This is a genomic window from Anaerospora sp. (genome assembly GCF_032013335.1).
GTDB lineage: Bacteria > Bacillota > Negativicutes > Sporomusales > DSM-15969 > Anaerospora.
Map to the genome: position 1 here is coordinate 80,236 of NZ_DALZUO010000003.1, position 56,655 is coordinate 136,890.

General features: G+C 48.2%; 58 protein-coding genes, 2 riboswitches and 1 other annotated feature (1 of these 61 only partly in view). Of the genes, 50 read left to right on the top strand and 8 right to left on the bottom strand.

Annotation, left to right across the window (positions count from 1 at the left end):
* The 15 genes from guaA to RTR76_RS04040 form a co-directional block, all read left to right on the top strand.
* Positions 1-624 carry the final stretch of a glutamine-hydrolyzing GMP synthase gene (gene guaA / locus RTR76_RS03970; protein WP_312516927.1) on the top strand. Its footprint begins 912 nt before the window's first position, so 624 of the gene's 1,536 nt are visible here — the last part of the coding sequence; the start codon falls outside the window, past its left edge; its stop codon occupies positions 622-624.
* Between the two features lie 92 nt (positions 625-716).
* Positions 717-819, top strand: a riboswitch (purine riboswitch).
* Positions 820-1,024: 205 nt separating this feature from the next.
* Positions 1,025-2,395 carry an NCS2 family permease gene (locus RTR76_RS03975; RefSeq protein WP_312516928.1) on the top strand — a complete coding sequence of 457 codons (1,371 nt, stop codon included), beginning with the start codon at positions 1,025-1,027 and terminating at the stop codon, positions 2,393-2,395.
* Positions 2,396-2,503: 108 nt separating this feature from the next.
* A complete protein-coding gene (gene purE, locus RTR76_RS03980; RefSeq protein WP_312516930.1) occupies positions 2,504-3,001 on the top strand; it encodes a 5-(carboxyamino)imidazole ribonucleotide mutase in 498 nt (165 codons plus the stop codon).
* A 21-nt stretch (positions 3,002-3,022) separates the two neighbouring features.
* Positions 3,023-3,733 (top strand): phosphoribosylaminoimidazolesuccinocarboxamide synthase, encoded by a 711-nt coding sequence (purC, locus tag RTR76_RS03985; protein ID WP_312516932.1) that lies wholly within the window; start codon positions 3,023-3,025, stop codon positions 3,731-3,733.
* Between the two features lie 39 nt (positions 3,734-3,772).
* Complete coding sequence (gene purF / locus RTR76_RS03990) at positions 3,773-5,188, top strand: amidophosphoribosyltransferase (RefSeq protein ID WP_312516934.1); 1,416 nt, start codon at positions 3,773-3,775, stop codon at positions 5,186-5,188.
* Positions 5,175-6,248: a phosphoribosylformylglycinamidine cyclo-ligase gene (gene purM / locus RTR76_RS03995; RefSeq protein WP_312516936.1), complete on the top strand. Its 1,074-nt coding sequence runs from the start codon at positions 5,175-5,177 to the stop codon at positions 6,246-6,248. Before purF ends, purM begins: the two co-directional genes overlap by 14 nt.
* Entirely contained in the window at positions 6,241-6,870 is a 630-nt protein-coding gene (purN, locus tag RTR76_RS04000; RefSeq protein ID WP_312516938.1) for a phosphoribosylglycinamide formyltransferase, read from the top strand. The genes purM and purN overlap by 8 nt, the downstream gene beginning before the upstream one ends.
* Positions 6,867-8,405 (top strand): bifunctional phosphoribosylaminoimidazolecarboxamide formyltransferase/IMP cyclohydrolase, encoded by a 1,539-nt coding sequence (gene purH / locus RTR76_RS04005; protein WP_312516940.1) that lies wholly within the window; start codon positions 6,867-6,869, stop codon positions 8,403-8,405. The genes purN and purH overlap by 4 nt, the downstream gene beginning before the upstream one ends.
* A gap of 10 nt (positions 8,406-8,415) precedes the next feature.
* Positions 8,416-9,684, top strand: a complete 1,269-nt coding sequence (gene purD / locus RTR76_RS04010) for a phosphoribosylamine--glycine ligase (RefSeq protein ID WP_312516942.1) — start codon at positions 8,416-8,418, stop codon at positions 9,682-9,684.
* 15 nt (positions 9,685-9,699) lie between these two features.
* Entirely contained in the window at positions 9,700-10,221 is a 522-nt protein-coding gene (locus RTR76_RS04015) for a DUF456 domain-containing protein (protein ID WP_312516944.1), read from the top strand.
* Between the two features lie 218 nt (positions 10,222-10,439).
* A complete protein-coding gene (locus RTR76_RS04020) occupies positions 10,440-12,458 on the top strand; it encodes a molybdopterin-dependent oxidoreductase (protein ID WP_312516946.1) in 2,019 nt (672 codons plus the stop codon).
* Complete coding sequence (locus RTR76_RS04025) at positions 12,452-12,787, top strand: hypothetical protein (protein ID WP_312516948.1); 336 nt, start codon at positions 12,452-12,454, stop codon at positions 12,785-12,787. The genes RTR76_RS04020 and RTR76_RS04025 overlap by 7 nt, the downstream gene beginning before the upstream one ends.
* A 74-nt stretch (positions 12,788-12,861) precedes the next feature.
* Complete coding sequence (locus RTR76_RS04030) at positions 12,862-13,446, top strand: gamma carbonic anhydrase family protein (RefSeq protein WP_312516950.1); 585 nt, start codon at positions 12,862-12,864, stop codon at positions 13,444-13,446.
* Between the two features lie 399 nt (positions 13,447-13,845).
* Complete coding sequence (locus tag RTR76_RS04035; RefSeq protein ID WP_312516952.1) at positions 13,846-14,607, top strand: glucose 1-dehydrogenase; 762 nt, start codon at positions 13,846-13,848, stop codon at positions 14,605-14,607.
* Positions 14,608-14,657: 50 nt separating this feature from the next.
* On the top strand, positions 14,658-16,346 hold the full coding sequence (locus RTR76_RS04040; protein WP_312516954.1) for a HAMP domain-containing methyl-accepting chemotaxis protein: 1,689 nt from the start codon (positions 14,658-14,660) through the stop codon (positions 16,344-16,346).
* A gap of 75 nt (positions 16,347-16,421) precedes the next feature.
* Here the strand turns inward: RTR76_RS04040 and RTR76_RS04045 are convergent, their stop codons facing one another.
* On the bottom strand, positions 16,422-17,147 hold the full coding sequence (locus RTR76_RS04045; RefSeq protein ID WP_312516956.1) for an MBL fold metallo-hydrolase: 726 nt from the start codon (positions 17,145-17,147) through the stop codon (positions 16,422-16,424).
* Positions 17,148-17,301: 154 nt separating this feature from the next.
* Here RTR76_RS04045 and RTR76_RS04050 point away from each other — a divergent pair, with 154 nt between their 5' ends.
* From RTR76_RS04050 to aroF, 10 genes are all read left to right on the top strand, one after another.
* Positions 17,302-19,671, top strand: coding sequence for an ATP-dependent DNA helicase (locus tag RTR76_RS04050; RefSeq protein ID WP_312516958.1), 2,370 nt, complete (start codon positions 17,302-17,304; stop codon positions 19,669-19,671).
* Positions 19,672-19,773: 102 nt separating this feature from the next.
* Positions 19,774-20,032, top strand: a binding site (T-box leader).
* A gap of 138 nt (positions 20,033-20,170) precedes the next feature.
* The gene (gene trpD / locus RTR76_RS04055; RefSeq protein ID WP_312516960.1) at positions 20,171-21,208 is read left to right on the top strand and encodes an anthranilate phosphoribosyltransferase; all 1,038 of its coding nucleotides are present in this window, start codon (positions 20,171-20,173) and stop codon (positions 21,206-21,208) included.
* A gap of 26 nt (positions 21,209-21,234) precedes the next feature.
* Positions 21,235-21,816: a phosphoribosylanthranilate isomerase gene (locus RTR76_RS04060; RefSeq protein WP_396144191.1), complete on the top strand. Its 582-nt coding sequence runs from the start codon at positions 21,235-21,237 to the stop codon at positions 21,814-21,816.
* The gene (gene trpC, locus RTR76_RS04065; protein ID WP_312516962.1) at positions 21,809-22,588 is read left to right on the top strand and encodes an indole-3-glycerol phosphate synthase TrpC; all 780 of its coding nucleotides are present in this window, start codon (positions 21,809-21,811) and stop codon (positions 22,586-22,588) included. Before RTR76_RS04060 ends, trpC begins: the two co-directional genes overlap by 8 nt.
* Positions 22,578-23,765, top strand: a complete 1,188-nt coding sequence (trpB, locus tag RTR76_RS04070; RefSeq protein WP_312516964.1) for a tryptophan synthase subunit beta — start codon at positions 22,578-22,580, stop codon at positions 23,763-23,765. The genes trpC and trpB overlap by 11 nt, the downstream gene beginning before the upstream one ends.
* Entirely contained in the window at positions 23,762-24,556 is a 795-nt protein-coding gene (gene trpA, locus RTR76_RS04075; RefSeq protein ID WP_312516966.1) for a tryptophan synthase subunit alpha, read from the top strand. Before trpB ends, trpA begins: the two co-directional genes overlap by 4 nt.
* A complete protein-coding gene (gene trpE / locus RTR76_RS04080; protein ID WP_312516968.1) occupies positions 24,553-26,028 on the top strand; it encodes an anthranilate synthase component I in 1,476 nt (491 codons plus the stop codon). Before trpA ends, trpE begins: the two co-directional genes overlap by 4 nt.
* Before the next feature lie 3 nt (positions 26,029-26,031).
* A complete protein-coding gene (locus RTR76_RS04085; RefSeq protein ID WP_312516970.1) occupies positions 26,032-26,598 on the top strand; it encodes an aminodeoxychorismate/anthranilate synthase component II in 567 nt (188 codons plus the stop codon).
* Positions 26,599-26,735: 137 nt separating this feature from the next.
* On the top strand, positions 26,736-26,912 hold the full coding sequence (locus RTR76_RS04090) for a hypothetical protein (RefSeq protein ID WP_312516972.1): 177 nt from the start codon (positions 26,736-26,738) through the stop codon (positions 26,910-26,912).
* Positions 26,913-27,027: 115 nt separating this feature from the next.
* Positions 27,028-28,029: a 3-deoxy-7-phosphoheptulonate synthase gene (gene aroF, locus RTR76_RS04095; protein WP_312516974.1), complete on the top strand. Its 1,002-nt coding sequence runs from the start codon at positions 27,028-27,030 to the stop codon at positions 28,027-28,029.
* A gap of 50 nt (positions 28,030-28,079) precedes the next feature.
* Here the strand turns inward: aroF and RTR76_RS04100 are convergent, their stop codons facing one another.
* Positions 28,080-28,778, bottom strand: a complete 699-nt coding sequence (locus RTR76_RS04100; protein WP_312516976.1) for a C40 family peptidase — start codon at positions 28,776-28,778, stop codon at positions 28,080-28,082.
* 199 nt (positions 28,779-28,977) lie between these two features.
* Between RTR76_RS04100 and RTR76_RS04105 the strand changes: the two genes are divergently transcribed.
* The 7 genes from RTR76_RS04105 to RTR76_RS04135 all read left to right on the top strand — a co-directional run bounded on the left by RTR76_RS04105 (position 28,978) and on the right by RTR76_RS04135 (position 35,895).
* A complete protein-coding gene (locus tag RTR76_RS04105) occupies positions 28,978-29,124 on the top strand; it encodes a hypothetical protein (protein ID WP_312516978.1) in 147 nt (48 codons plus the stop codon).
* 146 nt (positions 29,125-29,270) lie between these two features.
* A complete protein-coding gene (locus RTR76_RS04110; protein WP_312516980.1) occupies positions 29,271-29,891 on the top strand; it encodes a TetR/AcrR family transcriptional regulator in 621 nt (206 codons plus the stop codon).
* Between the two features lie 75 nt (positions 29,892-29,966).
* Positions 29,967-30,995 (top strand): HlyD family secretion protein, encoded by a 1,029-nt coding sequence (locus RTR76_RS04115; protein ID WP_312516982.1) that lies wholly within the window; start codon positions 29,967-29,969, stop codon positions 30,993-30,995.
* 16 nt (positions 30,996-31,011) lie between these two features.
* Positions 31,012-32,580, top strand: coding sequence for a DHA2 family efflux MFS transporter permease subunit (locus tag RTR76_RS04120; RefSeq protein ID WP_312516984.1), 1,569 nt, complete (start codon positions 31,012-31,014; stop codon positions 32,578-32,580).
* A gap of 34 nt (positions 32,581-32,614) precedes the next feature.
* Positions 32,615-34,033 carry a GntP family permease gene (locus RTR76_RS04125; RefSeq protein WP_312516986.1) on the top strand — a complete coding sequence of 473 codons (1,419 nt, stop codon included), beginning with the start codon at positions 32,615-32,617 and terminating at the stop codon, positions 34,031-34,033.
* A gap of 121 nt (positions 34,034-34,154) precedes the next feature.
* Complete coding sequence (gene dcuC, locus RTR76_RS04130; RefSeq protein WP_312516988.1) at positions 34,155-35,528, top strand: C4-dicarboxylate transporter DcuC; 1,374 nt, start codon at positions 34,155-34,157, stop codon at positions 35,526-35,528.
* Between the two features lie 46 nt (positions 35,529-35,574).
* Positions 35,575-35,895: a YbjQ family protein gene (locus tag RTR76_RS04135; protein WP_312516990.1), complete on the top strand. Its 321-nt coding sequence runs from the start codon at positions 35,575-35,577 to the stop codon at positions 35,893-35,895.
* A 242-nt stretch (positions 35,896-36,137) separates the two neighbouring features.
* Here the strand turns inward: RTR76_RS04135 and RTR76_RS04140 are convergent, their stop codons facing one another.
* The 4 genes from RTR76_RS04140 to RTR76_RS04155 are packed head-to-tail and all read right to left on the bottom strand — an operon-like array spanning position 36,138 to position 39,536.
* A complete protein-coding gene (locus tag RTR76_RS04140; protein WP_312516992.1) occupies positions 36,138-36,956 on the bottom strand; it encodes a MetQ/NlpA family ABC transporter substrate-binding protein in 819 nt (272 codons plus the stop codon).
* Between the two features lie 24 nt (positions 36,957-36,980).
* Complete coding sequence (locus RTR76_RS04145) at positions 36,981-37,808, bottom strand: MetQ/NlpA family ABC transporter substrate-binding protein (protein WP_312516994.1); 828 nt, start codon at positions 37,806-37,808, stop codon at positions 36,981-36,983.
* Between the two features lie 47 nt (positions 37,809-37,855).
* Positions 37,856-38,509 (bottom strand): methionine ABC transporter permease, encoded by a 654-nt coding sequence (locus RTR76_RS04150; protein ID WP_312516996.1) that lies wholly within the window; start codon positions 38,507-38,509, stop codon positions 37,856-37,858.
* Positions 38,478-39,536 carry a methionine ABC transporter ATP-binding protein gene (locus RTR76_RS04155; RefSeq protein WP_312516998.1) on the bottom strand — a complete coding sequence of 353 codons (1,059 nt, stop codon included), beginning with the start codon at positions 39,534-39,536 and terminating at the stop codon, positions 38,478-38,480. The genes RTR76_RS04150 and RTR76_RS04155 overlap by 32 nt, the downstream gene beginning before the upstream one ends.
* A 72-nt stretch (positions 39,537-39,608) precedes the next feature.
* A riboswitch (SAM riboswitch) is annotated at positions 39,609-39,717 on the bottom strand.
* A gap of 177 nt (positions 39,718-39,894) precedes the next feature.
* On the opposite strand from RTR76_RS04155, the gene RTR76_RS04160 reads away from it, so the two are divergent.
* Genes RTR76_RS04160 through RTR76_RS04170 form a run of 3 tightly spaced genes read left to right on the top strand, consistent with a single transcriptional unit; the run spans position 39,895 to position 41,927 of the window.
* Positions 39,895-40,209 carry a YerC/YecD family TrpR-related protein gene (locus tag RTR76_RS04160; RefSeq protein ID WP_312517000.1) on the top strand — a complete coding sequence of 105 codons (315 nt, stop codon included), beginning with the start codon at positions 39,895-39,897 and terminating at the stop codon, positions 40,207-40,209.
* Positions 40,210-41,394, top strand: a complete 1,185-nt coding sequence (gene hisZ, locus RTR76_RS04165) for an ATP phosphoribosyltransferase regulatory subunit (protein WP_312517003.1) — start codon at positions 40,210-40,212, stop codon at positions 41,392-41,394.
* 5 nt (positions 41,395-41,399) lie between these two features.
* On the top strand, positions 41,400-41,927 hold the full coding sequence (locus RTR76_RS04170; RefSeq protein ID WP_312517005.1) for an HDIG domain-containing metalloprotein: 528 nt from the start codon (positions 41,400-41,402) through the stop codon (positions 41,925-41,927).
* Here the strand turns inward: RTR76_RS04170 and RTR76_RS04175 are convergent.
* Entirely contained in the window at positions 41,924-42,877 is a 954-nt protein-coding gene (locus tag RTR76_RS04175) for a D-2-hydroxyacid dehydrogenase (RefSeq protein ID WP_312517007.1), read from the bottom strand. The genes RTR76_RS04170 and RTR76_RS04175 overlap by 4 nt on opposite strands.
* Before the next feature lie 160 nt (positions 42,878-43,037).
* On the opposite strand from RTR76_RS04175, the gene hisG reads away from it, so the two are divergent.
* The 14 genes from hisG to RTR76_RS04245 all read left to right on the top strand — a co-directional run bounded on the left by hisG (position 43,038) and on the right by RTR76_RS04245 (position 55,593).
* Complete coding sequence (hisG, locus tag RTR76_RS04180) at positions 43,038-43,703, top strand: ATP phosphoribosyltransferase (RefSeq protein ID WP_312517009.1); 666 nt, start codon at positions 43,038-43,040, stop codon at positions 43,701-43,703.
* Complete coding sequence (gene hisD, locus RTR76_RS04185; RefSeq protein ID WP_312517011.1) at positions 43,700-45,049, top strand: histidinol dehydrogenase; 1,350 nt, start codon at positions 43,700-43,702, stop codon at positions 45,047-45,049. Before hisG ends, hisD begins: the two co-directional genes overlap by 4 nt.
* Entirely contained in the window at positions 45,043-46,101 is a 1,059-nt protein-coding gene (hisC, locus tag RTR76_RS04190) for a histidinol-phosphate transaminase (RefSeq protein WP_312517013.1), read from the top strand. The genes hisD and hisC overlap by 7 nt, the downstream gene beginning before the upstream one ends.
* Positions 46,098-46,685: an imidazoleglycerol-phosphate dehydratase HisB gene (hisB, locus tag RTR76_RS04195; protein ID WP_312517015.1), complete on the top strand. Its 588-nt coding sequence runs from the start codon at positions 46,098-46,100 to the stop codon at positions 46,683-46,685. The genes hisC and hisB overlap by 4 nt, the downstream gene beginning before the upstream one ends.
* A 20-nt stretch (positions 46,686-46,705) precedes the next feature.
* Positions 46,706-47,308, top strand: coding sequence for an imidazole glycerol phosphate synthase subunit HisH (gene hisH, locus RTR76_RS04200; protein WP_312517017.1), 603 nt, complete (start codon positions 46,706-46,708; stop codon positions 47,306-47,308).
* A gap of 10 nt (positions 47,309-47,318) precedes the next feature.
* Positions 47,319-48,050, top strand: a complete 732-nt coding sequence (gene hisA, locus RTR76_RS04205) for a 1-(5-phosphoribosyl)-5-[(5-phosphoribosylamino)methylideneamino]imidazole-4-carboxamide isomerase (RefSeq protein ID WP_312517019.1) — start codon at positions 47,319-47,321, stop codon at positions 48,048-48,050.
* A gap of 1 nt (position 48,051) precedes the next feature.
* Entirely contained in the window at positions 48,052-48,810 is a 759-nt protein-coding gene (gene hisF, locus RTR76_RS04210; protein WP_312517021.1) for an imidazole glycerol phosphate synthase subunit HisF, read from the top strand.
* A complete protein-coding gene (gene hisIE, locus RTR76_RS04215; RefSeq protein WP_312517024.1) occupies positions 48,807-49,457 on the top strand; it encodes a bifunctional phosphoribosyl-AMP cyclohydrolase/phosphoribosyl-ATP diphosphatase HisIE in 651 nt (216 codons plus the stop codon). Before hisF ends, hisIE begins: the two co-directional genes overlap by 4 nt.
* Before the next feature lie 873 nt (positions 49,458-50,330).
* Positions 50,331-51,182, top strand: coding sequence for a response regulator (locus RTR76_RS04220; protein ID WP_312517026.1), 852 nt, complete (start codon positions 50,331-50,333; stop codon positions 51,180-51,182).
* Between the two features lies 1 nt (position 51,183).
* Positions 51,184-51,648: a chemotaxis protein CheX gene (locus RTR76_RS04225; protein ID WP_312517028.1), complete on the top strand. Its 465-nt coding sequence runs from the start codon at positions 51,184-51,186 to the stop codon at positions 51,646-51,648.
* 3 nt (positions 51,649-51,651) lie between these two features.
* Positions 51,652-52,881, top strand: coding sequence for a divergent polysaccharide deacetylase family protein (locus RTR76_RS04230; protein ID WP_312517030.1), 1,230 nt, complete (start codon positions 51,652-51,654; stop codon positions 52,879-52,881).
* Between the two features lie 179 nt (positions 52,882-53,060).
* Complete coding sequence (gene sdaAB / locus RTR76_RS04235) at positions 53,061-53,723, top strand: L-serine ammonia-lyase, iron-sulfur-dependent subunit beta (protein WP_312517032.1); 663 nt, start codon at positions 53,061-53,063, stop codon at positions 53,721-53,723.
* An 18-nt stretch (positions 53,724-53,741) separates the two neighbouring features.
* Complete coding sequence (gene sdaAA / locus RTR76_RS04240) at positions 53,742-54,623, top strand: L-serine ammonia-lyase, iron-sulfur-dependent, subunit alpha (protein ID WP_312517034.1); 882 nt, start codon at positions 53,742-53,744, stop codon at positions 54,621-54,623.
* Between the two features lie 205 nt (positions 54,624-54,828).
* Positions 54,829-55,593, top strand: a complete 765-nt coding sequence (locus tag RTR76_RS04245; protein WP_312517036.1) for a TSUP family transporter — start codon at positions 54,829-54,831, stop codon at positions 55,591-55,593.
* Between the two features lie 65 nt (positions 55,594-55,658).
* On the opposite strand, the gene RTR76_RS04250 is transcribed toward RTR76_RS04245, so the two are convergent.
* Positions 55,659-56,303 carry a S24 family peptidase gene (locus RTR76_RS04250; RefSeq protein WP_312517038.1) on the bottom strand — a complete coding sequence of 215 codons (645 nt, stop codon included), beginning with the start codon at positions 56,301-56,303 and terminating at the stop codon, positions 55,659-55,661.
* A gap of 146 nt (positions 56,304-56,449) precedes the next feature.
* On the opposite strand from RTR76_RS04250, the gene RTR76_RS04255 reads away from it, so the two are divergent.
* Positions 56,450-56,653 (top strand): helix-turn-helix transcriptional regulator, encoded by a 204-nt coding sequence (locus tag RTR76_RS04255; protein ID WP_312517040.1) that lies wholly within the window; start codon positions 56,450-56,452, stop codon positions 56,651-56,653.
* The last annotated feature ends 2 nt before the right edge of the window (positions 56,654-56,655 follow it).

Genomic DNA, 56,655 nt, shown 5'->3' on the forward strand with positions numbered 1-56,655 from the left:
ATTCGTGTCTTTGAGGCCGAATCAGCCAAGCTGGGAGATATTGAATTCCTGGTGCAGGGCACACTGTATCCTGACGTTATTGAAAGCGGTACGGCCACTGCGGCAGTCATTAAAAGCCATCACAATGTAGGCGGCTTGCCGGAAGACATGAAATTCAAACTGATTGAGCCTTTGCGCGACCTGTTCAAAGATGAGGTGCGTGCATTGGGCCGTGAGCTCAATCTGCCCGAAGATATTGTCGGCCGTCAGCCGTTCCCAGGACCTGGACTGGCTATCCGCATCATTGGTGAAGTAACGGAAGAGCGCCTGGAAATTCTGCGCGAAGCGGATGCTATCGTGCACCAGGAAATTAAGCTTGCCGGCTTGTATAACAAAGTATGGCAGTCGTTTGCCGTATTGCCGGCAATGAAGAGCGTTGGCGTCATGGGCGATGAGCGGACTTATGCCTATACGGTCGGTCTCAGAGTTGTGTCTTCTGAAGATGGCATGACAGCCGATTGGGTTCGTCTGCCTTACGAAGTCATTGACTCCATCTCGCGCCGCATTGTAAATGAGGTAAAAGGGGTTAACCGCATTGTGTATGATGTGACCTCCAAACCACCGTCCACCATTGAATGGGAATAAGCATTGTCGCTTATTTCCGAACGATAAACAACAATCGCATAAAATAGTTCACTTTTTTGTTGACACTCTTTGTCGGAAACTGGTACAATAAGTTACGTAAATTCCATATAGCTCGTATAATTTTGAGGATATGGCTCAAAGAGTCTCTACCGGACAACCCTAAATTGTCCGACTACGGGTGAACGTGTATCAGGGGGTTCCGCAGCTTATTTACTATTGGCTGGACTGCGACCTTATGGTACAAGCGCTCTATAGCAGCGTTACACCGAAGGGTAAAAGCCCAGGCGGAAAAGTTTTGCTCAAAATTCAGAAGCAACTTTTCCTGTCTGGGCTTTTTTAATTAAACCGGACGGTGCTGGCAATACTGTTAGAGCTACACTTATAAAAGGGAGAGAAAAGAATGCTAGAAAAGTTGTTTTCCCTTAACGCCCGTAAAACTGACGTTAAGACAGAGGTCATGGCAGGTATCACGACGTTCATGACAATGGCCTACATCCTGTTTGTTAATCCCAGTATTTTAAGTTCAGCCGGTATGGATAAAGACGCTGTGCTGCTTGCGACTGCGCTGGGCGCCGGTATCGTAACCATAATGATGGGTGTTTTTGTAAATTATCCGATAGCGTTAGCTCCCGGCATGGGCTTGAATGCCTTTTATGCATTTACCGTTGTTATCGGCATGGGTGTTTCCTGGCAAATTGCTTTGGGCGCCGTATTTATTTCTGGTCTTATTTTTGTTCTTCTCACTGTTACCAATGTGCGCCAATTGCTGGTAGAAGGTATGCCTTCTTCCCTGAAACACGCGATTACTGTCGGTATTGGCCTGTTCATTACCATTATCGGGTTGAAGCTTTCTGGTATTATGAGTATCCGTTTGTCCCTCATTCCGCCTACTTTGGAAAAAATTGTTGCCGCTAAAGGCAACGGAACGCCTCTTAGCTTTGAAACTATTATTGAAATGGGCAAGCTTGCCCATCCAGAAGTACTTGTAGCTATTTTCGGGCTGCTGTTCATTGGTGTTTTAATGGCCCGCAATGTGAAAGGCTCTATGCTGATCGGCATTGTTGTGACTACTATTTTGGCCATCGCCATAGGTATTGTGAAGGTACCTGCCGGTTTCAGTCCTGTTGCTATTCCTGATTTCAGCAAGAATGCTTTTTTTGCGCTGGACATCTGGGGCGCTTTGAATATGGGCTTATTAACGATTATTTTCACGTTCACTTTTGTTGAACTGTTCGATACCATGGGAACGCTGGTGGGTACTGCCACTAAAGCGGGCCTTATGGACAAAAAAGGCAAGTTTCCCGGCATTGGCAAAGCGATGCTTGTTGATGCTACCGGTGTCAGTCTGGGTGCCCTTTTGGGTACAAGCACGATTACTGCCTTTGTTGAAAGTGCTGCCGGTGTCGGTGCTGGCGGCCGTACTGGTCTTACTGCCGTTGTTTGCGGTATTCTGTTCTTGTTATCCCTGTTCTTTATTCCAATTGCCGGTCTGATTCCGGATGCTGCGACTGCTCCTGCCCTGATTATCGTGGGTGCGCTCATGATGGAATCAGTGCGCCATATTGACTTTGGCGATTTTACGGAAAGTCTGCCTGCATTCTTGACGATCATCATGATGCCTTTTACCTACAGTATCGCCAATGGTGTTTCGGCCGGGCTGGTTGTCTATCCGCTGCTCAAGCTGATTAGCGGACGGGGCCGGGAAGTACACTGGATCGTTTATGTTCTGGCTGTACTTGTGGTATTGCGCTTTGCCTTCTTATCTGAATAGCGATTGACTCAATAAGCGAAAAATAACCCAGATACGAAGACAAAAAATCTTCCGTATCTGGGTTTTAAACTCTCCGGTTTAACCGGAAAAGAAAGGATGGATTTATCAATGAAAGTTGCCATTATTATGGGTAGTGACTCAGATCTGCCCGTATTGCAGCCCGCCCTGGATACTCTGAAGGAATTTGGCATTGCGATGGAAGTTCTGGTAGCCTCTGCTCACCGGACACCTGACAAAGTGCATACCTTTACTGCCGGTGCTGCAGAACGGGGTGTACAGGTGATCATTGCCGCTGCCGGTGCCGCTGCTCATTTACCTGGAGTCGTGGCTAGCTTTACTACCCTGCCGGTTATCGGCATACCGGTAAATAGCACATCGGTGGGAGGCTTGGATGCCTTACTCAGCATTGTTCAAATGCCTGCAGGTATTCCTGTCGCTACCATGGCGATTAACGGAGCAAAGAATGCCGCGCTCTTTGCAGTGCAGATTCTAGCTACCGCTAACCGGGAAGTGGCGCTCCGGCTGGTTGATTACCGGTCAACAATGGCAGCTGAAGTAGAAAGAAAAAACGCTGCGCTGCAAGAAAAGCTTGCTGCGCAAGCATAATAATGAATTAGGGGGATGGAAATGATGAAACAGCCAATTTATGAAGGAAAAGCCAAGATGATGTACACAACTGACAATGCTGATGAGCTATTGGTGTACTACAAGGACGATGCTACTGCGCTGAATGGATTGAAAAAAGGGACTATCGGCGACAAAGGAATCATGAACAATAAAATATCCGCTTTCTTCTTCAACCTGCTGAGCCAGCATGGGATTGCCCATCATTTTATCCGCCTGGTCAGTGACCGGGAAATGCTGGTCAAAAGCCTGACAATTTTGCCTGTGGAAGTAGTCGTACGCAATATTAGTGCAGGTTCACTGGCAAAGCGCATTGGCTGGGAAGAAGGCAGAAAAATGCCGCAAACAATTGTTGAACTTTATTACAAAGATGATGAACTGGGGGATCCACTGATCAACCATTATCATATTCGCGCTTTAGGGCTTGCAACCGACGAACAGGTACATGCTATGGAAGAGATGGCTCTTAAGATCAACGAAATATTATCAGCTTACTTGCTTACGAAAAAAATTGAACTGATCGATTTCAAACTGGAATTTGGCGTGCATAAAGGACAAGTCCTGCTTGGGGATGAAATATCTCCCGATACTTGCCGGTTCTGGGATAGTGAAACAAAACAAAAACTGGATAAAGATCGCTTCCGCCGGGATCTCGGTAATGTGGAAGATGCTTACAAAGAAATATTGCGCCGTTTAACAGGCGAGGAATTATAAAACGCAAGCAAACAACTTGCAGATAAGGAGAGTGGTTCAATGGTTTATGATAATGAAAGCGATAAGCTGCGGGAAGAATGTGGAGTCTTTGGTGTCTACGGTGAGCTTGACAACATGCCGTTGAGCATTTACTGGGGGTTGTTCGCTCTCCAGCACCGGGGTCAGGAAAGCGCGGGAATGGCGCTGACTGATGGTGACTATATGGATGTACATCGGGGTATGGGCCTGGTAGGAGAAGTCTTTCATGAACTGCCGGACAAGCCCAGCCGTATTGGGATCGGCCATGTCCGGTACTCAACAACCGGATCGAGCCTGCTTGCCAATACGCAGCCTTTATTAGTTCGCTTTGCCGGTGGCCCAATCAGTTTGGCTCATAATGGAAATCTCACCAACGCCCTGGAAATACGGGAGCGCTTGGAGCAAAGCGGCAGCGTTTTTCAAACCTCGATTGACAGTGAGGTGGTGGTTAACCTAATCGCCCGCTCCGGTCGGGCTACGATTGAAGAAAAAATTACGGAAAGTGTTTTGCAAATTCAGGGAGCCTATTGCCTGGTTATTATGACCCGGGACAAGCTGATCGGTGTTCGTGATCCTCATGGATTCCGGCCGCTTTGTATTGGCAAGCTGAATGGCAGCTGGATTATTTCTTCCGAATCCTGTGCCTTGGATACCGTTGGAGCTGAGTTCGTCCGTGATGTCGAACCTGGCGAAATGGTGGTGATTGACGAAACCGGTCTCAAATCCTACCGGTTCGCTCCACAGGATAAAAAAGCACTTTGCATTTTTGAATATATTTATTTTGCCCGTCCAGACAGCGTCATCGATGGACAAAGCGTCTATCAGGCTCGTCTTGCTATGGGACGTCAGCTGGCCCGTGAAAGCGGCTTTAAAGCGGATATGGTCATATCCGTACCCGACTCGGGAACGGCGGCCGCAATTGGCTTTAGTTATGAAGCGGGAATTCCTTATGCTGAAGGCTTGATCAAAAACCGGTATATTGGGCGTACGTTTATTCAGCCTGAACAGAAGAAGCGCGATCTTGGCGTAAGGATTAAATTAAATGCCGTTAAATCAATCGTTAACAATAAATCGATTGTGCTGGTTGATGACTCGATTGTACGGGGAACCACCAGCGGCAAAATTGTCCGTATGCTTAAAGAGGCAGGCGCTAAAGAAATTCACATGTGTGTCAGTTCTCCGCCGATATCTTTTCCCTGTTATTATGGGATTGACACCTCTATCCGCAAAGAATTGATTGCCTCTTCGAAGGCAGTGGAAGAGATCCGGCAGTTTATCGGCGCCGATTCGCTGCATTATATATCATTAGAGGGACTCTATCAGTCCTTGAGTGATGTCAAATACGACGATATGTGTTATGCCTGCTTTAACAGCCGTTATCCGGCAGATATTCCCTGTGAACACCGGGAGGGAGGAGAAAAGTATGTCTTCGAATAACAATAACAGCAATAAAGGGTTAACTTACCGGGATGCCGGGGTAGATATTGATGCAGGCAACCGGACAGTAGAGCTAATGAAAGCTGATGTCCGTGCCACATACCGGCCTGAAGTAATGGGGGACATTGGCGGCTTTGGCGGGCTTTTTGCGCTTAACGCTGCCAAATACCGTGAACCGGTGCTGGTGTCGGGTACGGATGGCGTAGGAACAAAATTGCGCATAGCCCTGATGGCCGGCAAGCATGATACGATTGGTCAGGATGTCGTGGCCATGAGTGTCAATGATATTTTAGTTCAGGGAGCAGAACCGCTCTTTTTTCTGGATTACATTGCCGTAGGCAAGCTGGAGCCCGCGCAAGTAGCCACCATCGTGTCAGGTGTAGCCCGGGCCTGCAAGGAATCAGGCTGTGCTCTCCTTGGCGGTGAGACTGCAGAAATGGCCGGGTTTTATGCAGCAGGAGACTATGATATTGCTGGTTTCGCTGTCGGAGTTGCCGAAAAGAGCAAGCTGATTACGGGAGAAACGATTCGTCCTGGCGATAAATTAATCGGCTTGCCGTCAACAGGCCTCCATTCGAATGGGTTTTCGCTTGTCCGTAAAATATGTTTTGATATTAAGCAAATGTCGGTAGAAGACTATATTCCTTCACTCGGACGCCCGCTAGGCGAGGAACTGCTAGTTCCAACCCGCCTGTACCCCAAGGTTTGCCTGCCATTAATTGAAGAATTTACGATTAAAGGTATGGTCCATATTACAGGCGGCGGTTTTTATGATAATATTCCCCGGATAATGCCTGAGGGCTGCAATGTGGAAGTAGACACTGCAAGCTGGCCGCAGCTGCCGGTCTTCAACTTACTGCAGCAGTGGGGCAATGTTGACTGGCCGGAAATGTACCGTACCTTTAATATGGGGATCGGTATGATTCTTGTGGTTGGTGCTGATGAGGCTGAGCGGGTACTGGCTCACTTGGCTGAGCGCCACGAACCGGCGTACCTGATCGGACAGGTAACGGAAGGTGACGGACAAGTGATTCTCAGGGGAGGCTCTTTTGGTGACTAAGGTGAAAATCGGCATCCTTGCTTCCGGGCGGGGCAGCAATGCCCAGGCTATTCTTGACTCCATTGCAGCAGGGGTAATCAACGGCCAGGTTGCGGTCATCATTAGTGATAACCCAACGGCTCAGGTGCTGGAACGAGCTGAGAAACAGCAAATTCCCGCCTGCTGCATCGAACGGTCTGCTTTTAGCGATAAGCGACGGTTTGAGGAAGCCTTAGCTGCAGAACTAGAGCGGCATGGTGTACAATTGGTCGTGCTTGCGGGGTTCATGAGACTCTTAAGCCCTCATTTTATCAGCCGTTTCCCCCGGAAAATTATGAACATTCATCCCTCGCTGCTGCCGGCTTTCCCCGGGCTAGATGCACAGGGCCAGGCCATCCGGTATGGTGCTAAGGTATCAGGCTGCACTGTTCACTTTGTTGACGAAGGAATGGATACGGGACCAGTCATTCTGCAGCAGGCGGTAGCTGTTGCTAGTGATGATACTCCCCAAAATCTGTCGGAACGCATTCTGCAGGTTGAGCATGAACTTTATCCCCGGGCGGTTCAGTTATTTTGTCAGGGACGCCTGCATTGCGAGAGCCGCATTGTGCGAATTGATGCTGCCAAGGAGGAAGAAAAATGAAAATCAAACGGGCACTGCTTAGTGTTTCCGATAAAACAGGACTGATTGAATTCGCCCGTGAACTCCATGAAATGGGTGTTGAAATTATCTCAACCGGCGGTACGATGAAAGCACTGCGTGACGCTGGTATTCCTGTTATCTATGTGAGTGATGTTACTGGTTTTCCGGAAATTATGGACGGCAGGGTCAAAACGCTTAACCCTTTCATCCATGGCGGCATTCTGGCAATTCGCGATAACGGCGACCATGTAGCAGCAATGGAGAAGCATGGCATTACCGGGATTGATATGGTAGTTGTAAATCTTTATCCGTTTCGCCAGACCATTGCCAACCCTGAGGCAACGCTCAGCGATGCAATCGAGAACATTGATATTGGCGGACCAGCAATGATCCGGGCCGCTGCTAAGAACTTCAACTATGTAACGGTTGTTGTTAATCCTGCCCGTTATGAGACAGTACTTGCTGCGCTCAGACAAGAGGGTACTGTAGCAGCTGAGCTGCGCATGGCTCTGGCGCAGGAAGCTTATGGACATACAGCCGAATATGACGCCTGCATCAGCCGCTATTTGGCAGCACAGGCCGGGGAGAACTTATTTCCTGACAAGCTCCACCTGGTGTATGAGAAGGTGGAAAATCTGCGGTACGGTGAAAACCCTCATCAGCAGGCAGCCTTCTATAAAGAATGCGGTACTAAGGGCCAGGGAATTGCTCATGCCCGCCAATTGCACGGTAAGGAATTATCTTTTAATAATATTGTTGACCTGGAAGCTGCCTGGACAATTGTAAATGATTTCGATGAGCCGGCAGCAGCGATCATTAAACACACTAACCCTTGCGGCACCGGCATTGGGAGCACCATTGCCGAAGCTTACAATAAAGCATATACAGCAGATCCGGTTTCCGCTTTTGGCGGAATAGTCGCAGTGAACCGTTCCGTAGACAAAGCAGCTGCCGATGAGATGAGTACGCTGTTTCTGGAAGCAGTCATTGCACCGGCTTTCGCTCCGGAGGCGCTTGCTATTCTGACCACTAAAAAGAATTTGCGTCTTCTCGAAGCTCCGTCGCTTGCCAAAGGCGAAGAAGCAGATCTAAAAAAGGTATCAGGCGGCCTGCTGATGCAGCAAATGGACCGGTCTGTTGAACAGACCGGAGAGTACCGGGTAGTGACTAAACGTCAGCCAACCGAAACTGAGTGGCACCAATTGGTATTTGCCTGGAAAGTGGTAAAACACGTCAAATCCAATGCTATTGTAGTAGCAAACCAGAATAAGACGCTCGGTGTCGGGGCGGGTCAGATGAACCGGGTTGGCGCAGCAGCAATTGCGCTGGAGCAGGCAGGTGCTGCCGCGAATGGTGCGGTGTTATCTTCTGATGCTTTTTTCCCGTTCGGAGACACGGTAGAAGCAGCGGCTAAAGCTGGTATAACGGCGATTATTCAGCCTGGCGGCTCGGTGCGGGACGAAGAATCCATTACTGCAGCGGACAAATATGGAATTGCGATGGTGTTTACCGGCATACGTCATTTTAAACATTAGGAGGATTGCCATGCGTGTACTGGTTATTGGCGGCGGCGGCCGCGAGCATGCTTTAGTATTCAAGCTGTCACAAAGTCCGCAAGTGGATGAGATCTATTGCATTCCTGGTAATCCCGGTATTGCAGCATTAGCCTGCTGTGTAGAAATGGATATCGCTGACAATGCTGCGCTGGCGCAGTTTGCCAGACAGCATGATATCGGCTTGACGGTAGTAGGACCTGAGATACCGCTGGTAAACGGCATATGTGACTACTTTGCCAATCAGGGGTTGGCTGTGTTTGGACCCTCTCGGGCGGCAGCCCAAATTGAAGGCTCCAAGACCTTTGCCAAGGATTTAATGCGTAAATACAATATACCCAGTGCCCGTTATGCAACCTTCACCTTAGCTGAAGAGGCCAAAGCATATATCCGGGAGCAGGGAGCACCCATTGTCGTTAAAGCCGATGGTTTGGCGGCAGGCAAAGGTGTGGTAGTGGCCCTGGACGTGGATGAGGCCTTGACTGCAGTCGATACGATGATGACAGAACGGATCTTCGGCGATGCCGGAACGGTCATTGTAGTCGAGGAGTTCATGGAGGGAGAAGAGGCATCTCTCTTGGCCTTTACTGACGGCTATACGGTAGTTCCCATGGTAGCTGCGCAGGATCACAAGCGCATCTTCGATAATGATGCCGGTCCTAACACAGGCGGTATGGGTACATATGCTCCTGCGCCGGTAGTAACGGAAGCTTTAAAAGAGCAAATTGTTCGCGAAGTTTTGCAGCCTGCCGTTGAGGCCATGCGCAAAGAAGGCTGTCTCTATAAGGGCTGCCTCTATGCAGGCTTAATGATTACAGCTGAAGGTCCCAAGGTAGTAGAATTCAATGCCCGCTTCGGCGATCCCGAAACCCAGGTTGTTTTGCCGCTGCTCAAAACCGATTTGATGGCCGTTTTAATGGCTTGCGTAAATGGTACGCTTGCGGATACTGCGATTGAATGGTCTGAAGAAGCGGCAGTATGCGTCGTTTTGGCTGCAGGCGGATATCCAGGCTGGTATCAGAAAGGGCATGTCATCAGCGGCATTGAAAACGCAGAACAGCAGGGAGCACTGGTATTCCAAGCCGGTACTGCCAGTGAGAAAGGCAGCGTTGTTACCGCCGGAGGCCGTGTGTTGGGCGTGACCGCTGTGAGCGGGAGTATTGCAGATGCTGTGGATAAAGTCTATGGTGCCATCCCGCAAATTCACTTTACGGATATGCAATATCGCCGCGATATTGCCCATCGTGCATTAAGACGGTAACAGGCAGGTGTCATAATGGATATCGGCGGCTGGATGTTAAATATTGTCATGCTTGTCATTTTGCTAGGCGGCTTTTTACTGACCGTAATTGGCCTGCCCGGTAACTGGCTGATTTTCTTTACTGCCTTAGGCTATGGCTTTTACTATGATTTTACCGGTTTTACGGTAAATTTGGTGCTGCTGTTACTGGGCTTGCTGCTTGTCGGCGAGATTGTGGAATTCATTGCCGGTGCTTTGGGAGCACGCAAACAAAAGGCTTCTACGCTGGCTACGGTGGCTGCTTTTATCGGTGGTATTACCGGAGCTGTGGCAGGTACGGCTGTGCTCCCGATCATCGGCTCTTTGCTTGGCGCCTTTGCCGGTGCTTTTGGAGCGAGCTATCTGGCGGAATACCTGATTACCGGCAATCGCGACCAGTCTCACCGGGTGGCAAAAAGCGTTTTAGCCGGGCAAGTGGCTGGTATGGTTGTCAAAATGGCGATAGCCATTGCAATGGCTATAACGATAGCGGTTAATCTCATATGGAATAAAATGTAACCTTATTCACCACCTTACCTTCATCCTGCTGCATAATAAATAGTAAGAGTGCGGTATCAGGGTAAGAATAAGAAAGAAGCCTTTTCTAACCGAAAAGGCTTCTTTCTTATTTATCCACTAGGTGGAAAAGGGAACAGTCCCCTTTTTTGAGCAGGAAACAAATCGAAAAAGCACGAAGATAAACTACACTACACTCTCAATGTAAAGGAGAAAAAGTTATGCAAGTTTTCCGTTCCGCTTGTCCTTATGACTGTCCGGATACCTGTGGACTGCTCATTCATGTTGATGAAGGAAAGGCCGTAAAAGTAGAAGGCGATCCGGAGCATCCCTTTACACGAGGCACGCTTTGTCCTAAGATGAATCACTATGAAAGAACGGTTCATTCTTCCCGGCGTATTGAAACACCCTTACTACGCACCGGTCCAAAGGGGAGCGATGAATTTACTGCTATTTCCTGGGATGAGGCTATTGCACATATTCAGCAGCAATGGCAGGAAATCATTGCCCAATACGGTGCTGAGGCTATTCTGCCATACTCCTATGCCGGTTCGATGGGCCAAATACAGCGCAATGCCGGGCATCCCTTTTTCTATAGTCTTGGTGCATCGCAGCTAGAGCGTACCATTTGCTCGCCTGCTAAGGGCGTTGGCTACAGTGCGGTCATGGGAAGTACGATGGCCCCTCATCCGTCAGAAATACAGGACAGTGATTTTATCATTCTCTGGGGAATACATGCACTGGCAACCAGTATTCACAGTCTTCATGATATTAAAATCGCCAGAGAACGGGGAGCAAAGGTCTGGCTGATTGACACCTATCAAACAGGGACAGCCCAAGTTGCTGATGAAACCATAGTTATCCGGCCGGGAACCGATGGGGCTTTGGCATTAGGCATGATGCATATAATCGATAGAGACAACCTGGTAGATCAGGATTTTATCGCCACCTCAGTCTTAGGCTATGAAGAACTGGCAGCGCAGATACTGCCTGACTATTCGCCGGAGGAGGTCAGCAAAATAACCGGCATAGCCGCATCCGTGATCGAAGAGTTGGCGAGACGATATGCGTCAGCGCGGGCGCCTTTTATTACACTGGGCAGCGGCATGTCACGGTATGGCAATGGAGCAATGACCATTCGGACCATCACCTGTCTCCCGGCACTGGTTGGTGCATGGGACAAAAAAGGCGGTGGTCTGTTAGCCAGTATTTCTACAGGAAGTGCCTTTGACAGCAGCCGTGTAATCCGTGAGGATTTTCAGGAAAGACCTACGCGGTCTATTAATATGAATCAAATCGGCGAGGCCTTAAATGAGCTTACCGATCCACCCATTAAGAGCCTCTATGTATATGTGTCCAATCCGGCGATTGTAGCACCTGATCAAAACCGGGTGCTCCAGGGGCTGGCACGGGAAGATCTGTTCACCGTTGTTCATGAACGGTTTATGACTGATACCGCCCTGTATGCCGATATTGTTCTGCCTGCCACTACCTCATTGGAACACAGCGATATCTACCGGGCATATGGCCACTATTGCATGCAGCGGGTTCGAGCCGTGATTGAGCCGGTAGGACAGGCAAAATCCAACTGGGAAGTCTTTTGCCTCCTTGCAGCAGCAATGGGAATTGATAAACCGTTCTTTAAGCAGTCGGCAGATGAACTCATAGACAGTATTTTAGCTAACCCGTCTTCCTGGCTGGCTGGTGCTCCTATCGATAAACTGCTCGCCGGGCTGCCGATGGAATTGCCGTTGCCTGAAGGCTATAAAACGAAATTCAATACGCCTTCCGGTAAGATTGAAATTCTCAATACCCGGAAAAAAGAGGCGCTGCCTCGCTATACCCAGCCTTATGGTGATCCAGCTGACTTTTGGCTGATTAACTCGCCGGATATTCGTTTATTGAATTCCTCTTTTAATGAACGAGCAGATTTAACGCAAAACAACAAAATGCTTCTCCAAATGAATACTGCTGATGCCGCAAGACTTAGTCTACAAGATGGCCAGCTGGTAATTGCCTATAATGAGCGGGGTGAGGTAGCTTACCAATTGAAAGTTACTGATAAAGTTCCTGCCGGAGTGGTTGTTGCCGAAGGTGTGTGGTGGCTTGAGCACACGGTCAGCCGCCGTTCCTCCAATACTCTTACTGCGCAGCGTCTAACCGACAGTGGCAAAGGCAGCACATTTTATGATGTGAAAGTCAATATCCGGGCAAGTGAGGAGTTGGTGGACCAATGCTAGCCGGGGGCTTTGCAGAATCGGCCTGCCTGGTGGGAAAGATGAAGCTTGGCGGCAATGTATATGTTGCCCAAGGCTCGATCCTCCGCTCCCTTGAGGAAGGCATTACAGTTGAAAACAGCAGCTATGTTCTGGAAAACAGTGTGATTATCGGCAATGCTGCTTTCCCCACTCATATTAAAGCGAAAACGGTCTTTGGACATAAATCCATTGTTATCGGCGCAACAATCGGGAATCTCTGTGAGATCGGCAATAACGCGCTGATTATGCCGGGCGCTGTCCTCGGTGATATGTGTATCCTGGGAGAAGGGACCTTATCCGCGAAGGAATGATTGTTCCAGACGGTAGCGTGGTGGTTGGCAGACCGGGGCGTATCATCCGTCAGCTTACTCAGCAGGACCGCGACATGGTCAAAAGGATGCGAGGTAATGACATAACCTTGCCTGTCTTCCAGGCAACTACAATAGAAAAACTGCCTGAAAAGGGGGATATGATGGGAAAGCTATATGCTTACGGCGACAAATTTCCGCAAGTTGATGAAAAGGCGGTACTATTTCCTTCAGCCGAAATCACCGGTGATGTTACAGTGGGGGCAAAAACAATTATTGGTGCCGGTGTCAAAATAATCGGTGATTCTCATGGTCCAATTCGCATTGGCAGTAATGTACAGATACTAGAAAACACAGTGCTCCATTTGCTGCCCGATAATGAGCTAATCATTGAAGATCATGTAATTATCGGACCGGGCTGCGTTGTCCATGGCTGTCACATCGGCAAAGGAAGCGTTATTGAACCAGGGGCTATCATTTGTGATAACAGTAAGCTGGGCAGCAATACATTAGTAAAAGCAGGCAGCGTGGTGAAACAAAAAAGCCACTTCCCTGAGAAAGTGGTAGTAGAAGGATTTCCGGCAGTGATTATTGAGTCGCTGACCAAAGCGCTTCAGCAGCCTTTGTGGAAGCTGGATTATGAGAAGCTGGCGGAAGGATGAATATAGTTTAAATATACATAGGTTAATATAGCAAAACGCCCTGCTGTAACAGGAGCGCTTTCGCCTTAGGAGTAGAGAGGTTACCTCCAGAATTCTCGGATGATAGATCATCTAGAGAAAGCCGCTTGAGACGGTGATAGTGTATTCAGTTTGGGACGAGTGGACACTCGTCCCATTTACATTATCTCAACTTTGATAATATGTGGATAAGAAGTAAGATGAAAAGACTCAGCAATTTAGAGTATAAAGAAAAAAGGGGACTGTCCCCTTTTTCTTAACTGCTACATAATGTATCTCAGACCTCTACCACCCCAAGGTAGAGGCCTGTCGTTCATTCTGGTAATTATGGGCAATCTGGCTTATAATGATGCTAGCTTGTACAATTGGGAGGTATCCGATATGTTGCCTGCTTTTGATCTTACGGGGAAAGTTGCCATTGTGACAGGAGCTACGCGAGGCATTGGCCGTGGGTTGGCTGAGGGGCTGGCCCAAGCGGGTGCTAATATTGTGGTTGTCAGCCGCAATAAGACTGAATGTGAACAGGCGGCGGCTGAAATTGCTGCGCTTGGAGTGAAAACACTGGCCGTACCGGCAGATATAACAAAACTAGCCGATATTCAACAGTTAGTGGCGAAAACGCTGGAAGTTTTTCCGGTCATTGATATTCTGGTCAATAATGCCGGTAATGCGATAACAAGGCGGGCAGAAGAGGTAACCGAAGAAGACTGGGATCATGTAGTAAACCTGGATCTAAAAGGGGTCTTTTTCTGCTGCCAGGCAGTCGGCCGGGAGATGATCAAGCAAAACCATGGTAAAATCATTAATGTATCTTCTATCTTGGGCTTAGTGGGCGAGAAAATGGTTGCTCCTTATTGTGCTGCCAAAGGCGGGGTTATTCAAATGACGAAAGCGCTGGCTCTGGAGTGGGCTCGCTATCATATTCAGGTTAACGCCCTCTGTCCCGGCTATGTAGAGACGGCAATTAATGCAGAAGAGTTGAAAAATGAGAAAGTCCGACAATATTTAGTCGGCAAGACTGCCGCGAAACGGCTGGGGAATGTGGAGGATATGCAGGGCGCTGTTGTTTATATGGCCTCTGCAGCCGCAAACTACATGACCGGTCAGGTGATGACGGTAGACGGCGGCTGGAGCGCACAGTAACATTTGCATACTATTTAGCAGGATTAACACTACTTCAGGAGGCTTATTCGTTGAAGATTAAAACAAAACTTATACTTGGCTACATGCTTGTTGGCTTATTGAGCGCAGTGGTAGCTGCGGCGGCAATATACGGATTTGACCAGATCAAAGACCGGTATCAAACGATTATTAAAGAAGAAGAAATTACCATTGTTAAGCTGAGGGAGATTCAATACTACTTTACCGGGCAGGCAAATGATGAGCGCGGATTTTTACTTACCGGCAGCCTTGAATTTCAAAAAGAAATCGGTGAAAAGTCGGAGAATGTTAAGAAGCGCCTTGAACTGTTGAAAAAACTGAGCGATACCGACAAAGAAAGGGAATTGCTCGACAAGATTGATAAAGCCCATTCAGATTTTACGACAATCAACTTTACGGTTATTGATTTCTACATGAAAGGTAAGGCAGAAGAGGCAAAAAGGCTGTCTTTTAATGAAGGCAGACAAACACGCAAGTCCTTAGAATCAAGCTTTAATGAGCTGGTACAAATTCAAGAGGCGACAATGGCGGAAAGAATTGCAGCGGCTGAACAGCGGTCTGGTTTTCTGGTCATAGTCATTATCGGTGTTGCAATCGGGGCTGTGCTTGCCGGTACGTTTGCCGGGATCATGATTGCCCGGCTGATTGTCAGACCAATTGATATCCTGCACCATGAGCTCATTAAGCTTGCTGAAAACGGCGGTGACTTGACTCAGACTATTCAGGTGACGAGTCGGGATGAAATTGGTGAGCTGGCAAAGGCAGTGAACCGGTTTTTGGCTGATTTACGCCAGATTATGGTGCAGGTACTGAATTCTGCGGGCACGATGGCGGCTTCAACGCAGCAGCTGTCGGCAAGTGCTTCCGAATCGGCGCAAGCTTCCAATCAGGTAGCTGCGACGATTACTCAGGTTGCTGCCGGAGCATACCGTCAGCTGGCAGCCGTCGCGTCAGCCTCGACAATTGCAGAGAATATTGCAGCAGAAATCAAACAAGCGGCAGCCAATACGGACACAGTTGCAGGTACTGCAGGCAAGGCGGCCGAATCAACACAAAATGGCCGTCAGGCAATTGAGCAGGCAGTTGATCAAATGGCTGGTATAGATGAAGCAGTAGCAAAATCAGCTAAAGTTGTGGCCAAGCTGGGCGAGCGATCTCAGGAAATCGGTCAGATTATCGATACTATTTCCGGTATTGCCGGACAGACCAATTTACTAGCCTTAAATGCGGCAATAGAAGCCGCACGGGCAGGGGAGCAAGGCAGAGGCTTTGCCGTAGTGGCGGAAGAAGTACGCAAGCTTGCCGAACAATCCCAGCAGGCCGCCAAACAGATTGCCGCACTGATCGGTGAAATCCAGCATGATACGGACGATGCTGTTATTGCCATGAATGAGGGCACACGGGTTGTTGCTGCCGGATCTGTAGTGGTCAATCAGGCCGGACAGGCATTTCAGGAAATTGCTGCTTATGTCGGGCAGGTTTCCACGCAAGTGCGGGATATATCCGGCGTTGTTAAGCAGACAGCGGCCGATAGCAGGCAGATTGTTTCTTCCGTACAGGAAATCAGTCAGGTTAGTGAAGAAACCGGAGCACATACGCAGACCGTTTCTTCCGTAACAGAAGAGCAATCGGCATCTGCCCAGGAAATTGCGGCTGCCAGCCAGGCATTGGCTAATCTTGCAGAAGATTTGACGCAGATTATCGGCAAATTCAAGGTGTAATTGACGATAAGTATTAGACTTTAAAAAGTAAGGGACTGCTTTGCTGTTAAGCAAAGCAGTCCCTTTTGGATTAACTTAACGTACAAGGCGCTGTAAGGCCTCTCTACAGTTGCCAGTATAACTGCCGCCGTGGTAGCAGATGATTTGCTCGATATCATAAGTGAGCAGCTTTTTAATAGACTCTTTAGCGGTAGCCATATCCAATGTATATTGCGGATTGGCCATCGCGAGGTCGCTATTCTCCATTGTCAGTGCATCGCCAGTAATAAGCGTTTTATAGTCATGCAGATAAAGGGAAATATGTCCGGGCATATGGCCGGGAGTGGCGACGACTTCGATGCCGCCGCAGCAATCAAGGCGTGCTTTGTCGCTTACGCAGCAATCAACAGCAACGTGCTTCATTTCCTGCAGCTTCTGCTGAAAGTTTCTGGCGAAATCCTTCTGCTCTTCCGGCAATGTGGGGTAGATGTCTTCGGCTTGCTGCAGGCGCAGGGATTTTCGTCTGCCGCTGATATATGGCTCTTCTATACAGGAGGCAATTATTTGTACCTGGGGATAGGCTTGCTTGAATTCTGCCAGAGCACCCATATGGTCATAGTCATGATGGGTAATAAAGATTTTGGTTAGCTTACTGCAGTCAAAACCTGCTGCTGCCGCTGCGCTAGTCAACAAGGGGAAAAAGCCGGGATAACCACAGTCAAATAGCACCATCTCAGTCTCATCACATACGATGGCAGGATAAATGGTATTGGTTATGCCGCCGGTGGTAAACTCTACAGGTAGAACGGTTAGCCTGTTCATGAGTGAGGCCTCCTAACGTTTATAACGCTATCATAACCTTAATTTAGAAAAAATTTCAAGTGCTTTATGAGTGCAGACTATTCCGTTTCTTGCCCTGAACGTTTGTTCGTGATAGTATGCTAATAGATAGAATTACAGAGCGAAGGGTAAAAAGATGTCTGCTAACAGGATCATTAAAATTTCCGTACGGAATTTAGTTGAATTTGTGCTGCGCTCCGGCGATCTGGTAGCGGCCTTTACCGGCAGCTCGCGCATGGTGGATGGAGGTAAAATTCACCGGAAGATTCAACAAGCACAAGGCGCAGAATACGAAGCGGAAGTCAGCTTGTCCGTAGAAGTGGAGAGGGACGGGCTAACGCTGCATATTGGCGGGCGGGCTGATGGTGTGATAACGGGCACCGATGAGAATGGGACGCTTCGGGTGACGATAGATGAGATCAAGTCAACGACTGCAGAACTGGAAGGGATTGAAGCAAGTCACAATCCGCTCCACTGGGCGCAGGCTAAGTGTTATGCCTATATCTATGCCCTGCAGCATGAGCTTACGGATATGAATGTGCGGATTTCCTATTGCCAGGCGGTTACGCTGGAATTAAAAATCTTCGAGCAGGTTTTTTCCTTTGCTGAGCTGACGCAGTTTTTTACTCAGCTTGTGGATCAATATGCAGCATGGGCGAAGCAGGTTGCAGAATGGATTGCCGTTCGTGACCGGACTGCGCAGGAGTTGGAATTTCCTTTTCCTCAGTTTCGCCAGGGGCAGCGGCAGCTGGCGGTAGCTGTGTATAAGGCTCTTGTTGAAGGACGCAGGCTGTGCGCCCAGGCACCTACCGGCACGGGGAAAACCATCGCCACTATTTTTCCTGCCATGAAAGCAATGGGGCTGGGCCATATTGAAAAGCTGTTCTTCCTGACCGCCAAGACAGTAACACGTCAGCTGGCGGAAGAGGTTTTTGCCAGGCTGCGTGAGAGCGGCCTACAGTGCAAAACCGTAACGATAACGGCAAAAGAGAAGATCTGTTTTATGCCCGGCGCTGCGTGCACGCCTGATGAGTGCTCCTATGCCAAGGGTTATTATGACCGCATTGGTCCTGCATTGAGTGCCTGCTGGCGCTTAGAAAATCTTACCCGTGAAAATATTGAGCAGCAGGCCAGGGAGCACCAATTGTGTCCTTTTGAATTTACCCTGGATTTGGCAGTATGGGCAGATGCCGTCATTTGCGATTATAATTATGTATTTGATCCTGCTGTTTATTTAAAACGTTTTTTTCAGGATAACGACAGTACCTACTGTCTGCTGGTCGATGAGGCCCATAACTTGATTGACCGGGCGCGGGACATGTTTTCTGCGCAAATCAGCAAGCAGGATTTTCTTACTATCCGAAAAGTAGTCATGAAGAAACTGCCCCGACTGGCAAAAGCAGCCGGGAAGATTAATGCCTTCTTGCTGGAGGCAGGAAAAGAATGTGTGGAAACGCCGCGAGCCGGGCAGTCAGCCGCATGGGTACAGGAGGCCGCACCGGATGCCCTTTTGCCGTTGCTGCGAAATTTTGCTTCTCAAGCGGAAAAATGGCTGTCCCAAAATGAACAGACTGATTTTCGTGAGACACTCTTAGAACTGTATTTTCAGGTGTTTGCCTTTTTGCGGACAGCGGAAATGTATGATGAGCGGTATGTAACTTATGCTGAAAAGATCGAGAAGGACATCAAGCTCAAGTTGTTTTGTGTAAATCCGGCCGAACTGCTGCGGCAGGTTTCGGCGCGGGGCAGGTCAGCAGTCTTTTTTTCGGCTACGCTGACACCGCTTGATTATTTCTTTGCAATGGTGGGAGGAGAGGACGGCGACGGCAAACTAGCGGTGGACTCCCCGTTTTCTCCGGATAATTTAGGGCTGTATATAGCCGATACAGTCAGTACCACTTATAAAATGCGGGCTCAGACTTATGATGAGATTGTAGACAGGATAGCGGCAATGACTGGAGCAAGAACGGGAAACTATCTAGTCTTTCTGCCGTCCTACCGGTATCTGGAGGAAGTGGCTACACGCTTTTGTGCAAAAGAGTTGCCAGTTAAGGTGATTTGCCAGGTCAGCGGGATGACGGAAGAGGAAAGGTCTGAGTTTCTGCAGCAGTTCGCTGATGAAAACCAGGAGACGCTAGTTGGTTTTGTGGTATTAGGCGGGATATTTGGGGAAGGCATTGATTTGACCGGCGAGCGCCTGGTCGGAGCGGTTATTGTCGGAGTTGGCCTGCCGCAGGTTTGTCTGGAGCGGGAAATCATCCGCGAATGGTTTACGAAGAATCAGCAGCAAGGTTTTGACTATGCGTATGTATATCCTGGCATGAATAAGGTCCTGCAGGCGGCAGGGCGGGTTATCCGCACCGAAAAAGACCGGGGACTGGTCTTGCTGATTGATGAACGCTTTGCCGAGCGAAGGTATAAAAAGCTGTTTCCTCCAGAGTGGCGAAAAGCCATGAGTGTTAAGAATGCTGCCGGCATTGCCGAAAAAGCACAACGGTTCTGGTAGCAGGATCTGAGTTTGTTATCAAATTTGTGTAACTGTTTTTTCTTTTTGGCGTAAAATACACTTGACAGTGTAATATCATGGCTATACAATTAGAGCAAATAGCTACAAGCGATGAACGGGAAGAGTACATATAGCCGCTTTTGCTCAGCGAGCTGGTGACCGGGCAACCGGAGGTGTGATGACCAGTCAAAAGCGTATATCGAATGGTCCTGTGAGCTGCCTCCCGAACGTTTTCTAGTAGGAGAGGCCGGGTGCCACCGTTATTATGGCTAGGGTATCGGAGTAGTTTCCCGTACCTGAAAAAGAGAAAACGCTGTGTTTTCTGAATTAGGGTGGTATCGCGAACCATTTCGCCCCTTTGGGTGGAATGGTTTTTTATTTTGCCTTAGTTTATTCAGAAAATAAAGCAGTTTCTAAAGTAGGGTGGTACCGCGAACCATTTCGCCCCTTTGTTGGGGTGAAGTGGTTTTTTTATTTTCCAATATAAGGGGGAAAGGAAATGTTAAAAGACTATTTGACTCATTTGCTGGGAGGCCAGGATTTCTCCGCTGCTCAGGCAGAGCAGGCGATGGGGATTATTATGGCAGGGCAAGCCAGCCAGGCTCAGATCGGGTCCTTTCTTACAGCTCTTAGGTTAAAGGGAATATCCGGCAGTGAAATAGCAGGTTTTGCTGCAGCAATGAGGCAGCATTCACTGCGCATTGCATGCGGCAGGCAGGACCTGCTTGACACTTGCGGCACAGGGGGGGACGGCAAAGGTACTTTTAATATTTCCACGGCTACGGCCTTTGTGGCGGCAGGCGCCGGAATTGCCGTTGCAAAGCACGGCAACCGCGGCATTTCCAGCTCTTGCGGCAGTGCGGACGTATTGACTGCGTTAGGTGTCAAAGTTGATCTCTCCCCTGAAGCTGTGGCCCAGGCGATAGAAAGTATCGGCATTGGTTTTTTGTACGCGCCGGTATTTCACCAGGCCATGAAGCATGCCGCCAGGCCGCGGCAGGAGCTAGGTTTCCGTACTGTCTTTAATCTCCTGGGGCCGCTTACCAATCCAGCGGGGGCAGAGCGGCAGCTGATTGGAGTCTATGAAGCAGCTGTCACCGGTAAAGTGGCAGAGGCCCTAATGAATCTTGGCATACAGCGGGCGATGGTGGTGCACAGCTTTGACGGTCTCGATGAGATTTCCACTGCCGCACCTACCCAGGTGGTAGAAGTACAAAATGGCGAGATGAAAGAATATGTCATCAATCCGGAAGAACTGGGATTTACCCTCTGTGATCAGAAGGCATATCGCGGCGGTTCCCCAATGGATAATGCAGCATTACTGCGTGGTGTGCTGCAGGGTGATCCGGGGCCGAAACGGGATGTGGTGCTGGTAAATGCAGCAGCTGCATTAGTCGTTGGCGGTAAGGCAGAAACGCTGGCGGAAGGCGTGGCTATTGCTGCTAAGAGCCTGGATAGCGGGGCTGCCTATGAAAAATTAACCGAATTGCAGCAGCTAACCCATAGCTATCGAGAGGAGGAATTAGCATTATCATAAAGATTTGCGGTATTACGTCAATTGCCATGGCTGAAGCCGCTCATGCGGCCGGAGCCGATTGGATCGGTTTTGTCTTTGCAAACAGCCGGCGGCGGATTGACAGCGCTGCTGCCCGGGAGATCAGCCGCAAGGTGCCGGGCATTGGCAAGGTAGGTGTATTTGTGAATGCGCCACTGGCCGAGGTACAGGAGATCGCCATGCAATGCAAGCTGGACTATATCCAGCTCCATGGGGAGGAAAATGCAGATTATTGCAGTGCGCTGCATTTGCCTGTAATCAAAGCTATAAAGCCTGGCGCTTTTTCAGCCGAAGAGGTCAACGCTTTTCCTGCTCAGTGGCTGTTGGTTGACGGCTTTTCAGCGCAGCAATTTGGCGGAACCGGTATACCCTTTGCGTGGACTGAGTTTCAGCGAATCAGGCAGCAGATTACTAAGCCGCTGCTGATTGCCGGTGGACTTCATTCGGATAATGTAAGGGAAGCTATGCGTCTACTGGCACCGGACGGAGTGGATGTATCCAGCGGGGTAGAAGTGAACGGCACAAAGAATGCCGCCAGCATACATGAATTTATTGGGACTGTACGAAGGGTGGAGGAGCGATATGCTTAACCGAATCGCAGCGCAAAAAAAAGAGGAAATAAGCCGTGATAAACTGCAGCTGCCACTGAGAGAAATGATCAAACAGATTGTGCCCGGAACAATGTCTTTTTCGCAAGCCTTAACAAGCAATACCTGGAGCCTGATTGCCGAATGCAAGCTGGCTTCACCTGTGAAAGGCAGGCTCTCGGAACGTACCGTTGGAGAATTGGCCCGTATCTATGATACACAGGGAGCAACGGCCTTATCGGTGCTTACAGACAGCCATTTCTGCGGTACCGGCCAGCATATCGGCGAAGCGAAGCAAGTAAGCAGCCTGCCGGTATTACGTAAGGATTTTATCGTTGATGAGTATCAGCTTTATCAGGCCAGAGTGCTTGGTGCAGATGCCGTATTGCTGATTGCCGCTATTTTAACCGACGATCAATTGCACCGGTATTTGGCAACTGCCCGGCAAATAGGACTAGACTGCCTGGTGGAAGTGCATAGCAGGGAAGAGCTGGAGAGAGTGCAGCAGACTCCGGCAGTCATAATTGGGATTAATAATCGCAACTTAACTACGTTTACAACAAATGTGGAGAATACCTTTGACCTGCTGCCGTATTGTGCAGCCGACCGGCTGTTTATCAGTGAAAGCGGCATTCATTCCCGCAAAACTGCGGTTGATTTACAGAATGCCGGTATCCGGGGAGTATTGGTTGGGGAAGGGCTGGTTACGGCACAGGACATTGCCGAAAAGGTTCGGGAACTTAGTTTACAGGGAGGAAGTAAAAATGCCAAATAGTAAAGGACGTTTTGGTCAATTCGGCGGGCGCTTTGTCCCGGAGACAGTTATGCCTGCGTTGCTGGAATTAGAAGCCTGCTATACCAGGCTAAAAGAGGATGAGGGGTTCCAACAGGAATTTAAAAAATATTTATGTGAGTATGCCGGACGGCCAACCCGACTGTATTATGCCGAAAACCTGACAAAACATTATGGAAGAGCAGACATTTATTTGAAACGGGAAGATTTGCTTCACACCGGAGCACACAAGATTAATAATGCCTTAGGGCAGGCAATCCTGGCTAAAGCTATGGGTAAGAAAAGAATTGTTGCCGAAACGGGAGCAGGGCAGCACGGCGTGGCAACAGCAACCGTTTGCGCTCTTTTTGGACTCAAGTGCACGGTATATATGGGAGAAGAAGATATGCAGCGGCAGGCCCTGAATGTATTTCGCATGCGCCTGCTGGGTGCCGAGGTGAAACCGGTAACAAGCGGAACGGGAACGCTGAAGGATGCTACCAGTGAGGCAATCCGCGACTGGGTGACGCATGTGGAAAACACCCACTATATCATCGGCTCGGTAGTCGGTCCACATCCTTACCCGATGATTGTCCGTGACTTTCAGGCAATTATCGGCGAAGAGCTAAAAGCCCAGTCACAGGTTATGACGGGGGAAATTCCTGATTATCTGGTGGCCTGCGTAGGCGGCGGCAGTAATGCAATGGGCTTGTTCTATCCTTTCCGCAATGAGGCGAAAGCAAAGAAAATTGGCGTTGAGGCTGCCGGAAAAGGCTTAACAACAGGGGAGCATTCGGCATCGCTCACCCAAGGGAGGCCGGGCGTGCTTCATGGAGCGCTAAGCTATCTGCTGCAGGACGAGGATGGTCAGGTCATTCCTGCCTATTCGGTCTCGGCCGGACTGGATTATCCTGGAGTAGGACCGGAGCATGCTTACTTTAAGGATGCCGGTTTGGTTACCTATACAGCGGTCACAGATGAGGAGGCCCTGGCAGCCTTTCAGCGGCTTTCCCTGCTGGAAGGAATCATTCCCGCCCTGGAAAGCTCTCATGCTCTGGCTTATCTCGAGCAGCTTATGCCGCAAACGCTGCAAGGTGAAACGGTAGTAGTTTGTCTGTCCGGACGAGGCGATAAAGATGTGCAAATGGCGGCACAGTTAATGGAGGGGAAAATCAGATGAAGCTGGCGAAAACGTTAGAAGACTTGCAAAGTGCAAATCGTAAAGGCTTAATTGTGTATATTACCGCAGGCTGCCCGGATTATGAGACAACTGGTAAAGCGGTTTTGGCGGCAGCTGCGGCTGGGGCCGATGTGATTGAAATTGGCCTGCCATTTTCCGATCCCATGGCTGACGGACCGGTTATTCAAAAAGCGGCTGCCCTGGCGCTGCAAGCTGGTGCAACGACTGCCAGGACGGTTGAACTGGTTCGCAGCATCCGGCAGTATTGCCAGGTGCCGTTAGTTATTATGACCTATGTAAATACGGTATTGCAGTACGGAGTTGACCGCTTTGCCCGGGATTTTAGTGAAGCAGGCCTGAATGGGGTTATTGTTCCAGATTTGCCGGTGGAAGAAAGTAGTCTTATCGAAACGGCGTGCAAAGCGAACAGTCTCGAGACCATTCAACTGGCAGCGCCCACCTCAACAGGCGAGCGTATTGCCGCCATATGCAGCAAGACCAGCGGTTTTATATACTGCGTATCAAGTACGGGTGTGACCGGAATCCGGGACATTGATTACCGTCCTGTTGCTGAGGTAATCAGACAGGTGCGGCAGTACTCGTCCATTCCTGCTGCTATAGGCTTTGGCATAGGCAGTCCGGAGGCTGCCCGCAATGCAGCCCGTTATGCCGATGCAGTTATTGTTGGCAGTGCGGTTATGGAGCGGTTAATGAATGAAGGGGTTCCGGCAGTGACCGAATTTGTCGCAGCATTACGCAGCGCTTTGGATGAGGGGAGGCAATCGCCTTGAAGGTATATCCTTCCTTACCGGAATTTAGCAATGCAGCTCGGCAATATAACACAGTTGCGGTTATGGCCGAGCTGTCTGCCGATCTGGAAACCCCTATCTCGCTTTATCTCAAACTCGTTGGCGAGGACCGGGGATTTATGCTGGAAAGTGCAGAAAGCGGTAAGAACTTTGGCAGGTATTCCTTTATTGGACTGCAGCCTTTTGCCGAGTTCACCGGTCGCAGTGAGGTAAGTGAACTGATTTTGGAAAATGGGACAAAAACAACAGGTAAGGGAAAGCCGCTGGATCTTCTGCGTCATTTTATGGCAGGGTTTTCCGTCAGCCCCTTGCCGAAGCCAGCTCCGTTTATGGGGGGAGGAGTAGGGTATTTTGCCTACGATCTGATTGCAACGATGGAGCGGGTGCGCGGGTACAGGCTGCGGGACGATTTGGAATTGGTGCAGCTGCTGTTTTGCAGAGTCGTCATTATTCTTGATCATTTGAATCATACCTTGAAAATCGTCTATTTAGCAGCTATTACAGAGCCAGAGAGTGCGGCTGAGAGCTATGCAAAGGCTGTGACGGAGATAGAGAGGATTGTTGATACAATCCAGAGCACCCAGCCGGTTGTCTTAGCTGATGCTCCTTATCAGTCCCATCAAGATCCATTCCAGCTTCCGGCAGCCGATTCGGAAGCTGCTAGACAGTATATGGAAATTGTAGCTAAGGCTAAAGAGTATATTGCTGCCGGCGAAGCTTTTCAAATTGTATTGTCCCAAGAATTTTCCGTACCTCTGGTTAACCATCCCTTTAACCTCTATCGCCGGCTGCGGCAAGTCAATCCATCACCGTATATGTTTTATCTCAACTTTGGTACTAATAAGCTGGTAGGAGCTTCACCGGAAATGCTGGTAAAAGTGGAGGCAGGTAAGGTATATACCTGCCCCATTGCCGGAACACGTCCGCGGGGCCGTACGAAGGAAGAAGACAGCCATCTTGCTGCAGAGCTGCTGGCTGATGAAAAAGAACGGGCTGAACATGCTATGCTGGTAGACCTGGGCAGAAATGACATTGGCAGGATCAGCGCTCCAGGTACGGTTACGGTTGATCGGTATATGGAAGTGGAGCTGTTCTCGCATGTTATGCATATCGTATCGGCAGTATCCGGACAGCTGGCTAAAGGCTATACCGCTCTGGATGTTTTGCAAGCCTGCTTCCCGGCAGGTACGGTAAGCGGGGCGCCTAAGGTTAGGGCGATGGAGATTATCCACCAACTGGAAGGTGATTGCCGGGGACCTTATGCCGGCGCAGTGGGATACCTTGATTTTAGTGGAAATATGGACACATGCATCACGATTCGCACTTTAGCCGTCAAAGGAAAACAGGCCAGCATACGAACGGGAGCCGGGATTGTGTATGATTCGGTGCCGCAAACGGAATATCAGGAAATACTGCACAAAGGGCGGGCTTTATTTAAGCTAATGGAGGAGTAGCTCATGATATTGATACTCGATAATTATGATTCCTTCACCTATAATATTTATCAGTGCGTCACCCAGCTCGGTTTTAAGACGGAGGTAATCCGCAATGATGCTGTTGCTGCTGCCACAGTAGCGGCGGCTGAGTATGAGGCAGTCATTTTATCGCCTGGGCCGGGAACTCCGGCTGATGCGGGTATTACAAAAGAGGTTATCAGTCTCCTCGCAGGAAAAGTGCCTATTTTGGGGGTATGCCTGGGGCATCAGGCAATTGCTGAGGTATTTGGTGCCACAATCATCCGCGCTCCTCTGCCTGTGCATGGCAAAGTATCGCCTGTATATCATAATGGCCAAGGCATTTATGCAGGGCTGGATCAGCCCTTTATTGCTGGCAGGTATCATTCATTGCTGGTTGATCGGGCCAGTTTTCCAGAGTGTCTGACAATAACTGCTCAAACAGAAGAGGGGCTTATTATGTCGCTTAAGCACAACGAGTATCATATACAGGGCGTCCAGTTTCATCCAGAATCGGTGCTGACTGCCAATGGGATTAAGGTGTTTGAAAACTTTCTACTTGCAGTTTAAGTATTGAAAGTTTACACAAAACATTTAAAATCATTAATATGTATTGACATAGTTACAGTTTTGGTACTATAATCAAACCTATAAGTATTTAAAGTTAACGTTTATTCTGTTGATTTTATAGAAATGCAGGTGCCGTCATGAGTGAGAAAATAGAAAAAGTCTGCAAACTTAACAGCGGTTTTTGGTTTAGCTTTAGCAGCCGGGGCTATTTTTTTAGCGTTGGTTATTTTGCGTTTACCAAAACAACTGAATACGCAGCAGCTTTTTTGAAGAATCTTGGTGATGGTCAGCTTGCTATAAACTGCCGGACATAGGCGTGGTAGCGAATGTACAATCAGCGAAGAAGAGGTTCTGCAAAAGAACCTCTTCTTTTTTTATTGGTTAGCTGTAAGCAAAATAACTTCAAATTAGGATAAGGGGGAACAAACAATGTTAGTTGTGATGAAACCAGGAGCTCCACAAGGGGAAGTAGAAAAAATTTATAGGAAGTTGATGACCATGAATGTGGAAGTTACCTTTATTGAAGGTGCTGAAAGAAGTGTATTCGCCTTAGTCGGGGATACAACGAAGCTGGATTTAAGTACTGTCGCTGTTAACGGAAATGTGGAAAAGGTCATGCGGGTCCAGCAGCCATATAAGCTGGCAAGCCGGACGTACCATCCGGAAGATACGGTGGTTGCCATCGGTGATTGTAAATTTGGCGGGGGCCACAAGGCTGTCATTGCCGGACCATGCTCAGTAGAAAGTATCGAGCAGATGGTGCATACAGCTATTCTGGTTAAAAAAGCGGGAGCTGCCATGTTAAGAGGGGGCGCCTACAAGCCGCGCACCTCGCCCTATACCTTCCAGGGGCTGGGTGAAGAAGGACTGAAAATGCTGGCAGAAGCCCGGGAGGCAACGGGGCTGCCGTTTGTAACTGAAGTCATGGATGTGGAAACTTTTGATACGGTTGAGTATTATGCAGATCTCATTCAGATCGGCGCGAGAAACATGCAGAACTTTCAACTGCTGAAAAGAGCCGGTAAAAGCGGTAAACCTATTTTGTTGAAACGGGGCTTAAGCGCTACCTTGGAAGAATTCTTAATGGCCGCCGAATACATCATGGCCGGGGGCAATTCACAAATCATTTTGTGCGAGCGGGGCATCCGGACTTTTGATACGTATACCCGTAATACGCTGGATATCAGCGTGATTCCGGCAGTTAAAGAACTGAGTCATCTGCCGATTATTGTTGATCCCAGCCACGCCAGCGGCAAATGGGCTATGGTGGAACCGCTGTCCAAGGCCGCGATGGCGATTGGTGCCGACGGACTGATTATTGAGGTCCACCACCAGCCTGAACTGGCATTGTGCGATGGAGCTCAGTCCTTGAAGCCGCACAAATTTGAACGCCTGATGGAATCGGTGCAAAAGATATTAGCAGTGGTATAAATATAAAACGAGGCACAAACGAATATCGTTTGTGCCTCGTCCAAACCTGGTTAGTTTTGAATATACCGGCGCGCGCCGATATAATGTTCGACATAATAGGTGTCACCCAGGTTGGAAATAGTGACTTGCTCATTTGCTGAACTTGCGTGAATGAATTTGCCGTCTCCCATATAGAAGCCTACGTGGGAGGCTCCTTCTTTATACGTAGTGAAGAACACCAGGTCCCCCACTCGTAATTGAGACTTGTCCACCGACGTACCTGTCGCATATTGTTCGGCGGCAGTACGGGGAATCGTAATTCCGTTTTGCTTCATAACATATTGAGTAAAGCCGGAACAGTCAAAGCCTTCGGTAGTCGTACCACCCCATACATAGGGAACGCCCATGTATTTTTTCGCAGTAGTGATTAATGCATTGCCTGTTGCTGTTGCCTGAGCACTGGCAGTGCCAGTGGAAGTATCAGGCAGGCCGGCAATTTTGTTAATCGAAACTGGCGGAGCAGCAGCATTTGATGATCCGGTGCTAGACATGTTGCTGAATAGTTTGCCCAGTAATAGGCCCATTAGTATATTCATGAAGCTGTTACCGGAAGATGAATTTGAAGAACTGGTGCCGGAAGAACTGCCAGTAGCAGCGGTTTGCGACAACAGGTCGTTAACGGAGAACGCATATGCCGGTACAGCCGGTGTGGCAATAGTAGTGGTAATAGCCAGCAATAGAGCAACTGCTGTTGTTTTACGTTTGCTCATCAGTTACCTCCTAGTGACATGTAGTACCGGCAGTATAACCTAATTACCAAAGATGGTATATCTGCCGGGCATCTATAATGATAGCATAAAAATATAGTTATGTAAACTTGGTAAGGAAAACCAGAAATAACTTAAGTTTTTTCCAGTTTCATACGATAGTAATAATAAGAGCATACCATAAGCCAAGGAGGGCGTTACTATGGTACCTAGAGTAGCCATCGTGCAAAATATTGATTTGCGAAACCGCAATCAGCAAGCAAATCCGGAAATACTGAAACGCAAAGCAAAGAACAACTTCAAAGAAGTGTTCGCAGCAGCCGTTCGGCAGGTTGCTCGCAAGCAGTAGAGCCTCGCGGCTCTACTTTTTTTGTAGGAAAAACTCTTCTTTAATGCGGTGGAAATCAATTCCGGGGAGTTGCTTATATTCTGCTTGTTGACAGTATATTTTGGACTTCCTATAATGGGAGTAGTGAAAAGAATGGGGAGGCCTATATGAAGTATCATCGTGAATCCGGGGAGGACGAAAATCGATCCAAACGGGAACAAATCCTGGATGCCGCTTACCAAATATTTTCTCAAAAAGGATATCACCGGACCACTATTGATGAAATTATTGCACTGGCAGATACAGGAAAAGGAACAGTTTACAATTATTTCGTCAATAAGGAGCAATTATTTTATACACTTATTCGTGAAAAAAGCGCTCCCTTTGAAGTAGCACTGGCCGAAATTGTTCAATCACCACAACCGCCTCTGATCAAGGTCGAAGCAGTGATTAAGTTGTTTTTGCGGTTTTATGTTCTAAATGCGGATCTTTGGCGGGTTATGATGCATGAAATGCGCGGCTTTGGTTCGAAGGGTGAATCGAATTTAAAACCGGAGCAGCGGGAGAAATACCGCGATTGGTTCCGGCAAAGTATCGGTATGCTGGAAAAAGTATTGCATGAGGGCATTGAGCAAGGTGTGATCCGTGAATGTGATGTAACAAAGTCTGCTTATGGTCTGTTCAGCGTAATTGTTATGATGGTCTTTCAAAAGTTGGTTGGTGACGATATTGACGGCACCGCGAAATCTATTGCCGATATTTTTCTTTATGGCGTAGCCCGGCAATAATTTTTTTGTCCTTTAAGTGACCATTGGGTCAATTTAACGGCACCTAGTCAACGTAAGCAGGGAGAGGGATAGAAAGTGGAGCAAAAACAAACTCCGAATGGTAAAAAGCCTAAAGTTGTTATGCTGCTGTTAGCTATATTCTTAGCGGCTGGAGTAATTGCCGGTGGTGGTTGGTGGTATTATTCTACTAAATATGTCAGTACCGATGATGCTCGCATTGGGGGAACAATTGTCACGGCAAGTGCTAAAATACCAGGCCGCATTGTGGAAGTGCTTGTTAAAGAGGGCGATAGTGTTACATACGGACAACTGGTAGCGCGCATTGAAACACGGGAGATTGTGGCGCAAAAGGTGCAGGCTGAAGCAGCATTAGCCACAGCCAAAGCCCGTTACGAGGAAATTATTGCCGGAGCCCGGCCGCAGGAAATCGACCAGGCCCGATCGGCACTTGATCAAGCCAAAGCCAGCCTGGATCATGCAGCGAAAAATTACGAGCGCATGGAAAAATTGTACCATGACGGTGCAATCAGCTCCTCCCAGCGGGACAGTGCTGATACCACCTTTGTTATTGCCCGGGAAACCTATAAGAGCGCCGGTGAAAAATTAGATCTGGTCCTTGCCGGCTCCCGTGATGAAACGGTAAGAGCCGCTGCAGCGCAGGTCAGACAGGCAGAGGCCACCTTAGAAGCTGCTCAGGCTACATATGATAATGCGACGATTACAGCTCCTGTAAGCGGATTAGTTGCCTTAAAATCAGTCAATCCCGGTGAGGTAGTAGCTGCCGGGCAAGCTCTGTTTACTATTGCCGATCTGCAGGATGTCTGGGTGAGTGCCCGGATCGAAGAAACAAAAATCGGCAAATTAAAACCAGGCCAGCAAGTGGAATATACGGTTGATGGTTATCCGGGACGGACCTTTACGGGTACCGTTTATGAAATCGGCGCAGCTGCCAACTCTGTTTTTGCACTCATACCTACTGAAAATTCATCAGGTAATTTTACTAAAGTAACACAGCGTATCCCTATTAAAATATCACTGCCTAAAGACAGTGATGTTGTATTTAGACCAGGCATGTCAGTTATTATTAAAGTTCATATTGGATAGTAGAGAAGGGATTGCCATGTTTACCATTCCCCGTTTGGAAATAGCAGAACAACGGTACAAGTGGTGGGCCTTAGGTGTTACGATTATTGGTGGATTTATGAGTATTCTTGATACGAGTATTGTCAATATCGCCATTCCGAAAATGATGGCGGTATTTTCTGTTGATACCGATCAAGCCCAATGGATATTAACTGCCTATATGCTGACTATGGGAGTCATTCAGCCTGCCACCGGTTATTTCTGCGATGTATACGGCACAAGGCGCATGTATTTGTTCAGTCTGGCCGTATTTACAATTGGTTCCGTATTGTGCGGCATTGCCTGGAGCAATGACAGTATGATTGTCTTTCGGGTGATCCAGGCAATTGGCGGTGGCCTGATTATCCCGGTTACTATGTCTATTGTTTATTATGTATTTACGCCGCAGGAACGAAATATGGCGATGGGCATCTGGGGTATATCCGCCATGGTTGCTCCTGCCGTGGGGCCTACGCTTAGCGGTTATTTGGTTGAGTACTGGGACTGGCGCCTGATCTTTACGATCAATTTGCCGATTGGTGTAATTGGCTATGTAATGGCAGCGCTAATCCTCAAGGAAACTCCCGTTTCCCGCTCACAGAAGCTTGATGCAGGTGGCTTAATTACCTCAGCTCTTGGCTTATTCTGCCTGCTGCTGGCCTTAAGCGAAGGTACGGATGAAGGCTGGACATCAGCCTATATAATGGGATTATTTTATGTGGCAATTACCAGCCTGATCCTGTTTGTTGTCATTGAGCTGAATCATGATAATCCAATACTAGATTTGTCGCTATTTAAAAACTGGAACTTTTCCCTTAGTATCATGATCACCTTTATCGGTACTATAGGCTTGTTTGGCGGGATATTCTTAGTTCCTTTGTTTATGGAAAACATGAGAGGCTATACGGCGATGCAGACCGGAATTCTGATGTTTCCTTCTGCTTTAACTGCCGGGCTGATGATGCCGATAGCAGCGAAGCTTGCTGATAAGTTCGGAGCCAAGCCGGTCATTCTTAGCGGAATAACGTTATTAGGGGTAGGCTCGCTGCCTTTTCGCTTCATTGATATGGATACGAGCTATACCACAATATTGTTCGTTATGGTTGTTCGTGGGCTTGGTTTGGGACTATTTATGATGCCGGTAACCGTTTTAGGAATGAATACGGTGCCAATGGAAAAAATAAGCCGAGCCTCATCGTTAAATAATGCGATTCGTCAAATCAGCGGTTCCCTGGGGATTGCCATTTTGACAACAGTAATCAACAACAGGCAGGTTTTTCACTTGGCACAGCTGTCAGAGGCTTTTCATGTTGCCTCCCGGACAGCAAATCAGTTTATCAGCGAAGGACAGAAGCTGTTCAGCCATGCCGGCAGTATACCATCACTTGCTCATCTAAAGGCGCTGGTACTGACAAGTAATGTGGTCAGCCAGCAATCCTTCGTATTTGCTTTTGATGATGCTTTTCTGGTTTTGGCGCTGATCTGTTTTGTAGGCGTGATTCCCTCCGTCTTATTAAAACCTGCTAAAAAGGAGCCCGGCCGTGCGCAGCATGTGATGCTCGAATAAGAAAAATTTAATATTAAGGAATTGAGGAGACCAAATGGAATTAGCAGCAATTGTACTTAGTCTTTTCTTACTTATGTACTTCGCTTTCCGTGGGTATTCAATCATTTTGTTTGGTCCCATCTTTGCACTGGTAGCTGCAGCTGCCAGCCCCTTTCATCTCATGCCGGTCTATAGCGAATTGTTTATGACCAAGGCAGCCGAATTTTTTAAAATGTATTTTTCCATTATCCTGCTCGGTGCAGTGTTCGCCAAAGTCATGGAAGATGCCGGAATGGCTAAATCCATTGCCGGTGCCATTGTTGGCAAACTGGGTAAGGATCAGGCTATTTTAGCAACTATCCTTGGTTGTGCGGCTTTAACCTATGGAGGCTTAAGCGTTTTCGTTGTTGTCTTTGTTATTTATCCGTTCTCTGCTGCACTGTTCCGGCAAGCGGACATTCCGAAGCGGCTCATTCCGGCGACAATCTGGTTGGGAGTATTTACCTTCAGTATGATTGCTTTTCCGGGATCACCGCAAATTCAAAACATTATTCCTACGACCTTCTTTGGGACAACTACCTGGGCGGCGCCTGTCACCGGCATTCTCAGCGGTTTGGTGATTTTTGGGCTGGGTTACGGCTGGCTGGGGTACCGGCACCGGACTGCAGCTGCCCGGGGTGAAGGATATGGCAATCATGTTCTTCATGAACCCCAGCTAAAAGAAGAACACGGACTGCCGCACTGGTCGGTTTCGCTTATTCCACTGGTAGCAGTAGTCACGTTTAATCTGTACTTCAGTAATCCCTTTCAGTGGTCCTGGGCCTATAGCTGGGATGCGAACAGCTTGATTCCTTTTCAGGCACTGAAGCTGTCGCTGCTGAGCCCTGGTATTGAAAAAGTCAGAGCGCTCTGGGCTTTAAATATTGCTTTGGTTATTGGTATTATTTTAGCACTGTGGATTGGTCATAGAGGTCTTAGAAAGCATAGCAGCATTAAGACCGTGCTAAATGCTGGGACAGCCAGTTCGCTAATGGCTGTTTTAAATACGGCTTCCGGTTATGGCTATGGCAGCGTGGTTGCCAATCTGCCGGGTTTTGAGGTTGTTAAAGGAGCATTAATGCAGATTAAGATAGGGACAGGTCCCCTGATTTCCGAAGCGATTACCGCTAATATCCTGGTAGGCGTTACCGGATCGGCTTCAGGCGGGATGACAATTGCTCTTGGTATGCTGGGGCAGGAGTACATGGCTTGGGCGCAGGCTGTTAATATGCCGCCGGATATTCTGCACCGCATTATCTGCCTGGCGGCTGGCGGCTTGGATAGCCTGCCGCATAACGGCGGGTTGATTACAGTAATGGTGGTGTGCGGTCTTACGCACCGCCAGTCATACGGTGATATTTTTGCTATAACCGTGATGAAAACAATTGTGGCGTTTCTCTTTATTGCTTTTTATGATCTCACGGGATGGCTATAAAAATGTCCAGTCTGAGAGGATATCCTCTCAGATTTTTTTATTAACCATATGCACAAATCAAAACTCATGATAAAATGAAAAAGACTATATTTTGAATTTTTTAATAATAGGAGGGTTATGGATGGTGTCAATAATAGTAGCGCTTCTCGTTACTATCTGGGTTGGGTATCTCATCGTCAAAAAGTATAAACCCCAGCCGGTGTTGTTTATGGCAGGTATCATTTTAATGCTTATTGCAGTTGCTTTGGGGCTGGGAACTATATTGTCCCCAAAGGACAGTACCGGTCTGGTTTTCTTTGATATGTTTGAGGTAATTAAGAAGACACTGAGCTCCCGGGCTGCCGGGCTGGGCCTTAATATTATGGCTGTTGGCGGCTTTGCCCGTTATATGGATCATATTGGTGCCAGCAAGGTACTGGTCCGTATTGCTATCAAGCCGCTGGAAAAGCTGCATGCTCCCTATCTTGTATTAGCAGCAGCATATTTGACCGGCCAGGTTCTGGGCTTGTTCATTAACAGTGCTTCCGGGTTAGGGCTCTTATTGATGGTTACCATGTTTCCTATATTGGTCAGTCTGGGAGTAAGCCGTCTGTCGGCAACTGCTGTAATCGGCACAACCCTGTGTCTGGACTGGAGCCCCGGTGATACAGGCAGCATATTGTCTGCAACAACAGCCGGGTTGGATATTACTACGTATTGGACACAGTATCAGGTTCCGGTGGCCTTAACCGTTATGGCAGTAGTCGCTGTTCTGCACTATGTTGTTCAGCAGTGGTTTGATAAACGGGAAGACCATGTGGTACAGAAAACTGCGGTGGCTAAGGATGAAACGAAGAAAGATGAAGTGCTGCCGCCAGCCTTTTATGCTATCTTGCCAACTATTCCACTTATCCTGATCCTAGCTTTTAGCAATTTGTTGTTTGCTTCCATAAAAATGGATATTGTCAATGCTATGCTGATCAGTGTATTTATTACCATGGTTGTTGAATATATCCGCTATCGAGACGGTAAGAAAATATTTAATGATATTCAAATCTTTTTTGACGGTATGGGCATTCAGCTTGCGACGGTTGTTACGCTGATAGTGGCAGGGGAAACCTTTGCTCATGGCTTAAAAACAATTGGTGCGATTGATGCGATCATCAATTCCGCTCAGAATGCAGGCCTCGGAGCTGCTGGTATGATTATCGTTATGGTAAGCATTATTGCTGTTTCCTCAGTTGTAATGGGTTCTGGTAATGCCCCTTTCTTTGCATTTGCAGCTCTGACGCCAACCGTTGCGGCAAAAATGGCTGTTGCTCCGGTGTTAATGCTGCTGCCAATGCATTTTGCCGCCAGTTTGGCGCGCAGCATATCGCCTATCACCGCTGTAATTGTAGTTGTTTCCGGTATGGCTGGTGTTTCACCGGTTGATGTGGTCAAGCGAACCGCTATTCCCATGGTAGGTGGCTTAATTGTGAATGTTGCCGCTACATTTTTATACTTCTACCGGTAAGTGATTTAGGCTATACTAGTGATAGATACCGTAGAGGAGGATTGCCATGATTGTTACAACCACATCCCAGCTGGAAGGGCATCAGATTACACGCTATATTGGCATTGTCAGCGGTGAAGTTGTTATGGGTACAAATGCGATACGTGACTTTCTGGCCGGATTAAGCGATATATTCGGCGGCAGAAGTACCTCATATGAGAATTCACTTGCCAAGAGCGTAAATACCGTTTTGGCTGAATTGCAGGAACGGGCAGCTGCAATGGGAGCAGATGCCGTAATTGGAGCTCAGCATTCTATTTCCACCGTAGGTGAAGGCTTAATGATGATAGTCATATTAGGTACGGCTGTAAAAATATCACCTAAATAACCGAGTTCCTACTTTTGCCATCGCCACAAAAGTAGGCAAAAAGGCTAGGCCTGTCTTCCAATAGCCTTGGGAAATCATCAGCCTACTAAAATTCGTAAACTCGCTACGCTCAAACAGTACGGATTTCTTAACGTAAGCTGATGATTTCCCATCCTTCGGACCGGCTATTTCCAGAAGGGCCGACAGGAAATGAAGAGCATAGTAAAAAAAGACCTGCCGACTATAGGCAGGTCTTTTCGTATTTACCAGGCCGCAACAACAGAGCCTTTAAAATGTTCCTGAACGAATTTTTTTACATCTTCTGAATGATAAGCTTTAACGAATTTCTGGAAGGCAGGATTCTCTTTATCCTTAGTGCGGACGGCAATGATATTGGCATAAGGAGAATTGGGATCTTCCAAAGCAATGGCATCTTTAGTCGGTACCAGACCGGCCGTCATGGCATAGTTGGTGTTAATCGCTGCTAAGTCGATATCATCAAGGGAACGGGGAATTTGAGCGGCATCCAGTTCCTTTATTTTGAGGTTTTTGGTATTTTCAGCAATATCGGTAACCGCTGCTTTCAGACCGGTATTGGGTTTCAGTTTGATCAAGCCAACTTTTTCGAGCAGCAGCAGGGCGCGTCCGCCATTGGTAGGATCATTAGGGATTGCAATGGTGGCACCAGGCTGGAGCTCATTGATATTCTTTACTTTCTTAGAGTAAATACCCATTGGGAAGATAACTGTTTTTGCCAGGAAGGAGATTTCATATTTGCGGTCAGCAACGATATTGTCCAGATAAGGCTGGTGCTGGAAGCTGTTTAAGTCAATATCGCCTTGGTTAAGAGCAACATTCGGCTGAATATAGTCGTTGAACTCGATTACTTCAATTTTTAAGCCGTCTTTCTCAGCAACCTTTTTAACAAAATCCATAATTTCCGCATGGGGACCGGCAGTAACGCCGATTTTTATTGGTTTATCATTAGCCGGTTTAGCTGTCTGGCTGCCGCCGCAACCGGTCAGGCCCAGTGAGAATACAACTGCCAGCGTAAGGGCAGTCGATTTTACCCATTTATTCATTGGAAGAGCCTCCCTAGTTTTTAGTTAGAACGCAGGTACAACTGCGCCTTGGTATTTTTCATTGATGAATTTCTTTACGTCTTCAGAAGTCAGCGCTTTGGTCAGCTTCTGAATTTCAGGGCGGTTTTCGTCGCCTTTGCGAACAGTAAGGATATTAACATAAGGGGAATCATTTTGTTCAATGAACAGCGCATCTTTAGTAGGGACTAATTTGGCTTCCAAAGCGTAGTTAGTATTAATAACGGCAATTGCCACATCATCTAAAGCACGGGGCAGTTGAGGTGCTTCCAGTTCAGAAATTTTGAGGTTTTTAGGGTTGTCGGTAACATCTTTAACAGTAGCATTTATGCCAACGCCGTCTTTCAGTTTAATGAGGCCCGCTTTGGCAAGAAGAGCAAGTGCGCGTCCGCCGTTAGTAGGATCATTGGGAATAGCTACCTGAGCGCCATTGGCTATTTCGTTCAGGTTTTTAATTTTCTTAGAGTAAACGCCCATTGGTTCAATATGAACAGCAGCGGTATAAGTGAGCTGCAGATTGCGTTCGGCAGCGAATTTAGTCAGATAAGGAATGTGCTGGAAGAAGTTAGCATCCAGCTCTTTTTCTGCAACAGCAACATTAGGACGGACATAGTCGGAGAACTCAACGATTTGCAGATCAATACCATCTTTCTCAAGCAAGGGCTTTACGACCTTTAGAATTTCCGCATGAGGAACTGCAGTTGCACCTACTTTTAGCACTGTTTTAGCTGTTTGCGCAGGAGCTTTGGCAGAGTTATTGGATGAGCTGCCGCATCCTGCGGCGACAAGAGCCAGAGTAAGCACGGAAATAAGTAAGAGAGCTAATTTTTTCATCGTGAATTCCTCCTGAATTTTTAATTTTAGTTTATTATTTTTGGAATTTATTTTTTGTTAAGCCGGCGGGCGAGATAATCTCCCCCCGACTGGACAAGCTGAACCTGGGCAATAAGGATCACTACCGTTGCCAGCATAATATCGGCCCGGAACCGTTGGTACCCGTAGCGAATAGCCAGGTCACCCAGCCCGCCGCCGCCAATAGCTCCGGCCATTGCCGAGTAACCGATGAGGCTGATAATGGTAATGGTGAGACCAAGGATAATGGCAGGGAGCGCTTCCGGCAGCAAGACTTTTTTAATAATTTCCCAGGGGGAGGCTCCCATGGCCTGGGCGGCTTCGATTACGCCGTGATCTACTTCCTTTAAGGCTGCTTCCACAATGCGTCCGACAAAAGGGATCGCGGCAATACTTAAGGGGACAACCGCCGCATTGGTTCCGATAGAGGTACCGACAATCATGCGGGTGATCGGGATAATAGCGACCATCAGAATGATGAAGGGAGTGGAGCGGGCAGCATTGACAATTGCGCCTAACACACTATTTAAAGGGATATTCTCAAGGATGTGTCCTTTATCTGTTGTAACCAGTATGACGCCTAACGGAATACCGACCAGTGCAGCAACAAAAGCCGAGATCGCTACCATATAGGTAGTTTCCAATAATGCCTCAACCAGCAGCGCGAGCATTTCTTGCGACATAGCCGATCACCTCAATTCCCAAATCTTTTGCCCGTAAATAGTTCAAGGCATTTTCAATATTTTGCTGTTCTCCCGATAGTTCAACGATCAGTGTTCCAAAAGGAGTGCTTTGAATATGGTCGATATTGCCGTAGAGGATGCTGGTATCTACATTAAAGCGGCGGATCATACCGGCGATAATCGGTTCTCCCGCAGCATGCCCGATGAAGGATAAGCGCAGAACCAGGTTTCCATCCTGCAGGGGAGTCGCTGAGAAATTTGTATCAAGGAAGATATCTGGCAAATCGTAGTTAATGATGGCCCGGATAAACTCCCGCGTAGTTGCAGATTTTGGTTTTGTAAAGATATCAAGCACCGGTCCTTGCTCAATAATCAAACCACCTTCGATGACTGCGACGCGATTGCAAATTTCTTTGATAACCTGCATTTCGTGTGTGATTAAGACAATAGTTAAATTGAGTTTCTCATTAATACTTTTTAATAAATCAAGGATGGATTTAGTTGTCTGCGGGTCGAGGGCAGATGTAGCTTCGTCACAGAGCAGCACCAGCGGTTTGCTGGCAAGTGCCCGGGCAATACCTACCCGCTGCTTCTGACCGCCGCTAAGCTGTGCCGGATATTGATCTTTCTTATCCGTTAATCCTACCAACTCTAAGAGTGGCAGCACATCGGCAGCGATTTCTGCCTTGCTTTTTCCGGCCAGCTCTAATGGGAAGGCGACATTCTCATACACAGTACGGGAGGAGAGAAGGTTGAAATGCTGGAAGATCATGCCGATCCTCTTGCGCATATTTCGTAAATCCTGCTCGCTCATGGTCGTTAATTCCTGATTATCTACCGTTACGGTACCTGTAGTTGGCTGTTCAAGCATATTGATGCAGCGGATAAGTGTACTTTTACCGGCGCCGCTTTTGCCAATAACGCCGAAAATCTCGCCCTGGTCAACTTTTAGATCTATACCTTTAAGGGCGTCCACTTGTCCGGCGGTACCCTGATAGGTTTTAGTAATACCTGACAAATTAATCATGGTTATAGTTGCTCCTTTCTAAAAAACAAAAAAACCTCTTCGACAAAGACGAAGAGGTAGTTAACCTTTTAATCTTCATCTGCCGGGATAAACTCCCGTGGAATTGGCACCGTTTTCACATTGCTGTGATTGGTTGCCGCGGCGTCATAGGGCCATTCCCTCAGCCAACTCTTGATGAAATGAGTTTTCTATGTAGTTGATGTAACAAATAGTATCATGGTAGTGTAAACATGTCAAGTAAAAAAATATCACTTTATTTATCACGAAGTAAAGAAAAAAAGGATTAAAGACAGGAAAAAGATGTTTATACTAGAATAGTAATTACAATGAAAAGAAATCCAGTGAAGGAGCGATGACCATGACGGTCAATCCGAAATTAAAGGATGCCCTGACAGATCAGTTGTTTAAGGCAGTTTTAGCACTCCAGTCAGAGGAAGAATGCTATCAGTTTTTTGAGGATATTTGTACAATCAGCGAATTAAAGTCACTGGCCCAGCGCCTGGAAGTAGCCCGCATGCTGCAGGAAGGCCATATTTATGACGATATTGTCCTCCGGACGGGAGCAAGCACAGCAACGATCAGCCGGGTCAAACGATGCTTGCACTATGGAGCGGATGGTTATAAGGTGATCCTGGACCGTTTAAAAGATACAGCTGATGGGGGAGACGCATAAATGAAACAAGACTATGTACCGCAAATTCCGTATGGCACACGCGATTTTCTGCCCCGTGAGGCAGGTCGCAAACGGGTGGTTGAAGCAGGTTTGGCCCAGCTTTTTGGCAATTGGGGCTATGATGAGGTTGTAACTCCTACCTTCGAATATCTGGAAACACTGATGGTTGGCGCAACGAATGACGTAGAACAGCATATGTTTAAGTTTTTGGATAAGAATAATCGTATATTGGCACTGAGGCCGGATATGACGACGCCTATTGCCCGGACAGCTGCAACTCGCATGCGCGAAGCAGGAGTGCCGCTGCGCTTGTTTTATTTGACGAATGTTTTCCGGTATGAACTGGCCCAGGCTGGCCGGCAATGCGAGTTTTACCAGGCCGGAGTGGAACTTCTGGGAGCACCGGGACCCGCTGCCGATGCAGAGATTATTGCACTGGCTGTTGCGTCTATGCAGGAAGCCGGTTTAACCAACTTTCAAGTCAGTCTCGGTCAGGTGGATTTTATTAATGGCATTATGGCGGAAAGTGAATTGAATCCCGCCCAGCGCCAGCAGGTCAAAGCCGCAATTGTCCGGCGTGATCTTGTTGGATTGGGAGAAATCCTCAGTGCCAGCGGCTTGAGCGCCGATATGCAGAAGTTCCTCAAAAGTATTCCTGTGCTGCATGGCCGCCAGGAAGTATTTGAGCAGGCCTACAAGATGGCTCCTAATGAGGTCAGCCGGGCAGCGCTCGATAATCTGGCGGATATTTTCCGGCTGTTGACTAGCTATGGTGTACAGGAGCATGTTAATTTTGATTTGGGGCTCATTCGTGATTTTGACTATTATACCGGTATGGTATTTGAAGGCTATACACCGGGCTTGGGTTTCCCGATCTGCGGCGGCGGCAGGTACGACAAAATGCTTGCGGCCTTCGGCAGCGACAGTCCGGCAACCGGCTTTGCTCTCGGCATTGAAAGGGTGCTGCTGGCACTGGAGCGCCAGGGCTTAAGCACACCGCCAGCAGACAAAGACTGTTATGTAGCCTGGCAAGGCAATAGCTTGCCAGAGGCAATTGCAACAGCGAATAAGCTTAGGGCAGAAGGCTGGCGGGTCGAATTGGCACTGGAGGCCGAGAGCCGGGAGGCTGCAGAAATAAACACGAGGCAGCGGTGTTGTACCAAGCTCCATTATATAGGTGGTTAACAAAAATGCTAAAGCGAATCAATCAGGTTGTTAGTGCATTGACGGCAACGATAACCGATGCTGACCGTGATTTTGTCGGTCGCGAGCTTCGTCCGGCAGAGCAGCGGCTTTTCTGGAATATGAATAAGCCAGACCAGCGCCATGCCCTGAATGTGGCATATACGGCGCTGCGTCTGGCAAAAGACCGGACAGATATTGATAAGCCGCTGCTTACCCAATGTGCTTTATTGCACGATGTGGGGAAGGTAAAGGGCGATGTCAGTACGTTTGATAAAATTGCGGCGGTTATTGCTCACAAAATAGCGCCGCACTGGGCGCGAAAATGGGCAAAAGAAGGGCGGGGCAGCAAAGTTGCTAATTTGCGCCACGCCTTTCATACCTACTTTCATCACGCCGGGCGAAGTGCTGCTTTTCTGAAGCAAATCGGCAGCGGGGCAGCGGTAATTGCTATTGTAAGCCGCCATCATGACGCACCGGCGTTTCATGATATACCGGAGCTTACTTTACTCAGAGAAGCGGATGAATTGAATTAATACCCTTTGGCCTTATCAACTACATTTTCCATTTCAGCATGCTGGATAAACCGTCCCAGATTGTCGGCAAAGAGCTTCATTGCCCGATCAAGATAAGCTGGTGACAAAGCTGCTAAATGCGGTGTCAGGATAACGTTCGGCATTGCCCATAAAGAGCTGTCCTTTGACAGGGGTTCGTGATCAAAGACATCAAGTCCGGCTCCCTGAATTAATTCCTGTTCAAGAGCTTGAATCAAGTCAGCTTCTTTTACAACAGCGCCACGGGCGATGTTAATAAAATAGGCAGATCGCTTCATTGCTTGAAAATGCTCAAGGCGGAAAAATCCATTTGTTTCTTCAGTCAGGGGTAAGGCTGCCACTACAAAATCAGCTTCTGCAAGCATCTCATAGATACGGTCGGGAGTATATAATTCATCAACAAAGATTTCCGTTGTCATTTCCCGCTTAACAGCGATTACGTTCATGCCCAGGCCTTTGGCTTTTTTAGCAATTGTCCGGCCAATACTGCCAAGCCCAACAATGGCAATGGTTTTGTCCTGAATTTCCTCGGTGGGAACACGCTTCCAGATCTTTTGCTGCTGCTGGCGGATTAAAAGGTTCAGCCCTCTTGTGAAAGCCAGCATGAGACTTAAAACATGTTCTGCAACAGGGATGCCATGAATCCCTTTGGAATTGGTTAAAATAGTATCACTTGCCTGCATGTCGGGAAAATTTAATTTTTCTACACCGGCGCTTAGTGCATGTACCCATTTTAGTTTGGGAGCATTTTGAAAAAGGGTGCGAATATCCATCCAGCCCCAGGTGATCAGAATATCGGCGTCACCAATGTGCTGTCTGGCGTCCTCCAGATTAGTAGTGTGAATAACGGTATCGGGTGCAACATTATTAATTTTTTCAATATGCCGGTCAGCTAATGGATTAAGTACTAAAATGTTGAGTGCGGGTGCCATAGTGAACCCCCTTTATGTTATTGGTAGTATTCTCCAAATACTTCTACATATTCACCAAAAATCCTACAAGAGTAATTGACCTTTCTTTTTAAAGATGATAATATATTAACATGTTAATCCTTTAATGTGTTAAAGGAAATAAAATCACAGGAGCGAAGCTATGACTTCCAGTGATATGAATTACTTAACAATTGCTTTACCGAAAGGTAAATTGTTTGATCTCTCCGCTAACATGCTGGCCCGGGTAGGGTTTTCAGCCGAAGGACTCAGTGAAAACTCGCGCAAGCTGGTTATTACTAATGAAGCAGCCAAAATTCGCTTTATTATCACAAAAACACAGGACCTGCCTACGTATGTTGAGTATGGCGCTGCTGACATCGGTATTATTGGTAAAGATGTTTTGCTAGAAGAAAATAAAGATATTTATGAACTGCTGGATTTGAAGTATGGCTTCTGCCGCTTGATGGCGGCTGTTCCCCAAAGTCTGCTGCAGGACAAAATGAGTGACTATGCTCACATGCGGGTGGCAACAAAATATCCCCGGGTTGCTGAAAAGTACTTTCACAGCCTGGGTATCCAAATGGAGATTATCAAGCTTAACGGTTCTATTGAACTGGCCCCGATGGTAGGTTTGGCTGAGCTGATTGTCGATATTGTTGAGACCGGCAGAACTCTTAAAGAAAACAATCTGATAGAAGTGGCTAGCATTCATCCGGCTACTGCCCGGCTAATTGCCAACCGGGTCAGCTTTAAAATGAAATTTGACCGCATTCATCAATTGAGTGAGGACTTAAGGAGCCTGTTGGAAAGCGAGGCTAAACAATGAAACGATTGATCATGAAAGAGCTGACTGCTCTTGAACGCAAGCAAATTCTGGTTAAACCCAGCTTTGATCATGTTAATCTGGGAGAAGGAGCCAAGGCCCGCATTCGTCAGGTCTTTGGCAAGGAATTAACTGCTGCCCAGGTAGTAGATACGATTGTGGGCGCTGTGCGTGAGCGGGGGGATGAGGCGGTTCTCCAATATACGCAAATGATCGACGGTGCTAATGTGACAGCAGAAACTATGGAGGTTCAAGCCGGGGAAATAGATGCTGCCTATACATTGGTCGACAGCGAAACCCTGGCAGCCATCCGGCAGGCGGCTGCAAATGTACGGCGTTTTCACGCAGAGCAATTGCCGAAATCGTGGTTTACGGAACGGGAGCACGGCTCGCTGTTAGGACAAAAGTGTATTCCTCTGGAAAGAGTGGGCATTTATGTTCCCGGCGGGACGGCAACTTATCCGTCATCGGTTATTATGAATGCAATTCCCGCTTCGGTAGCAGGGGTGCAGGAAATTATCATGGTAGTCCCTCCGGCTAAAGATGGTTCTGTGAATCCTTATGTATTGGTTGCCGCGCGGGAGTCCGGTGTATCGCGGATCTTTAAAATTGGCGGTGCTCAGGCGATTGCCGCTCTGGCCTTTGGCACGGAGCTTGTACCCAAGGTGGATAAAATTACCGGTCCCGGCAATATTTTTGTCACCCTGGCTAAAAAAGCTGTTTATGGGTATTGTGATATTGATATGCTGGCCGGCCCCAGCGAGATTCTTATCGTTGCCGATCAAACAGCAGACAAACGCTACATTGCCGCCGATATGCTCAGTCAGGCAGAGCATGATGTGCTGGCATCGAGTATTTTAATTACCGACAGTGCCGAGCTGGCAGCAGCTGTGGAGGAAGAACTCATCAGTCAGCTGGCGCAGCTTCCCCGCAGAGAAATTGCTGAACAGGCGCTGCAGCAAAACGGACTGATTCTGGTGACGGAAACAATCTTAGAGGCAATGGAACTGGCTAATTTGTCAGCACCTGAGCATTTGGAAATTCTTACGGCTGATCCCTTTGGACTGCTGCCTTATGTGAAGCATGCAGGAGCTGTTTTCTTAGGACCCTGGTCACCGGAGCCGTTAGGGGATTATTTGGCTGGTCCCAATCATGTATTGCCTACAGGCGGTACTGCCCGTTTTTATTCGGTTTTAAATGTGGAAACCTTTATGAAAAAAACAAGCATTATTGCATATAGCCAGCAGGCTTTACTGGCCGCCAGCAATCAGGTTATCCGTCTTGCTGAGGCCGAAGGACTGGAGGCTCATGCAAATGCTATTCGCGTCAGGAGGGAAAGCAAATGCTGATTAGACCCGGTTTAGATCAACTCAAGCCTTATTCGGTTGATGAAACAGAGTTTCCCATTCGTCTCGATGCCAATGAAAGGGCCACCAATTTACCGGCTGCCGTTCTCAAGGACGTTATCGCCCGGATAAGTGAGTTGCCCTTTAACCGCTACCCGGATATCGGGATTGTCGGGCTTCGTGATAAAATCGCCAAAGCAATGAATCTATCCCGTGAAAGCGTGGTTATCGGTAATGGTTCAAGCGAACTGCTGGCTGCACTGTGCTATGCCTTTGGCGGAGCGGGGCGGAGCATTGTTTTTCCGACTCCTTCCTTTTCCATGTACGGCATTTACACCAAACTGGCTGACAGCCAGGCGGTACCGGTCCAGCTTAAGGCAGATTACTCATTGTCTGCCGAAGAAGTTCTGGCTGCTGCAGCCGCGAGTTCGGCAAGCCTGATTCTACTGTGTAATCCGAATAATCCAACCGGCAATGCAATCCCCATGGAAACAATTGAAGCAATTGTCGCGGGGGCGGACTGCCCTGTTGTGGTAGATGAAGCCTATTATGAATTTCACGGGCATTCAGCAATCGGACTGCTTAGTAAATACTCAAATCTCATCATAACCCGGACGTTTTCCAAGGCCTATGGCTTAGCCTCTGCCCGCGTAGGCTACTTGCTTGCTGATCCGCAGCTTACAACCATTCTTGGCAAGGCGTTAATGCCTTACCATGTGAATGCCTTGTCGCTGGCAGCCGCAGAAGTGGTCTATGACCGGCGCAAAGCGTTTGAGCCCGATATTGATTTGGCTATACGTGAACGGCAGAGGTTGATTGATAGTCTCAGTTTAATTGAAGGATTGGAAGTTTATCCTTCACAGGCCAATTTTGTGCTGATAAAAGCTGACAGCAATGGACTGGCCCCGTGGCTGGCGGCAAATGGAATAGGGATTCGCGATTTCGGCAGTGCTCCCGGGCTGGAAGGGTGCATGCGCATCACAATCGGAACAGTGGAAGAGAACAACACGCTGCTGCAGGCGGTAGCAGCCTATATACAGCAGGTAAAAGCATGAGCCGGACGAGCACGGTTGAGCGCCGTACGGCAGAAACCAATATTCAGGCAACTCTCACCTTGGATGGCTCCGGTCAGGCTGTCGTGCAAACCGGCATTGGGTTCTTTGATCATATGCTGAACTTATGGGCAAAGCATGGCTTGTTTGACCTTACGCTTACAGCTGAGGGCGATTTGCATATTGACGGACATCACACAGTAGAAGATACCGGTATTGTTCTGGGGAAAGCCCTGGCTCAGGCAGTTGGTGATAAAGCAGGCATCCGCCGTTACGGTACAGCTTTTGTACCCATGGATGAAGCCCTGGTTCAGGTATCGCTTGATCTCAGCGGACGTCCCTTTTTGCATTATGAGGTAGATACCCGGGTTGAGCGGATCGGCAGTTTTGATACGGAACTGACGGAAGAATTCCTGCGGGCCTTCGCCGATAATGCCGGAATAACCTTGCACGTCATGCTGCTCCATGGAAAAAACGGACATCACATTATTGAAGCGCTGTTCAAAGCGCTTGGCCGTGCGCTTGACGAAGCCACTCGTAAGGATGAGCGCATTGTTGGCGTTCTATCTACCAAAGGAAGCCTATAACGTAAAGGAGGGCAGCCTAAGTGATTGCAATTATTGATTATGGCAGAGGAAATTTATATAGTGTACAAAAAGCGTTTGCCAAATTGGGCGCCCAATCAGTCATAACAAGCGATGCCGGTCAAATCGCGGCTGCCGATAAAGTCGTTTTGCCAGGAGTCGGTGCTTTTGGCGACTGCATGAACAATCTGCGCAGCTATGGCCTGGAAGCGGTTATACATCAGGTAGTGGACAGGGGAACGCCTTTTCTGGGTATTTGCCTTGGATTGCAGCTTTTATTTGACGGCAGTGAGGAAGACCTTGGTGTCGCCGGTCTTGGCATTATCCCCGGAATGGTCCGGAAGATCGAGACAAATGGACTCAAAATCCCTCACATGGGATGGAATAGCCTCGCCTATAAGGCAGCAAGTCCTTTGTTTGCAGACTTACCAGACAATCCGTATGTGTATTTTGTCCATAGCTTTCATGCCGTACCGGCGAACGAACAGGTGATTACGGCCGTAACTGCCTATGGACAGGAGGTAACAGCGGCAGTTGGCTGCGCTAATGTGCAGGCTGTTCAGTTTCACCCGGAAAAATCAAGCGCAGTAGGAATGCAGATGCTGAAAAACTGGCTGGGCCAATAGGAGAGGTAGTATGATCATTTTTCCCGCAATTGATATACGGGGCGGCAAATGTGTCCGCCTGACCGAAGGCCGCTTTGACCAGGAAACGGTTTTTGCCGATAATCCCGTTGACATGGCAGTGCGCTGGCAGGCTGAAGGAGGAGAATTCCTCCATGTGGTGGATCTTGATGGTGCGCTGGCAGGCAAGCCGGTTAACCTGGGCGTTATTGCAGAGATTGTAAAGACAGTGACTATGCCGGTGCAGCTGGGCGGCGGTATTCGCACACTGGCTACAATAGATGAAATATTAGCGGCAGGCGTCAGCCGGGTAATCTTAGGCTCAGTGGCGGTAAAAGATCCCGGTCTGGTTAAAGAGGCCTGCCGGATATATGGCGACAAAATCGTTGTCGGGATTGACGCCCGCGATGGTCAGGCAGCCGTTGAAGGCTGGGGAATTACCGGCGGAATTAGTGCCGAAGAGTTAGCGAAGCGCATGGCTGCTGCCGGTGTGCAGCGCATTATTTATACGGATATTTCCCGGGACGGCACCTTAAGCGGTGTGAATGCATCAGCTACAGCCGCTTTGGCTAGGGCTGCGCAGATTCCGGTCATTGCCTCCGGCGGCGTTGGCGGCATACAAGATATTGAAGAGCTCATGAAAGCCGGTCCGGATATTGAAGGGGTCATTGTCGGCAAAGCCCTGTATACAGGGGCGCTTACCTTAGCGCAGGCACTAAGCTCTGCCCGGGGAGAGGTGAAATAATATGCATACCAAACGCATTATACCCTGCCTGGATGTGAAAGACGGACGGGTAGTAAAAGGCACGAACTTTGTCAGCCTGCGCGATGCCGGTGACCCGGTGGAGCTGGCCATGCTGTATGATGGCGAAATAGCCGATGAACTGGTTTTCCTGGATATTACCGCTTCTTCTGATGAGCGCAATACCATGGTAGAAGTAGTGGAACGGACAGCTGCTGAGGTTTTTATTCCCTTCACAGTGGGCGGCGGCATCCGGACGGTAGAGGATATCCGGCGTATGCTGCAGGCAGGTGCCGATAAAGTATCGCTCAATACGGCTGCCGTGAAAAATCGTGAATTACTGGCAGAAGGAGCCCGCTGCTTTGGCCGCCAGTGCATCGTTCTCGCTGTAGACGCCAGGCGGACGGAACCTGATAAATGGGAAGTCTATATTAACGGGGGACGTACCCCTACCGGTATGGATGTGCTGGATTGGGTCAAAGAGGCAACCGCACTTGGTGCCGGTGAAATTCTGTTAACCAGCATGGACAAAGACGGCACAAAAGACGGATACGATATCCCTCTCACCCGGGCGGTGGCTGAGGCTGTTGATGTACCGGTGATTGCTTCAGGCGGAGCGGGAGAACTGGAGCATTTTTATGATGTTCTTACAGAAGGTAAGGCAGATGCGGTGCTCGCTGCATCGGTATTTCACTTCAGGCAGTTTTCTGTACGGCAAGTGAAAGAATATCTGCGGTCACGCGGAGTGGAGGTGCGATTATGATCAATATAGAACAACTGAAATTCGATGATAAGGGATTGATTCCCGCCATTATACAGGACAGCACATCCGGTAAGGTGTTGATGTTGGCCTACATGAACAGAGAAGCCCTTACAAAAACAGTGCAAAGCGGTGTGACCTGGTTTTACAGCCGCAGTCGCAGCAGCCTGTGGCAAAAGGGGGAAACCTCCGGTAATGTGCAAAAGGTACAGGACATTCGCTATGACTGCGATGGTGATACATTGCTGGTGAGCGTGGAGCAAACCGGTGCGGCCTGTCATGAAGGAACACTTTCCTGCTTTAGCCGGACACTCGGCGGAGAAAAAGACGGGGAGCAGCTATTTGATCCCGCCAAAGTATATGGGAGTGCGGCAACGGTGCTGCAGGAATTGTATCATGTAATTGCCGACCGCAAGGCTAATCCGCAGGAAGGCTCCTATACGACTTATCTCTTTACCAAAGGCCAGGATAAGATCCTGAAAAAAGTAGGTGAGGAAGCAGCGGAAACGCTGATTGGGTCAAAGAATAACGACAAGAATGAAATACTGTACGAAATGGCGGACCTGTGGTACCACTGCCTGGTGCTGCTGGCTTATCATAATATTACCCCAGCTGAACTGCTGGCCGAGCTGCACAAGCGGCGCAAATAGACATAATAAAAAAGGTCGTTCCTGCAAGGGAACGACCTTTTGAATATTCAGATTATATGATTTTGGATTGCGAAACTATGCTACAATAAGCATACAGGCTGCTCGGGGGACGGTTAGCCCCTTCCTGGCAAGGAAGGGGGTGGTAGGATGACTGTATTTGAAGCATTGTCAATTGCTGTTGCATTTGCCACGCTTATGGTATTGGTCACGACCAACAGAAAATAGCCGCCCCTCCCCAAGGTGTACGGCTATTTCTGAATAGTTTGTAACATATGGGCTAACCGTTTCCCGGTTAGACAACCTGTAGAGGCTGGCGTGTTAGAGCACGTCAGTCCTTTTCTTATATTATACCTCAATGCAGCAAAAATATGCAACTGACTATCGAAATGACTGGCTGGGACAATGAACCTGTCCCCATGTCCCAAATAGCTATTTGAAGATTCAAATGATTGACCTGGAAAAATATGTTATAATGAGTATGCAGGCTATTGGGACGGTTAGCCCCTTCCTTTAAAAGGGAAAGGGGTGGTGGGAATGACTGTTTTTGAAGCATTGACATTTGCTGTTGCATTTGCCACGCTCATGGTAATGGTCATGATCCAAAAGAAATAACCGCCTTGCAAGGTTGCGGTTATTTCTTAAGTAGTGGATAATTTGGGCTAACTATTCCTGTCTAGACAGCCTGTGGGCTGGTGTGCGACGACACGCCAGCCCTTTTTTATATTATATTCATTGCCGCAAAAATATGCAATTAGTCTTAGAAATCGTATGTAGCTGCAGGCGAAGAATAAATTAAAAAGCAGCAGGTAAAAGGGGAGAATATGGCGAAAAATGCCTGTATTAATGATTGAAATAGTATGTCAGGAGAGTAAAATGGAAAAAATCAGGGTATTAGTAGTAGATGATTCACCCTTTAGTCAGAAAGTCATGAAAGGCGCACTAGAAGCTTCTGGCTTTGAGGTATGCGGTTTTGCTCAAACCGGGCGGGAAGGGATTGCACAATACCGTGAACTGCAGCCCGATGCGGTTACGATGGATGTTACAATGCCGGATATGGATGGTTTGGTCTGCAGCCGTGAAATTCTGGCGAAATGGCCTGGTGCGCATATTGTTATGGTTAGTGCGATGAAGGATGAAGCACTGATTGCACAGGGAAGCGCTATCGGTATTCAGGCTTTTCTGCAGAAACCGGCGAAAGCTGATGAGCTTGCCAGCGTCTTGCGGCAGGTATGTAATGTTCCACAAGTGGAAGAACAGTTTCACGAACAGTACATAAAACCATTTCAAGCAGCCTTTGAAGAGACTTTAGTAGAATTGCTTCAGACCCAATCTCCTGTAACCGTTTTGCCTGTTATCAGTGGTGCATTTGTTTCACAGGGACTTGCGATTGTGCTGGGAGTTACTGGCGGGTATCAGGGACGGGCAATCCTCGACTTGAGCCAGGCGACAGCCAAGGCTCTGGCCGAGCATTTATGCAAGGGAACGATAGACGATCAGGAAGACGTACTGCACTGTGTTGCCGAGTTTGCCAATATTATTGGCGGACATGGTGTATCGCGGATAAATCATCTTTTTCCTAAGCTTGACTTACGCTTGACACCTCCCAGTATCTTATTTGGCGAAGCAATCAGTATTGTTAATCCAAAGCTGAAATCATACGTAATCCATGCAGAAACTATTTTGGGACCAATATCCTTCAGTGTTGGTTTTGTGGGAGGCAACTAACTTGGATGCAAATTTAATCAACCCTTTCGTCGATGCCATCACCCAAGTTTTACCTCAGGTTGGTGTGCAGGCGATTGGCCGTGGCAAGATAAGCGCTAAAGAACAATTTGTTGAAAGCAAAGGAGTTACGATTCTTGTTGGCATGTCTAAACAGGTACGTGGCAACATAGCTTATAATATGACCGAGCAAGCGGCTTGCAGTATTGCTTCTACTATGATGATGGGAATGCCGGTCGACAGCTTCGATGATATGGCACAGAGTGCTTTGTCAGAGCTTGCCAATATGGTGACGGCCAATGCAGCAATCCTGTTTAGTCAGCAGGGGCTTGAAGTGGATATATCCACTCCCAGTATGGTTATCGGCCACGATTTTAAGGCAAAACTTAGCAGTGCAAAGTTCATTGCCCTGGAACTGCAGGTAGATTCTGAGATTTTGGAAGTTAACATTGGTGTGGAAAAAGGATAACTTATGGCGAAAAAAAACAGTAACAAAACAATATGGTTGTTAGCGGCGCTGGTGAGTGTTGCTATGGTTCTGTATTGGTTGGCTCCTGGCAATGAAAAGCCGCGGTCACCTCAGCAGCCGCAAACTCAGACACAGGAAAAGTTTAAGACAGAAAAATCGGGAGCAACAACGGCAGCGGATTTTACTGAAACAGCCTGGAAAGTACACAGTCTGGTTGATGAAGCTTTTGTAACAGGTAAAGCAAAGATTAAAGCACAACAGGAGCAAAAGCGGGAAGTACCCCGTCAGGGAGTAGAGGGCACGATTCGCTGGCATGCCCGCCAGACCCTTATTACCATACCCGCCGGGAGCAGCACCGATAAATTTAAAGACTTGATGGTGAAGACACTGAGTCAGACCGGACAGGTATTAGGCTCTGCACCTGATCAGTACCAGGGAACAAATGTACTCCGTTTTGATGTTGGGTTCCGGGATCGGTTAGAAGGCGATCCTGTCACCATGATCACTGACCGGATTTATGTCACAAAGGAACAGGCAATGCCCGAGCGCAAGCCTCAGGTTGCCGGTGGGGGAAGCGGCAAACTGGCTATTGTACTGGATGATTTTGGCTATAACTACGATCCGATTGACGCCCTGGCAGCTATTGACCGGCCGCTAACCTTCGCAATACTGCCTTATCATCCTTTTTCGCAGATCGCTGCATCAAAAGCGTTGGCTTCTAATCACCAGGTCATGCTGCATTTGCCAATGGAACCGATGTCGACAACGGAGCAGCAGGAAAAAACAGCCATTACTGTTGGGATGAGCGACAGCGAAATTCAGCAGATTGTCACAAGTGCTCTGCAAAATATTCCTGGCTTGATTGGTGTAAATAATCACCAGGGATCAAAAGCAACTGCCGACAAGCGAGTAATGCGCAATGTTTTAACGGTACTGAAGACCAAGAACCTATTCTTTATTGACAGCCGTACCAATGGACAATCGGTAGCAGCGCAAACTGCCCGGGAAATGAATATTCCCACAAGTGAGAATGAGCTGTTCTTGGATAACAATAATGATGTAGAGGCAATTAAGCAGCAGCTTCGCACCGCCGGTCAAATCGCACTGCGTGACGGTACCGCTTTGGTTATCGGTCATGCCCGCCCCAATACGGCGATTGCTCTCAGAGAAATGATTCCTGAGCTTGAAGCTGATGGAGTGCGGCTGATTTTCGCATCGGATCTGGTTAAATAATAAGTACCTTGTCAGTTCTAAAACGGTTGGATAATGGCGAGGCTATTTTTCACAAACCTAGGCGGAGAAGGGAGGCATACTGGGAGTATGCTGACTGACGACAACGCAGGAGTGTGGTAAATAGACCGTCAGTATTCACTGGACTAGAGCTGATAAGGTACTCGGGGAGGCGGCTCGCTATGCGAGGAGTATTTGATATCGTCGGACCGGTAATGATCGGCCCATCCAGTTCTCATACAGCAGGAGCAGCGCGGTTGGGGAAAATGGCCCGGATCATCCTGGGAGAAACACCGATTGAAGCCATTATTGAATTGCATGGGTCCTTTGCCCAGACGTACCGTGGTCATGGTACAGACAAAGCACTGGTAGCTGGGTTAATGGGATTTTCAACGGAAGATGAACGGATCAGGCAGGCCATTGATATTGCACCTGAACATGGACTGAAAGTGGACTTTGCCATTGTTGATTTAGGCGATGCTCATCCTAACACGGCTGTATTGTACGTTACTGGTGCTTCCGGTCGGAAGGTTAGGGTAGTAGGCGCTTCCGTCGGTGGCGGCAATATCATCATCACGGAGATTGATGGCTATCCTGTGGAACTGACAGGTGAATACAATACGCTCCTTACCATTCATCAGGATAAACCGGGTATTATTTCGCTTGTAACTCATGCCTTGTCTCAGGAAGGTGTGAATATCGCCTTTATGCGGGTTTCCCGTCAGGAAAGAGGGGCCCAGGCTTTGATGATTATAGAAGCAGATCAGATTATATCAGAGGAGGCGCTCCGGTTAGTCAAGGGGATCGGGGCGGTAAAAGTGGCGCTCATCGTTCCGCCTATTTAGACGACAGGGAGGACTACTATGATCCGTTTTACACGTATTCGCGACTTAGTAGCATTGGCTGGGGAAAAGCAGGTGCCTATTTCTGCAATCGTTGAACAATATGAGATAGAACGAAGTCAGCGTCCGGCAGAGGAAATTCACCGTACCATGCTGGACAATCTACAGGTTATGCGCGAAGCCGTAGCTTCGGGCCTGACCGGCACGGAAAAATCGGCAAGCGGGCTGGTGGGCGGCGATGCCAACCGGTTGCTGAACCGGATGGAAAAAGGCTGTACGCTGGGCAGCGGCGCGATGAACCGGGCGGCAGCTTATGCACTGGCAGTGAATGAAGTGAATGCCGCCATGGGGCGCATTGTTGCCTGTCCGACAGCCGGGTCTTGTGGAATTGTTCCCGGTGTTATTCTGGCTGTGGCAGAGAGCCTGAACTGCAGTGATGAACAACTGGTGGCAGCTTTGTTTACTTCTGCCGGTATTGGAATTATCATTGCTGAAAATGCATCAATATCGGGAGCAAAAGGCGGCTGCCAGGCCGAATGCGGCTCTGCAGCAGCAATGGCTGCAGGAGCGGTGGTTGAAATGGCTGGCGGTACGCCTATGCAGGTAAGCCATGCACTGGCACTTGCGCTCAAAAGTACCCTGGGGGTTGTCTGTGACCCGGTTGCAGGTCTGGTAGAAGTACCCTGTGTCAAGCGCAATGCCTTTGGTGCGGTACAGGCATTACTGGCGGCCGATATGGCGCTGTCCGACATAACCAGTGTCATCCCTGCTGATGAAGTAATTGATGCTATGCATCAAATTGGTTTGCTTATACCGAAATCCCTCAGGGAAACCTCTGAGGCGGGCTTGGCAAAAACGCCGACTGCGCTGCAAATTGAGAAAAGGCTGCACGGCAAAGAATAAAAAAAGGGCAATCATTCATAGAACGCTAGGAATGATTGCCCTTTAAATTTTGTGTCAGTGGATTCCCCGTTGTAGTTGGGACAGTGGAGTAAATGCTTAGTTAATCAATATCAGTTTGGCAGGTGTTAGCTGGCGATCCGGCGAAGTTCCTGTAATACACAAAAATACACGAGTGATCACGCCCGTCTCAGAAAGGAACACACGAATGGAACATGTTACTCTTGAAATGGCTGCCTTCTTAGTAGGCACTGGTTTTATTGCTGCTTTTATTGATTCGGTGGTAGGCGGAGGAGGCTTGATTTCCCTGCCGGCACTCTTATTTACCGGGCTGCCGCCAACGTTCGCGCTGGGGACTAATAAGCTGGCAAGTACGCTGTGCAGCGTAACGAGCATGGCTTCTTTTATCCGGTCAGGCAAAGTGGATTTGCAGCTTGTGAAGTATTTATTTCCTGTATCCTTTGCAGGTGCCGCTCTGGGGGCGTACGTAGTTCGCTTGCTGCCCCCGGATTTCTTAAAGCCGCTTGTTGCTATCCTGCTGGTGGTTGTCGCTGTTTATACTCTCTTTAAAAAAGAATGGGGCCACGAGTCAACCTATCAGGGAATGAACAAACGGGTTGCGGTACTTAGTGGTATCAGCGCCTTTACGCTGGGTTTTTATGATGGCTTCTTTGGTCCCGGTACAGGCTCATTTCTCATTTTTGCCTTTTTGTTTATTGGTTTTGATTTTGTACAGTCTGCCGGAAATTCTAAGGTACTTAACTTTGCAAGTAATATTGCAGCTTTGCTGATGTTTGGGTTTATGAATTCCATCAACTATCACTACGGCTTGTTAATGGGAGCAGGCATGTTTGTAGGAGCGCTGGTAGGATCACGGGTTGCCATTAGGCAAGGGGCGGCTTATGTGAGACCTCTGTTTATTGCTGTTACTACCTTGCTGATCAGTAAACAAGTGTGGGATATTTTTCATTAATACTTCTTGTGCGAATAGAAAAAGATGCCTTGCTCGGACAATGAGCAAGACATCTTTTTTGAAATTTAGAAGTGCTGTCGGTAAGTCATTTTGAGCACACCGTAAATGCGTACCTTTTCTTTAGAAATTTTGCGTCTTTTATGCCTGGGATTATCAGGCACAAGCTCAACATACTGATCATCGAGATGATACACATATTTCAAAGTAGCATAGTCATCGGTATCATCAATAATGCCTACGGCACAAATCTGACCGCTGTCACAATAGCCTTGCTTATGGATCAGGGCTTTATCACCGTCAAAAATTCTTGCGCCTTCCATGCTGTCGCCAAAAATTTCAAGAATAAAGAATTCCTCAGGATGGCTGTTCAGCCATGACCGGGGGATGTCCTCATAGCCGGTAAAGCTTTCCATGGCAAGGGCCGGGCAGCCTGCCGGGATGCGGCCAAGGACGGGGACACTGTAAAAAGTCGGTCTGTCATCGGCATTGGCAGGAGTGTTACTGGCAGGTGGGGCCTCTTCTACTCCAAACAAGCGGCTGATCGGTATGTTGAACAGCCTGGCAAGCGTGGGAATAAGCGACGTATCAGGCATTGCCTTGCCTGACTCCCATTTGGCAACAGCCTGCTGGGTAACGCCGATGATTTTGCTTAACTCTTCCTGAGTGAGTCCTTTTTTTATCCGTTCTGTTCTAATGATATCTGCTACCATTTCTATCACCTACTTGTATCTATATTACAACTAGTTGTTGTGAAAAGGAAGAAGAACAACTAAATTTCGTGGAAACAATTGACAAACAACACGAAGTTGTACTAGTATAAAGATGGACAACTTAGAGTTGTTGAAGGGGTGAGGAAATGAGGACAAGGCTGATCCGGTTTCGCGGAGAACGGTCACAGGAGGAAATGGGAAGGCAATATGGTGTATCTCAGCAGGCCTGGAGTTACTGGGAGCGAGGGGTTAAGAATCCATCGCCGATGATTATGAAAAGAATCGAGGATGATTCGGGTGTGCCGATGGAAGTGCTGTTTCCTGATATTTTTAACAACCTTAAGTTGTAATG

Bases quoted from the DNA above. Each gene is read 5' to 3' on its own strand.
- hisF (WP_312517021.1), top strand. From the start codon at position 48,052: ATGCATACCAAACGCATTATACCCTGCCTGGATGTGAAAGACGGACGG.
- dcuC (WP_312516988.1), top strand. From the start codon at position 34,155: ATGGTGTCAATAATAGTAGCGCTTCTCGTTACTATCTGGGTTGGGTAT.
- hisC (WP_312517013.1), top strand. From the start codon at position 45,043: ATGCTGATTAGACCCGGTTTAGATCAACTCAAGCCTTATTCGGTTGAT.
- purH (WP_312516940.1), top strand. From the start codon at position 6,867: ATGAAAATCAAACGGGCACTGCTTAGTGTTTCCGATAAAACAGGACTG.
- RTR76_RS04015 (WP_312516944.1), top strand. From the start codon at position 9,700: ATGGATATCGGCGGCTGGATGTTAAATATTGTCATGCTTGTCATTTTG.
- RTR76_RS04035 (WP_312516952.1), top strand. From the start codon at position 13,846: ATGTTGCCTGCTTTTGATCTTACGGGGAAAGTTGCCATTGTGACAGGA.
- RTR76_RS04100 (WP_312516976.1), bottom strand. From the start codon at position 28,778: ATGAGCAAACGTAAAACAACAGCAGTTGCTCTATTGCTGGCTATTACC.
- hisB (WP_312517015.1), top strand. From the start codon at position 46,098: ATGAGCCGGACGAGCACGGTTGAGCGCCGTACGGCAGAAACCAATATT.
- purD (WP_312516942.1), top strand. From the start codon at position 8,416: ATGCGTGTACTGGTTATTGGCGGCGGCGGCCGCGAGCATGCTTTAGTA.
- aroF (WP_312516974.1), top strand. From the start codon at position 27,028: ATGTTAGTTGTGATGAAACCAGGAGCTCCACAAGGGGAAGTAGAAAAA.
- RTR76_RS04045 (WP_312516956.1), bottom strand. From the start codon at position 17,147: ATGAACAGGCTAACCGTTCTACCTGTAGAGTTTACCACCGGCGGCATA.
- trpC (WP_312516962.1), top strand. From the start codon at position 21,809: ATGCTTAACCGAATCGCAGCGCAAAAAAAAGAGGAAATAAGCCGTGAT.
- purM (WP_312516936.1), top strand. From the start codon at position 5,175: ATGTCTTCGAATAACAATAACAGCAATAAAGGGTTAACTTACCGGGAT.
- RTR76_RS04250 (WP_312517038.1), bottom strand. From the start codon at position 56,303: ATGGTAGCAGATATCATTAGAACAGAACGGATAAAAAAAGGACTCACT.
- sdaAA (WP_312517034.1), top strand. From the start codon at position 53,742: ATGATCCGTTTTACACGTATTCGCGACTTAGTAGCATTGGCTGGGGAA.
- purC (WP_312516932.1), top strand. From the start codon at position 3,023: ATGATGAAACAGCCAATTTATGAAGGAAAAGCCAAGATGATGTACACA.
- RTR76_RS04120 (WP_312516984.1), top strand. From the start codon at position 31,012: ATGTTTACCATTCCCCGTTTGGAAATAGCAGAACAACGGTACAAGTGG.
- trpD (WP_312516960.1), top strand. From the start codon at position 20,171: ATGTTAAAAGACTATTTGACTCATTTGCTGGGAGGCCAGGATTTCTCC.
- RTR76_RS04090 (WP_312516972.1), top strand. From the start codon at position 26,736: ATGAGTGAGAAAATAGAAAAAGTCTGCAAACTTAACAGCGGTTTTTGG.
- RTR76_RS04160 (WP_312517000.1), top strand. From the start codon at position 39,895: ATGACGGTCAATCCGAAATTAAAGGATGCCCTGACAGATCAGTTGTTT.
- hisA (WP_312517019.1), top strand. From the start codon at position 47,319: ATGATCATTTTTCCCGCAATTGATATACGGGGCGGCAAATGTGTCCGC.
- RTR76_RS04230 (WP_312517030.1), top strand. From the start codon at position 51,652: ATGGCGAAAAAAAACAGTAACAAAACAATATGGTTGTTAGCGGCGCTG.
- RTR76_RS04135 (WP_312516990.1), top strand. From the start codon at position 35,575: ATGATTGTTACAACCACATCCCAGCTGGAAGGGCATCAGATTACACGC.
- hisZ (WP_312517003.1), top strand. From the start codon at position 40,210: ATGAAACAAGACTATGTACCGCAAATTCCGTATGGCACACGCGATTTT.
- trpB (WP_312516964.1), top strand. From the start codon at position 22,578: ATGCCAAATAGTAAAGGACGTTTTGGTCAATTCGGCGGGCGCTTTGTC.
- RTR76_RS04025 (WP_312516948.1), top strand. From the start codon at position 12,452: ATGCTAGCCGGGGGCTTTGCAGAATCGGCCTGCCTGGTGGGAAAGATG.
- hisG (WP_312517009.1), top strand. From the start codon at position 43,038: ATGACTTCCAGTGATATGAATTACTTAACAATTGCTTTACCGAAAGGT.
- RTR76_RS04125 (WP_312516986.1), top strand. From the start codon at position 32,615: ATGGAATTAGCAGCAATTGTACTTAGTCTTTTCTTACTTATGTACTTC.
- RTR76_RS04030 (WP_312516950.1), top strand. From the start codon at position 12,862: ATGGTCAAAAGGATGCGAGGTAATGACATAACCTTGCCTGTCTTCCAG.
- RTR76_RS04060 (WP_396144191.1), top strand. From the start codon at position 21,235: ATGGCTGAAGCCGCTCATGCGGCCGGAGCCGATTGGATCGGTTTTGTC.
- RTR76_RS04155 (WP_312516998.1), bottom strand. From the start codon at position 39,536: ATGATTAATTTGTCAGGTATTACTAAAACCTATCAGGGTACCGCCGGA.
- RTR76_RS04140 (WP_312516992.1), bottom strand. From the start codon at position 36,956: ATGAATAAATGGGTAAAATCGACTGCCCTTACGCTGGCAGTTGTATTC.
- RTR76_RS04175 (WP_312517007.1), bottom strand. From the start codon at position 42,877: ATGGCACCCGCACTCAACATTTTAGTACTTAATCCATTAGCTGACCGG.
- hisD (WP_312517011.1), top strand. From the start codon at position 43,700: ATGAAACGATTGATCATGAAAGAGCTGACTGCTCTTGAACGCAAGCAA.
- sdaAB (WP_312517032.1), top strand. From the start codon at position 53,061: ATGCGAGGAGTATTTGATATCGTCGGACCGGTAATGATCGGCCCATCC.
- RTR76_RS04085 (WP_312516970.1), top strand. From the start codon at position 26,032: ATGATATTGATACTCGATAATTATGATTCCTTCACCTATAATATTTAT.
- RTR76_RS04110 (WP_312516980.1), top strand. From the start codon at position 29,271: ATGAAGTATCATCGTGAATCCGGGGAGGACGAAAATCGATCCAAACGG.
- RTR76_RS04255 (WP_312517040.1), top strand. From the start codon at position 56,450: ATGAGGACAAGGCTGATCCGGTTTCGCGGAGAACGGTCACAGGAGGAA.
- RTR76_RS04220 (WP_312517026.1), top strand. From the start codon at position 50,331: ATGGAAAAAATCAGGGTATTAGTAGTAGATGATTCACCCTTTAGTCAG.
- RTR76_RS04170 (WP_312517005.1), top strand. From the start codon at position 41,400: ATGCTAAAGCGAATCAATCAGGTTGTTAGTGCATTGACGGCAACGATA.
- RTR76_RS04245 (WP_312517036.1), top strand. From the start codon at position 54,829: ATGGAACATGTTACTCTTGAAATGGCTGCCTTCTTAGTAGGCACTGGT.
- trpA (WP_312516966.1), top strand. From the start codon at position 23,762: ATGAAGCTGGCGAAAACGTTAGAAGACTTGCAAAGTGCAAATCGTAAA.
- RTR76_RS04150 (WP_312516996.1), bottom strand. From the start codon at position 38,509: ATGTCGCAAGAAATGCTCGCGCTGCTGGTTGAGGCATTATTGGAAACT.
- RTR76_RS04145 (WP_312516994.1), bottom strand. From the start codon at position 37,808: ATGAAAAAATTAGCTCTCTTACTTATTTCCGTGCTTACTCTGGCTCTT.
- RTR76_RS04050 (WP_312516958.1), top strand. From the start codon at position 17,302: ATGTCTGCTAACAGGATCATTAAAATTTCCGTACGGAATTTAGTTGAA.
- purE (WP_312516930.1), top strand. From the start codon at position 2,504: ATGAAAGTTGCCATTATTATGGGTAGTGACTCAGATCTGCCCGTATTG.
- RTR76_RS03975 (WP_312516928.1), top strand. From the start codon at position 1,025: ATGCTAGAAAAGTTGTTTTCCCTTAACGCCCGTAAAACTGACGTTAAG.
- purF (WP_312516934.1), top strand. From the start codon at position 3,773: ATGGTTTATGATAATGAAAGCGATAAGCTGCGGGAAGAATGTGGAGTC.
- RTR76_RS04105 (WP_312516978.1), top strand. From the start codon at position 28,978: ATGGTACCTAGAGTAGCCATCGTGCAAAATATTGATTTGCGAAACCGC.
- RTR76_RS04020 (WP_312516946.1), top strand. From the start codon at position 10,440: ATGCAAGTTTTCCGTTCCGCTTGTCCTTATGACTGTCCGGATACCTGT.
- hisIE (WP_312517024.1), top strand. From the start codon at position 48,807: ATGATCAATATAGAACAACTGAAATTCGATGATAAGGGATTGATTCCC.